Genomic DNA, 57,671 nt, shown 5'->3' with positions numbered 1-57,671 from the left:
CTGGTAATCGGAAAAGCGCCGCACATGCCCGGCTCCCGGCTTCTGCAGCAATCGCTCGGAACCGCCCTGCCCACGCATGTCGAAGGTTGCGACCCAGAAGCCCATGGCCGTCAGATCAGCGACTGTTTCGAAGTATTTTTCGATACACTCGTTCCTGCCATGCAGCAGAACCACTGTCCCGCGGGCAATGTGACGGCTGGCACGGAAGATCGCATATCGGAGCTTTTTGCCGCCATGGCCGGTGAAATGGCCGACGGTATGGTTGCCGGGAACCGGGTTGTCTTCGCTGGCGCGCAATGTGGCTTCGATCATCGGTCTTTTCCGGCTTTTCAACTCTTTTCGGATAGGTCGGCGGCGCGGGAAGGTCAAAGAAAAAATTGCCGGAACCGTCGGTTAAAGCAGTCGCGGTTCCGGCAAGTAAGACAGAAGAAGAAGGGACGTTATTGCTTCTGTCCACGGAGCATGTCTCCGATGACCGCAGTTTTATGGCGCTCAAACTGAACGATGCCGGAACCGGATGTTCAGCCATGGTTCATGTTGCGACCACCCCTTGACGCGGCGCCAGGCCATTCCCATCTCCTTCATGCGGTCGCCAGAACGGGACCGCGCCAAATGTCCTGTCATCGCCAGAATGGGATACCGGACTTAACCGCAAACAGTCGCTTCTTAAGGAGGACACCATGCGTCACGTTGATTTTTCTCCCCTCTATCGTTCCACCGTCGGCTTCGACCGCCTTTTTTCGATGCTCGATGGCCTTGGCCAGCCCGAACAGGCCCAGTCCTATCCGCCCTACAATATCGAGCGGACAGGCGAAAACGCCTATCGCATCACCATGGCCGTTGCCGGTTTTGATGAAACCGAACTCAGCATTGAATCCCGCGCCAATGCGCTGACGGTGAAGGCTGAGAAATCCGCCGACGAGAAGTCCACGGAAGGCGAATTCCTGTATCGCGGCATCGCCACGCGCGCTTTCGAACGCCGTTTCCAGCTTGCCGACCACGTTGAAGTTCAGACCGCTTCCCTGAAGAATGGCCTGCTCCATATCGACCTCGTCCGCAATATTCCGGAAGCCATGAAGCCGCGCCGTATCGCGATCTCGTCCGACAGTGCCGATGCACCGAAGACGATCGAAGCCCAGATATCGCCGGCACAGGTCAACTAAGCTTTCCCGCGCTACAAAACGAACGGCCCCTTCATGGGGCCGTTTTTGTTTGCGGAGATTCTCGTGTCAGCGGGCGGATGCCGCCGCACCCTCTGGCTCCGCCACCGCCGCCTTCTCGTGGGCCTTGCGGGCATAACGCTGGGCCAGCACGGCGCAGACCATCAGCTGAATCTGATGGAAGAGCATGATCGGCAGAACGATTGCGCCAATGCTCTGGCCGGCGAAAATCGCACCCGCCATGGGCACGCCGCTGGCAAGGCTTTTCTTGGATCCGCAGAAGGTGATGGTGATTTCATCCGCCTTGTTGAAGCCGAGCAATCGGCTGCCGAACATGGTCACGCAGAGAACAAGTGCCAGAAGCACGATGTTGATGAGGATGACCACGCCGATATCCCTCAACGAAAACGTGTGCCAGATGCCCTCGATGACCGCATCGGAAAAAGCAAGATAAACCACCATCAGGATCGAACCGCGATCGACGGGAGACAGCAGTTTTTTGCGCGCCCGGATCCAGTCGCCGATCCAGGGCTGCAGCACCTGGCCGACGATGAAGGGCAACAACAGCTGCAGGAAGATCTGCAGGAACGCGTCCAGGGAAAAACCACCGCCATGGCCGCCCACGGTGAACAAAAGACCAACCAGCAATGGCGTCAGGAACATGCCGAAAATATTCGATGCCGAAGCCGAACAGATCGCCGCCGGCACGTTTCCGCCCGCCATGGAGGTGAAGGCGATTGAGGACTGCACCGTGGATGGCAGGACGCAGAGAAACAGCACACCCATATAAAGCGGTGCCGGCAGAATGCTTTCGGGAATAAAGCCGATCGCCACGCCCAGCAACGGGAAAAGACCGAAAGTGACGAGCAGGATCGCCAGATGCAGGCGCCAGTGCAATATGCCCGCAATCACCACATCCCGCGAAAGCCGCGCGCCATGCAGGAAAAACAGAAGCGCGATCGCCAGCTTCGTCGCAAGACCGAAATACTCCGCCGGTTCGCCGCTGATCGGCAGAATGGAAGCCAAAATCACAGTGGCCACCAGCATCATGGTGAAGCGGTCAGGCAGGAAGCGGGTCATGGGGAAGTCTTTCCGGCATCGGTTTTACTTGAAATGTCAGCCACTATCACTCATCATGAATTCGAATGCAAAGACTAACAGTTATCACGATTTTAGATAATGCTGAACCTTCAACATCTTGCGAGCTTCGTCATGCTTCAGCAAACCGGCAGCTTCACGCTGGCTGCCGAACGGCTGGGTGTCGGCCAATCCACGGTCAGCCAACATATTCAGAGGCTGGAGGCCACGCTTGGCCGCCGGCTGATCGCACGCAGCACCCATCAGGTGAAACTGACCGGCGAGGGTGAGGCACTGCTCGGTTATGCCCGCAACATGCTGGAGATCGACAGCAAGGTGTCATCCCTCTTCAGCGAGAACCGCCTGCGCGGGCGGCTGAGGCTTGGTGTTTCGGAAGATTTCGTCGCCAGTCGGCTGACGGCCATTCTGGAAGAATTCATCCGCCTTTATCCGCTGGTTGATCTGGAACTGACGGTTTCGCTGAGCGGTGTGCTTTACCAGATGCAGGACAATGGCGAACTGGATGTGGTGCTGGCCAAACGCCGCCTTGGCGACAAGCTCGGGCATTTCCTCTACCGCGAGCCGCTGGTGTGGCTGGCGCGGGACCCGGAGCGGATGCTGAACCAGCCGGACGCCCTGCCGCTGATCGCCTTTCCGCCGCCGAGCATTACCCGAAAGGCGGCGCAGGAAGCATTGGACAGGGCCGGTCTCCCATGGCGGATTGTCTGCACCTGCGGCAGCCTCAGTGGACTTACCGCTGCCGCAAGAGCGGGCATGGGCATTCTGGTGCAGCCCCGCAGCATGGCGCCCGCCGGCCTCAAGGAAATTGCGGCGGGTGTTTTGCCAGCGCTGGAGGATGTGGAATTTGTGCTTCAGCCCAGCAAGGGCGCAGATACGAAGCTGGTGCGCGCCCTTTCTGACCTCGTGTCCAGCAAGAGCATCGCACCCGGCAGCTTCGTATAGATTCCCTGGCGCACTTCCGGGCGCAAAACCGCTACGCGCATTTTACTGGAATGCTCTAGTTTTCCCGTCGCGACAGGCAGCGTCCGACACTATCGTGCCAGCCGGCGATGGCGCTTTTCCGTTCCGCCTCGTCCATGTCGGGGTTGAAGCGGCGGTCGCGTTTCCAGTGGGCAGCAAAGGCTTCACGATCCGGCCAGATACCGGCGCGCGAGGCCGCAAGCCAAGCCGCCCCCAGAATGGTGGTTTCCAGAAAGACCGGCCGGTCTACCGGTGCGGCGAGAACATCGGCCAGCCGCTGCATGGTCCAATCGGAAGCAACCATGCCGCCATCGACCCTCAGCACCGTCTTGCCATTGTCGCCCGCCCAGTCCTTGCGCATGGCGTCCAGAAGGTCGAAGGTCTGATAGGCAACGCTCTCCAGCGCCGCGCGTGCGAATTCCGCAGGTCCCGTACCGCGTGTCAGGCCGAAGATCGCCCCGCGCGCTTCGGCATCCCAATAGGGTGCGCCAAGACCGGTAAAGGCCGGCACGAGATAGACGCGCTGATTGGGATCGGCCTTTTCGGCAAGCGCGCTGACTTCGGAAGCCACGGAAATGAAGCCCAGTTCATCGCGCAGCCACTGCACAGCCGCCCCCGCAATGAAGATCGAGCCTTCAAGCGCATAGGTCGTCACCCCGTCGAGACGGTAAGCGATCGTTGTCAGCAGCCGATTGGTGGATGCCACGCGGTCGGTTCCGGTATTGAGGAGCGCAAAGCAGCCGGTGCCGTAGGTGGATTTCATCATGCCCGGCTCGAAGCAGGCATTGCCGATCACGGCCGCCTGCTGATCGCCGGCGACGCCAAGGATCGGAATTTCCGCGCCCAGCAGCGACTTGTCCGTCACGCCGAAATCGGCGGCGCAATCCAGCACCTCCGGCAACATGGCTCGGGGAATGTCGAGGATGGACAGCAGCTCGTCATCCCAGGAATTGTCTTGAATATTGTAGATCAGCGTCCGCGAGGCATTGGTGGCGTCGGTCACATGGCGGCGGCCGCCAGTCAGGCGATAGATCAGGAAACTGTCGACGGTGCCGAAGCAGATTTCTCCCTTCACGGCTCTTTCGCGAAGGCCGCTGACGCTATCGAGAAGCCATTTCAGCTTCGTTCCGGAAAAATAGGGATCGAGCAGCAACCCCGTCTTTTTCGAAAAAAGCGGCTCCAGTCCCCGGCGTTTCAGATCCTCGCAGACCGGCGCAGCGCGGCGATCCTGCCAGACAACGGCCCGGTGCACGGCCTTGCCGGTTTTACGGTCCCACAGCACAGTCGTTTCGCGCTGGTTTGTAATGCCGATCGCCTCGATATCGGAAGCGGCAATGCCGGCATCGGCAAGTGCGAGCCGGATGGTTTCGAGCACGCTTTTCCAGATATCCTCGGCATCATGTTCCACCCAGCCGGAGGCCGGGAAATGTTGCGGAAATTCTCGCTGCCCGACACCGATGACCCGCATGTCGCGATCAAAGACCATCGACCGTGTCGATGTCGTTCCCTGATCGATCGCCAGAATATAACCGCCCATTATGCTACTCCCTTTCAGACGCAATGACCGGGGCGGCAAGCCGCCCCGGTTTCAGATGTCACGCAGAAATCACTTCTGCCAGCTTTTGACCAGTTCGTCGTAATTGACGGTGACCGGCTTTTCCTTTTCGTTGGCAATCTTCAGCTGTGGCGCCAGATTGCCCTTCGAAACGGCATCCTTGTTCCAGTATTCGATATCATGTTCTTCCGCCAGCTTCGGGCCGATATCACCCTGCACGCCGGCACGTTCCAGACGGCTCATGACCTTTTCCTGCTCGGCGCAGAGCGAGTCCATCGCAGCCTGGGCGGTCTTCGCACCGGAAGACGCGTCACCGATCGCCTGCCACCACAGCTGCGCCAGCTTCGGATAATCAGGAACGTTGGTGCCGGTCGGCGACCACTGCACGCGGGCCGGCGAGCGATAGAACTCGATTAGACCACCGAGCTTGGCTGCCCGGTCCGTGAAGCTCTGGTGATGGATGGTGCTGTCGCGAATGAAGGTCAGACCCACATGGCTCTTCTTCACATCAACGGTCTTCGAGGTCACGAACTGCGCGTAAAGCCATGCGGCCTTGGCGCGGTCATCGGGGGTGGACTTCATCAGCGTCCAAGAACCCACATCCTGATAACCGAGCTTCATGCCATCCTTCCAGTAGACACCGTGCGGCGAGGGCGCGACGCGCCATTTCGGCGAACCGTCCTCATTCACGACAGGCAGGCCGGGCTTGGCCATATCGGCGGTAAACGCCGTGTACCAGAAAATCTGCTGGGCGATATTGCCCTGCGCCGGCACCGGGCCGGATTCGGAGAAGGTCATGCCCTGCGCTTCCGGCGGCGCATATTTCTTCAGCCATTCGAGATATTTCTCAATGGAATAGACCGAAGCCGGACCGTTTGTATCGCCGCCGCGCGCCACGCAGGAGCCAACCGGCTGCGACTTTTCATTGACCTTGATGCCCCATTCATCGACCGGCAGGCCGTTCGGCAGGCCCTTGTCGCCGTTGCCGGCCATCGAGAGCCAGGCATCGGTGAAGCGCCAGCCAAGTGACGGGTCCTTCTTGCCGTAGTCCATATGGCCGAAGACCTTCTTGCCGTCGACATCGCGACCGGTGAAGAATTCGGCAATATCCTCATAGGCCGACCAGTTGACCGGCACGCCGAGGTCATAACCATATTTGGCCTTGAAGTCGGCCTTGTTCTTTTCGTCGTTGAACCAGTCGTAACGGAACCAGTAAAGGTTCGCGAATTGCTGGTCGGGAAGCTGGTAGAGCTTCTTGTCCGGCGCCGTCGTAAAGGCGCTGCCGATGAAATCCTTGAGGTCGAGGCCGGGATTGGTGACGTCCTTGCCCTCATTGGCCATGAAGTCTGTGAGGTTGCGGACCTGCTGATAGCGCCAATGCGTACCGATGAGGTCGCTGTCATTGACCCAGCCGTCATAAAGGTTCTGGCCGGTCTGCATCTGGGTCTGGATCTTTTCGACGACGTCACCTTCCTGGATGATGTCATGCGTGACCTTGATGCCGGTAATCGCGGTGAAGGCCGGCGCCAGAACCTTGGATTCATATTCATGCGTGGTCAGGGATTCGGAAACGACCTTGATCTCCATGCCCGCGAATGGCTTCGCGGCATCGATAAACCATTGCAGTTCCTTCTCCTGGTCGCCACGCGAAAGCGACGACATATCGCCGATTTCCTTGTCCAGAAACTGCTTTGCTTCCTCCATTCCGGCGAAAGCGGAACCCGTCATTGCCAGCAGCATGGCCGCCGTCGTCGTCATCAGATGCCGTCGCATATCAGTCCTCCCAAGGGTTTGCGATTGCATGAAGTCTGCGGGTGCGGTTTTCCTCCGCCGCACCGTCTTCCTGCTCTAGACAAAACGGAAGACGCCGATGGCGTAAACCGCGGACAGAGCGAGAGCCCACCACAGGTTCGGGCCAACCAGCCCGAGCCATGCGAGATGAATGAAGGCGCTGCCGAGCAGCGAGATGAACAGCCTGTCGCCGCGCGTGGTCTCGAAGCGCAAAAGGCCGAAGCGGGGATTGCCGCCGGGCGAGATATATTCCCAAAGCCACATGCCGACGAGCAGCAGGGCGATAGCGCCGAAAAATGCGGCCGTCTGCCAGGTCCATGCCATCCATGAAAAATCGGGCATCTTCATCATGGTCAAACCCTCCCCAGCGCGAAGCCCTTGGCGATGTAATTGCGCACGAACCAGATCACCAGCGCACCGGGGATCAACGTCAGCACGCCGGCGGCGGCAAGCAGGCCCCAATCCATGCCGGCAGCAGAGACGGTGCGCGTCATGGTCGCGGCAATCGGCTTGGCGTCCGTCGTCGTCAGCGTGCGGGCGATCAGAAGCTCGACCCATGAGAACATGAAGCTGAAGAAGCAGGCGACACCGATGCCGGAAGCGATGAGCGGCATGAAGATCTTCACGAAGAATTTCGGGAAGGAATAGCCGTCAATATAAGCGGTCTCGTCGATTTCCTTCGGCACGCCGGACATGAAGCCTTCGAGAATCCACACCGCCAGCGGCACGTTGAACAGGCAATGCGCCAGCGCCACGGCGATATGCGTGTCGATCAGCCCGAAGGCCGAATAAAGCTGGAAGAACGGCAGCGCGAAGACGGCGGGCGGCGCCATGCGGTTGGTCAAAAGCCAGAAGAACAGGTGCTTGTCGCCGAGAAAGCGATAACGCGAGAAGGCGTAGGCCGCCGGCAGTGCGACAGCCACCGAGATCACCATGTTCATGACGACATAGATGATCGAATTGATATAGCCCGAATACCAGGATGAATCGGTGAAGATCGTCCGGTAATTCTGCAGCGTCGGCTGATGCGGATAAAGCGTCATGGAAGACACGATTTCCGTGTTCGTCTTGAAGCTCATATTGACGAGCCAATAGATCGGAACCAGCAGCAGCAGGATATAGATCGTCGGCACCAGCCAGGAGAACCGCGACGGCCCGTGATGGCGACGCCGCGCATTGACGGCGAGGCCGGACCGTCCCGTTGCAGTGGCTCTCACCGGCGGATTGCCGATGCCGTTGCGCTCCACGCCTGTCGTGACATTCGAGGCACTCATGTCTCAAGTCTCCGCGTCGTGGCTGGTCATGACTGTGTAGAACACCCAGGACAGCAGCAGGATGATGAGGAAGTAGATCAGCGACATGGCCGCCGCCGGCCCGAGGTCGAACTGGCCAAGCGCCATCTTCACGAGATCGATGGACAGGAAGGTGGTGGAATTGCCCGGGCCGCCGCCGGTGACGACGAAGGGCTCGGTATAGATCATGAAACTGTCCATGAAGCGCAGCAGGAAGGCGATGAGAAGCACGCGCTTCATCTTCGGCAGCTGGATGAACCGGAATACCGCAAAACGTGACGCGCCATCGATCCTTGCTGCCTGATAATAGGCATCCGGTATGGAAACGAGACTGGCATAGCACAGGAGTACCACGAGGCTCGTCCAGTGCCAGACATCCATGATGACGACGGTGATCCACGCATCGACCGGATCGTTGACATAATTGTAATCGAGCCCGAGCTGATTGGCGTAATAACCGAGCAGGCCGATATCGCTGCGGCCGAAAACCTGCCAGATCGTGCCGACGACATTCCACGGCACCAGCAGCGGCAGCGCCATGGTGACGAGGCAGACCGGCACGCCGATGCCGGATTTCGGCATTTTAAGCGCGATGAAGATGCCTAGCGGAATTTCAATCGCCAGAATGATCCCGGAAAACAGCAGGTTGCGCCCCAGCGCGTCCCAGAATCTGTCCGATGCCAGAATCTCCTCGAACCATTGTGTTCCGGCCCAGAAGAACTGGTTATTGCCGAATGTGTCCTGCACCGAATAGTTCACGACGGTCATCAGCGGAATGACGGCGGAAAAGGCGACCAGCACCAGCACCGGCAGCACCATGAACCACGCCTTGTTGTTCCAGCTCTTTTCCATGGTCAGGCCCCCATCTTCACACGCCACGAATCGGCAAAGACGCCGATGGCGGCCGGATCGAAGCGAACACCCGCTTCCGCCGGGATTTCCTCGTCTTCGGCAACGACAATCGCGAGCTTCTGGCCGGCGAACCGGGCGCGCACGATCTTCTGCCGGCCGATATCCTCGACCTTGTCGACAGTGATGGGCATACCGCCCCGTTCCAGCCGCACGAACTCCGGCCGGATGCCGATCTCGATGCGCTGTGCGGCGTCAACCTTTGGCGCACCGGCCAGCGGTACGCCGAGGCCACCGACCATTGCGGTAGCACCATCGATACTGGCGGGCAGCACGTTCATGCCCGGCGAGCCGATGAAATAACCGACGAATGTGTGTCCCGGCCGTTCGAAAAGCTCGGCGGGCGTGCCGATCTGAACGATCTGCCCGTCATACATGACCACCACCTTGTCGGCGAAGGTCAGCGCTTCGGTCTGGTCATGGGTGACATAGACCATGGTGAAACCGGACTGGCGGTGCAGCCGCTTCAGCTGCGAGCGCAGCACCCACTTCATATGCGGATCGATCACCGTCAGCGGCTCATCGAAGAGGATGGCGTTGACATCGGAGCGCACGAGCCCACGCGCCAGCGAAATCTTCTGTTTCTGGTCCGCCGTCAGGCCCCGCGCACGGCGTTTCGCCATGCCGGAAAGATCGGTCATTTCGAGAATTTCCCGCACCCGCCGATCGACCTCGGCTTCCGGCACCTGCCGGTTGCGCAGCGGAAAGGCCAGATTGTCGTAAACCGTCATCGTGTCGTAGACGACCGGGAACTGGAACACCTGGGCGATATTGCGGTCTTCAGTGGCGAAATCGGTCACGTCGGTTCCGTCGAAGGCAATGCGGCCTTCGGACGGCCGCAGCAGCCCGGAAATGATGTTGAGCAGCGTGGTCTTGCCGCAGCCGGAAGGGCCGAGCAGCGCATAGGCGCCGCCATCCTCCCATTCATGATGGACCTCTTTCAGGGCATAATCGCCGGCAGCCTGCGCCCTGGCATTATAGGCGTGGCGGATGTGATCGAGCGTGATGCGTGCCATGACCGATCTCCCTCAAGCCGCTTTGCCGATGGCGCGGCCATTCGCGTCAAAGGCCATCAGATGCCGCGTATCGAGAAACAGTTCGATATCCCTGTCCGGCTCGATGTCATGAATGCCATGCGCCAGCATGACCCAGCGCCGGCCCGAAAATTCCACATGCACGAAGCTTTCCGATCCGGCGATTTCCGAAATCAGCGTCCGCGCCCGGATGGATTGCCGCGCCTCACCCTTCGCATGCGGGAAGAGATGGTGCGGCTGGAAGGCGATGGTGACGGGGCCATCTGGCATGCCGGCAAGATGTGCGGGAACCACCACGACGGCATGGTCCGCGCGGGTGAAAGCACTACCGACCTTGATGACCTCGATGGTGTTCAGCGGCGGATCGGCGAAAATTTCTGCGGTCACGATATCCACCGGACGCCGGTAAACCTCGATCGTGCGATTGAACTGCGTCACCCGTCCTTCGTTGAGGGTGGCGGTATTGCCACCCAGCAGCAAAGCCTCGGAAGGTTCGGTGGTGGCATAAACGAAGATCGCGCCGGATTCGGCAAAGATGCGCGGCAGTTCCTCGCGCAGTTCCTCGCGCAGCTTGTAATCGAGATTGGCCAGCGGCTCATCAAGCAGAACCAGATTGGCATTCTTGACGATGGCGCGGGCAAGCGCCGTGCGCTGTTGCTGGCCGCCGGAGAGGTTAAGTGGCGTGCGGTCGAGATAGGGCGTCAGCTTCAGAAGCTCGGCAGCCTTCCTGACCTCTTTGTCGACGGTTGCCTGATCCTTGCCCGCAACCCGCATCGGCGAGGCGATGTTTTCGTAAACGCTGAGCGCCGGATAGTTGATGAACTGCTGGTAGACCATGGCGACGTTGCGCTTCTGCACCGGCCAGCCCGTCACGTCCTCGCCGTTGAAGAAGATCGAACCTTCGGTCGGTTTATCCAGCCCGGCCATCAGGCGCATGAGCGTCGTCTTGCCCGAAAGCGTCGGTCCAAGCAGGACGTTCAGGCTTCCGCGCTGCAACGTCAGATCGGTCGGGTGAATATGATATTCACCGCCGGCCATCTTCGAGACGTTTCGCAATTCAAGCATGGTGATCCAAAGCCTCCTCCGCTTTTCGATCGGATCGTCAGATTGCCTTCAAGCGTCCACCTGCAATGTCTTCGATATAATCCTCCAGCCCGCGCACCTCTTCAGAGGTGAAGAACAGCCCCTGCTTGGTGCGGCGCCACAGAATATCCTCCGCCGTCAGCGCCCATTCCCGCGCCATCAGCCAGCGGACCTCGGCTTCATAAAGCGTGCCGCCGAAATGCCGACCCAGCGCCGCCGCATCGGTGGCGGAGCCGATCATGGTCACCGCATCCGTTCCGTAACAACGTACAAGCCGCCCGGCATGGCGTTCATCAAGGAAGGGATAACGCGACCGCAGGGCAGAAACCTCCGAGGCATAGGCCTCGGCACCGAAATTTCCACCCGGCAGATGCGAACCCGCGGTCCATGGCACACCCTTTTCACCCAGTGCATCGCCGATTTTTTCAAGAGCATGTTCGGCAAGCCGCCGATAGGTGGTGAGCTTGCCGCCGAAAATATTGAGAAGCGGTGCCTCGCCCTCCGCCCCTTCGGTTTTCAGTACATAATCGCGGGTCGCTTCCTGCGCCTTCGAAGCACCGTCATCAAAGAGCGGCCGCACACCGGAATAGGTCCAGACGATATCGGCAGGCTTCACCGGTTCAGCGAAATATTCGCTCGCCGCACCGCAAAGATAGCTGATTTCCTCATCGCTGATCTTAACCGCCCGGGGGTCGCCGGTATAGTCACGATCCGTCGTGCCGATCAGCGTAAAATCCTGTTCATAGGGGATGGCGAAAATGATGCGTCCATCCGGGTTCTGGAAGAAATAGGCGCGCGGATCGGAAAATTTCTTGCGGACAATGATATGGCTGCCCTGCACGAGGCGCACATTGTGGACATTGTTCTTACCGAAAGTCGAAGACAGAACCCTGTCGACCCAGGGACCGGCAGCGTTGACCAGCATGCGTGCCCGATAGGTTGAGACCTCACCCGTCGCGCTTTTCGTCTCCACCCGCCAGAACGCACCTTCCCGGCGCGCGGAAACAACCTGCGTGCGGTTGAGGATCAGGGCGCCGCGATCTGCGGCATCGCGGGCGTTCAAAACCACCAGCCGGGCGTCATCCACCCAGCCGTCGGAATATTCGAACGCGCGGGCAAAGATCGGCTTCAGCGGCTTTCCGGCGGGATCGCGGCGCAGATCGAGCGAGCGGGTGGCGGGCAGCAGCTTGCGGCCGCCGAGATGGTCGTAAAGGAAAAGTCCGAGGCGAACGAGCCAGGCCGGACGCACCCCGCCCTTCTGGAATGGCAGAACGAAGCGCATGGGCCAGATGATGTGAGGCGCCATGGCCCACAGGATCTCGCGCTCCATCAAGGCTTCGCGCACCAGACGAAATTCATAATGTTCGAGATAACGCAAACCGCCATGGATGAGCTTGGTGGCGGCGGAGGACGTGCCGGAAGCAAAATCGTTCATTTCCGCAAGTGCGACGGAGTAACCCCTGCCAACGGCGTCACGCGCGATGCCGCAGCCATTGATACCGCCGCCGATCACGAAAATATCGTGGATTGCCTCGTCAGACATGGACCCTCCCGCGCTTTCATCGACGCTCTCCTCATCGATATATTGAAAGCACAGACATCTAATTCGAAGACAAAACGAATGTCAAACGAAATTCATAGGCCGTCCCGATCAGGACTCAAGCATCTCGGTTTCGATCAACCGGACGTCATGATCGGCACAGATGGACCGGATAGAATCCACCGGACAATGATCGGTGATGAAAGTATGCACCTGAGAAAGATGGCCGATACGAACCGGAGCCGTGCGCTCGAATTTGAGCGAATCCGACACGAGAATGACATGGCGTGCATTGGAAATGATTGCCTGCGCGACCTTGACCTCACGAAAGTCGAAATCCAGCAAAGCGCCATCCTCATCGATGGCCGAAACGCCGATGACCGCAAAATCCACCTTGAACTGGCGGATGAAATCCACCGCCGCCTCGCCGACGATACCGCCATCGGAACCGCGGACGACACCGCCGGCAATCACCACCTCGATACCGGGAAAGACCCTCAACCTGTTGGCAACGTTGATGTTGTTGGTAATGACCATCAACTCGTGATGATCCGCCAGCGCTTCACCCACGGCTTCGGTCGTCGTGCCGATATTGATGAAGAGTGACGAGTTGTTGGGGATAAGAGCAGCAGCGGCGGCGCCGATCGCCTGCTTTTCGGAAGAGGCGATCGCCCGACGCGCCTCGTATTTAACGTTTTCATTGCCGCTTGGAAAAAGCGCGCCGCCGTGGATGCGGGTCAGAACCCGCGTATCGCAGAGATCGTTCAGGTCCTTGCGGATCGTCTGGGGGGTGACCGAAAACCGCGCCGCCAGCTCATCGACCAGCACCCGCCCGCTCGCTTTCGCCAGCGCGACGATTTCATCCTGACGCGGTGTGAGCAGCATTTCACCCTCCCTCCTCTTTCAATTTTTTCGTTTTATTGAAGAGCGAACGAAAAACCAATGTCAAGGGAGGGTTTTATTGCGACGGCACCAGCAGTGTACGGATACGTCCCGAAAGACGCGGGGGCGCGAACAAAAAACCTGTTAGCCAGCCTTCTGAGCGAACATTACAGCGCCTTCTTCTTTTCCGGTGCCGGAAAACGCCGCGGAAGCGGAACGGAATGCATCACCGACCCCGATCAGCACAGGCTCGTTCACGCCCAGTCTCTCGACCGCCGCGGCCAGTTGCGCGAGCGAACCGCACCAGCGTTGCTCATTTGTACGGCTGACGGAAATCATCACAACGACCGGCGTCGAAGCGGACATGCCATGGGCGAGCAGGGATGACTGGATATTCGCGGCGGTTCGACCGCCCATGTAAAAGACGGTGGTCACGGAAGGGATGGACAGGGACTGCCAGTCGATATTCTCCGGAAGCTTTCCCTGCCGGGAGTGTCCGGTAACGAAGCGAACTGACTGGGCATGGTCACGATGGGTCAGGGAAACGCCAAGGCGTGAGGCCATGGCGCTTGCGGCAGTAATGCCGGGCACAACTTCGACCGGAATATTTTCGGCTTCCAGCGCCGCTATCTCCTCACCCGCGCGACCGAAAATCATCGGATCACCGGATTTCAGCCGCACCACCCGTTTGCCCGCCTTGGCGAGACGGATCATCATATCATTGATGTCCTCCTGCCTGCAGCTTTCCCGGCCACCGCGTTTCCCGACCAACATGCGTTTTGCCTCACGCCGTGCCAGTTCCAGAACCTCCACTGACACGAGATCGTCAAACAGGATGACATCGGCGGCCTGCAAAGCGCGCACCGCTTTCAGCGTCAGAAGCTCGGCATCGCCCGGCCCGGCGCCCACAAGCGTCACCAATCCGGCACTTGAACCTTCCCGACTGGCCTGCGTTCCGATATCCGTGAGCAATCGTTCTTTGCTGCCGTCATCCAGCCTCTCGGTAAAGGCCCGGTCGACGAATTTTTCCCAGAAAGATCGCCGTGCCGAACCGGGGACGAGCCGCAGATTGACACGCTCGCGGATCACCTGGGCAAGCGCGCCCCAATCCTTGAGCGAAAGCGGCAGCAATGTCTCGATGCGCCGGCGGATGGCCTGCGCCAGAATAGGTGCTGCACCGTCAGTGGAGATAGACACCACCACCGGCGAGCGATTGACGATGGAGCCGAACTGGAACTGGCAAAATTCCGGCTTGTCGATGATATTGACGGGCACGCCGGCCGCCCGCGCGGCATGGTAAAATCTTTCGGCTTCGGCATCGGTTTCACAATCCGCCAGCGCCAGTTCCGCGCCTTTGAAAATATCGGCGTCCCACGAACGATCATGCCATGTCAGCATCGGGCTTTTCGCGATAAGCGCTGCAGAGCTTTCCGAAAGCTCGCTTTCCTCGCAATAAACATGCAGTTCCGCCCCGCAGGCCAGCAGCAGTTCCGCCTTCCAGGCGGCCCCATCCGATCCGCCCGCCAGCACCACGCGCTTGCCCTCAAGCCCCCAGAAGACGGGCAACTTGGCTAATCTTTCCATGCGGGCCGGTTCATTCCGCTGCGGTTTTAAGGCATCCATCGATGATCCCCCTGATTTCGGCGCGGCAGGAACCGCAATTCGTTCCGGCATTCAATGCCTTGCCGATGGCTTCGACGCTGTGGCATCCATCACGGATGGCCGCCGTGATCTGGTTCACCCCGACGTTAAAGCAGGAGCAGACGGTGGCGCCCGGATCGGCGCGGCCGGCACCGGGGCGACCGGCAACCAGCGCAAACCGCATGCGCAAATCCTCATGACGTTCGGTCAATTGCGATATCGCCCAGTTGCGGGCAACGGCAACCGGCTGCCTGGCGATGAACAGCGCCGCCAGCAAGATGTCGCCGTCGAAGAAGGCAAGGCGCAGGTCGCCCGTCTGCCGGTCGCTGTAACCCAGCGGCTCGACCCTGGCCTCAATGTCGAAGACCTGCCGCGCCCAGAGTGTCCAGTCCTGCGGCGCTTCCACAAAGGCAAGCTCCATGCGATGGCCGCCATCCGCTTTGGCCGTGGCCCAGTAGGCACAATCCGGCGCATCCGGCCGGGTGCGGGAAATGGCGAAACCATAGGCCTTCGCCGCAAAACGCCTTGCCCTCACGCCCACGTTTTTCGAGGCGGGCTGACCGGAATGCGGATCAGTCACGGGAGCGACAACCACATCGATACGCGCCCGCGAGGCAAACTGGTCATTCCAGTGCATCGGCGCAAACACCGAGCCGCGCGCCTGCCTTTCACTGACCAGCGCCCGCAGCAACACCCTGCCATGCGGACTTTCCAGCTCCACCAGATCGGCGCTTTCGATTCCCAGCGCCTGCGCATCGCGCGGGTGAAGCTCGGCGAAAGGCTCGGCGATATGCGCCGTGAGACGCGCGCTTTTGCCGGTGCGGGTCATGGTGTGCCATTGGTCGCGGATGCGGCCGGTATTCAGCGTAAGCGGATAATCCGCCGATGTCCTCACCGTCTCCGGCAAGGCGGTGGCGATGAACCGCGCCTTGCCATCGGCATGGTAAAACCGGCCATCCGCGAAAAAGCGGGTGATGACAGCATCGTCCCGCTTCGGTTTTGGCCATTGGAAGGGCGCCATCGTGTCATAGTTTTCGGGCTCGATTCCACCGATATCGAAATCGCGACTGCCCGCATTCTCGAAATCGGAAAGGGCGGCATGTTCGGTGAAAATCTCCGATACCTGGCCAAAAGCGAAGGCGGCATCGAAGCCCATGCGCCGGCCCACTTCCGCCATCTGCCACCAGTCCGCTTTCGCTTCGCCCGGCGCATCGAGAAAGCCGCGCTGGCGGGAAATCCGCCGTTCGGAATTGGTGACCGTACCATCCTTTTCGCCCCAGCCGAGCGATGGCAGGAGAACATGAGCGTGGCGAGCCGTGTCGGTATTGGCCATGACATCGGATACCACAACAAAGGGACAGGCCTTGATCGCCGCCTCGACGGCGCCGGCATCCGGCATGGAAACCACCGGATTGGTGGCCATGATCCACAGCGCCTTGATGCGGCCATCGGCCACCGCCCGGAACATATCCACCGCTTTCAGGCCGGGCTTTTGCGCAATGGCGGGCGAGGCCCAGAAGCGCTGCACGCGGTCGCGGTCCTCAGCGCTTTCGATGGCCATATGGGCGGCCAGCATGTTGGCGAGCCCGCCGACCTCGCGCCCGCCCATGGCGTTCGGCTGGCCGGTCAGCGAAAAAGGCCCCATGCCCGGCCGGCCAATGCGGCCGGTGGCGAGGTGGCAATTGATGATGGCATTGACCTTGTCGGTGCCGCTCTCAGACTGGTTGACGCCCTGGCTGTAGCAGGTGACGATTTTTTCCGTGCGTTCGAACAATTCGTAAAAGGAAATCAGTTCGGCGATGGTCAGGCCGGTGGCTTCGGCGATCTCCGGCAGGCTATGCTCGCTTGCGGCCTGCATGGCGGCGTCGAAGCCGGCCGTGTGGTTTTGCACGTAAGCACTATCGATCGCGGAGCTGCCGGAAAGATGCGCCAACAGACCGGCAAACAGCGCCACATCTCCATCCGGGCGGATGGCGAGGTGCATATCGGCAATATCGGCGCTCATCGTCCGGCGCGGATCGATAACCACGACCTTCATTTCCGGCCGTGCGGCCTTCGCCGCCGCCAGCCTTTGGTAAAGAACCGGATGACACCAGGCGAGATTGGAACCGGTGAGGATCACCAGATCGGCAAGCTCCATATCCTCATAGGTGCCCGGCACCGTATCGGCCCCGAAGGCACGGCGATGGCCGGCGACCGAAGACGACATGCAGAGCCTTGAATTGGTGTCGATATTGGCCGAACCGATGAAACCCTTCATCAGCTTGTTGGCGAGGTAATAATCCTCGGTCAGCAATTGGCCGGAGACGTAAAAGGCGACCGAATCCGGGCCATGTTCGGCAATGGCTTGAGAGAAGCGGGAGGCGACGAGGTCAAGCGTTTCGTCCCATGTCGCCCGTTTGCCGCCGATTTCGGGATGGAGCAGGCGGCCGTCGAGGTCGATGGTTTCGGCGAGAGCAGAGCCCTTGGAACACAGCCGGCCGAAATTGGCGGGGTGGTCCTGATCGCCTTTGACGGAAACGACGCCATCGTCGTTGACGGTGGCGATGACGCCGCAGCCGACGCCGCAATAGGGACAGGTGGTTTTTGTTTCAACGGGCATGGGTTTGCCCTCTCGGTGCGTGGTGGTTACCCCCCTCTGTCCTGCCGGACATCTCCCCCTCAAGGGGGGAGATCACTTGCGGCATAAGCCTCCGTTCACAACTGGCCACGCCGCCGGTGGAGAGGGAACGAGGAGCCATCTGCTTGTCGATCTCCCCCCTTGAGGGGGAGATGTCCGGCAGGACAGAGGGGGGTAACGCCACGGCCATCGCCATTCACTCCGCCGCAATCATCAAAGTTTCAAGCGCTATCGAAAGCCTTCCATCCAGATTACGCACCGGAATGGTCCGCACCTCGCCCTCATCCGCCCCCAGCGCCTTGCCGGTTTCCAGCGAAATGACCCAATTGTGCAAGGGACACGTCACCGAAGCGCCATGCACGATGCCCTGGCTCAGCGGCCCGCCCTTGTGCGGGCAATGGTCCTCAATCGCGAAGACCTGATTTTCCGCCGTGCGGAACACGGCGATCTTGCCCATCGGCGTTTTCACGCAACGCGCGCCGCGCAGCGGAATATCGGAGATGTCGCCAATATCGATCCAGTTGCTGTCCATCGTTCTCACTCCGCCGCCTCACTGAAACCGATTGCCGCCATGGGCTTGAATTCATGCTTGTCGTGACCGGATACGCGTTCCGACCAGGGATCGACCTGCGCGAATTTCTGGCTGAAGACGAAGCGGTCGAAATAGGCCTTGCGCTTTTCCGCATCGTCCATGATCTGGCGGCGGATTTCGTCGTGACCGATGCGCTTGGCCCATTTGTAGATGCGCTCGAGATAGCGCGCCTGTTCGCGATACATCTGCGTCAGCGCCACGATATGCTCCAGCGCCTCATCCTCGGTTTTGACAAGACCCAGAACTTCCGTGCCCTTGATATCGAGACCGGCGGCACCGGCAAAATGGATCTCGAAACCGGAATCGACGCAGATGACACCGATATCCTTGCAGGTGGCCTCCGCGCAGTTGCGCGGACAGCCTGAAACGGCAAGTTTCAGCTTGGCGGGCGTCCACGAGCCCCACATGAATTTTTCGATGCGGATGCCAAGACCGGTGGAATCCTGCGTGCCGAAACGGCACCATTGCTGGCCAACGCAGGTTTTGACCGTGCGCAAACCTTTGGCGTAGGCCTGGCCGGAAATGAAGCCGGCCTTGCCGAGATCAGCCCAGACGGCCGGCAGATCCTCCTTCTCGATGCCGAGAAGGTCGATGCGCTGGCCGCCGGTCACCTTCACCATCGGGATTTCGAACTTGTCGACCACATCCGCGATCGCCCGGAGTTCGGTGGAGGATGTGACCCCACCCCACATGCGCGGCACGACGGAATAGGTGCCGTCCTTCTGGATATTGGCGTGGACGCGCTCGTTGATGAAACGCGACTGGTAATCGTCGGCATATTCATCCGGCCAGTCGCAGACGAGGTAATAATTGAGTGCCGGTCGGCATTTGGCGCAGCCGCAGGAGGTCTTCCATTCCAGCTCCTGCATCACGGCTGGGATGGTCTTCAGCCCCTTGGCCTTGATGAGACGGCGCACATCGTCGTGGCCGAGATCGGTGCATTTGCACATGGGCTGCACGGCAGCGGGGTTGTAGCTGTCGCCAAGCGTTATCGTCATCAACTGCTCGACAAGGCCGGTGCAATTGCCGCAGGAGGCAGACGCCTTGGTGTGGGCGCGCACATCATCCAGCGAGGTCAGCCCCTTGGACGTGATGGCCGAGGTGATCTTACCCTTGCAAATGCCGTTGCAGCCGCAGATTTCCGCATCATCCGGCAAGGCTGCAACGGCCGCCATAGGGTCCAGCGGCGACCCTCCCTGATAGGCCTGGCCGAAGATCAAAGTTTCGCGCATGGCGGAAATATCGGTCGATTTCTTCATCAGGTCGAAGAACCACGACCCATCCGCCGTCTCGCCGTAAAGCACCGCGCCGATGATGCGGTTTTCCTTGAGGATCAGGCGCTTATAGACACCGGCGGTGGCATCGCGCAGCACGATTTCCTCGCGGTCGTCACCTTCGGCGAAATCACCGGCGGAAAACAGGTTGATGCCGGTGACCTTCAGCTTGGTATTGGTGACGGAGCCATGATATTCGGCCGAACCGCCGCACAGCCGGTCTGCCAGCACGCGGGCCGATTCATAAAGCGGCGCAACGAGGCCATAGCACATGCCGCGATGCTCGGCGCATTCGCCGAGCGCATAGATCGAGGCGTCCGACGTCATCATGCCGTCATCCACCACGATGCCGCGATTGACGGCGATACCGGCCTCCTTGGCAAGACCGGAGGCAGGACGGATGCCGACCGCCATCACTACCATATCGCCCTTGATGACCCGGCCGTCTTCCAGCTCGATGCCTTCGACCTTCTCCTCACCCAGAATGCACTTGGTATTAGCCTTGGTGATGATGTCGATGCCGCGCTCGTTAAGCGCCTTTTCGAGAAGATAGGCCGCTGCCGGATCGAGCTGGCGCTCCATGATCGTCGGCATCAGGTGGATGACGGTGACATCCATGCCCTGGCGCTTGAGACCATAAGCGGCTTCCAGCCCGAGGAGACCGGCGCCGATAACGATGGCGCGGCCCTTACCCTCGGCAATCTCCAGCATTTTCGTCACATCGTCGAGATCGCGATAGGCGAGCACGCCCGGCAATTGATGGCCGGGGACGGGAATGATGAAGGGCGACGAACCGGTGGCGATCACCAGCTTATCGTAGGAAACCGTGATGCCGTTTTCGCTGGTCACGGTCTTCCTGTCACGGTCGATGCCGGTGACCTTCGCGCCCTTGTGCAGCGTGACATTGTTAGCCGCATACCATTCGTCATTATGAATGACGATGTCTTCATAGCTCTTTTCGCCTGAGAGCACCGGCGAGAGCATGATGCGGTCGTAATTGACGCGCGGCTCGGCGTTGAAAATGGTGACGTCGTAAAGGCCGGGGGCGGTTTCGAACAGGTTCTCCAGCATGCGCCCCGGCGCCATGCCATTGCCGATGATGACGAGTTTTTGCGTCATGGGCGTTACTCCGCAGCTTCGACGAAGCGGTGACGTTCGTAAAGGAACTTCAGCACGGCCTCGCGGCATTTGAGGTAGGTCTTGTCGGATGCGAGCTCGATGCGGTTGCGCGGGCGTGCCAGCGGCACGTCAAGCACTTCGCCGATATGGGCGGCGGGACCGTTGGTCATCATCACGATGCGGTCGGAGAGCAGCACCGCCTCGTCGACATCATGGGTAATCATGACCATGGTGTTGCCGAGCCGGGCGTGGATTTCCATCACCGCATCCTGGAGATGGGCACGCGTCAGCGCGTCCAGCGCCCCGAAGGGCTCGTCCAGCAGCAGGATCTTCGGCTCCATGGCGAGCGCGCGGGCAATGCCGACACGCTGTTTCATGCCGCCGGAAATTTCCGAAGGTTTTTTGTCCTTGGCATGGGCCATCTGCACGAGATCGAGATTGCGCATGACCCAGTCATGCCGCTCGGCCCGGGTCTTGGTATTGCGGAAGACCTTCTCGACGGCGAGGTTCACGTTTTCATAAACCGAAAGCCAGGGCAGCAGGCTGTGGTTCTGGAAAACGACGGCACGCTCCGGACCCGGCTCGTTGACCTCGCGGTTTTCGAGCAGAACGGCACCGGCAGACACTTTCGTCAGCCCCGCGATCAGGTTGAGCATGGTGGACTTGCCGCAACCGGAATGGCCGATGACGGAGACGAATTCGCCTTTTTCGATGGTGAGGTTGATGCCTTTCAGCACCTCTGCACGCGAACCACCCTTGTCGAAATATTTGTCGATATGATCGAGCTTGAGATAAGCGTTCATGATTGATTTCTCCTCTGGCGCAATTCCGGACGGAAAACCGGTTCCCACTTTTCCTGGAATTGCTTGTCTCTTAATTCGCCGCAGCGCCGCGGGTGATGACCTTGCCGAGCGCCGCCACCAGCTTGTCGAGCACGAAGCCGACGACGCCGATATAGACAAGCGCCACGATGATGTCGGGCAGGCGCGAGGAGTTCCACGCATCCCAGATGAAGAAACCGATGCCGACGCCGCCGGTCAGCATTTCCGCCGCGACGATCGCGAGCCACGAAAGGCCGACACCGATACGCAGGCCGGTAAAGATGTAGGGTGCCGCCGAAGGCAGCATGATCTTGAAGAAGAACTCGAGCTGGTTGAGCCGCAGCACCTGCGCCACGTTGCGGTAATCCTGCGGAATATTACGCACGCCGACCGCGGTATTGATGATGACCGGCCAGATGGAGGTGATGAAGATCACGAAAATGGCTGACGGGTTGCTGTCCTGAAAGGCGGCCAGCGAAAGCGGCAGCCAGGCAAGCGGCGGTACGGTGCGCAGCACCTGGAAGATCGGATCGAGACCGCGCATGGCCCAGACCGACTGACCGATGACAGCGCCGAGAATGATACCGGCGATTGCCGCAAGGCCGAAACCGTAAGCCACACGCTCCAGCGAGACCAGCACGCGCCAGCCAAGGCCGATATCCTGCGAACCGTTGTGGAAGAACGGCGATACGATGAGATCGTAGCTCTCCTCGAAAACCTGGCTCGGCGGCGGCAGCGATGAGCCGGGGGCGGAACAGAGCAATTGCCAGACGCCGAGCAGAATGGCGAGAACGACAAACGGCGGTATGATATTGCGGGCCGCCGCAGCACCCCATTTGCGCAGATCGATCCGCGAGGCGGATTTCGGCGCAAGTGCCACGACGTTTGCCTTCTGCGCTACCGGCTGCTGCGGCTCTTCGTTGAATTTTCGGGCCAATGCGGACATGGGCATTTCCTCTTGATTTCGGTTGCGGTCTGGGGCTCGCCCCTCATCCGGTCTTCAGTCGCGCCGGTTGGGCAGCGCATCTGGCGGATGAAGGGCGATACCCCGGGTCTCCTCCTCAGGAGGCCGCCTTGATGGACAGGCTTTCGAGATAGGCCGACGGATTTTCCGGGTCGAAGACCTTGCCGTCGAAGAAGGTTTCCTTGCCGCGCGAGGTGGAGGCGGGAAGATCGGCGACGCCGAGATCCTTGGCCGCCGCGCGCCAGATATCCTCACGGTTCACCTTCTCCACCAGCGCCTTCACATCCGTATCGGGTGCGAATTTGCCCCAGCGGATGTTTTCCGCGATGAACCAGCTGTCATGGCTGTGGAAGGGATAGGAGGCGTGATCCTGCCAGAACTTCATCTGCAGGCCGGTATTTTCCAGCACCCGGCCGTTGCCGTAATTGATATTGCCCTTGAGGCGACCGAGAACATCCTTCGGCGGCACGTTGAACCATTGGCGTTTGCCGAGGAGGGTGGACATTTCCTCCTTGTTCGCCATCTCATCGCACCATTGCTGCGCCTCCATCACGGCCATCAGCAGCGCCTTGGTGGCGTTGGGGTTCTTTTCCACCCAGTCCGCACGCATGCCAAGCGCCTTTTCCGGATGGCCCTTCCAGAGTTCGCCGGTGGTACAGGCGGTGAAACCGATGCCCTGATTAACGAGCTGCTCGTTCCAGGGTTCGCCCACACAGAAGACGTCCATGTTGCCGACCTTCATATTGGCGACCATCTGCGGCGGCGGAACGACGATGGTGGAGACGTCCTTGTCCGGGTCGACGCCGCCGGCGGCAAGCCAGTAGCGAATCCAGAGATCATGCGTGCCGCCGGGGAAGGTCATGGCGGCCTTGATTTCCTTACCTTCGGCCTTCTTCTTCTCGAAAGCAGCCTTCAATTTGGAAGCATCGAGCTGAACGCCGGTTTCGGCATATTCCCTGGCGACGGAAATGCCCTGACTGTCGAGGTTGAGGCGGGCGAGTATGGTCATCGGCACCGGCACATTGTTCTGGGTCACCTTGCCGGTGTGCATGAGATAGGGCATGGGCGTCAGAATATGCGCGCCATCGATGCCGTTCGATGCACCGCCGAGCACGAGATTGTCGCGTGTCGCACCCCAGGAGGCCTGTTTCAGAATCTCGACATCGGGCATGCCATGTTTGGCGAACAGGCCCTTTTCCGCCGCAATGATGAGCGGGGCGGCATCGGTGAGCGCGATAAAGCCGATTTTTGCACCCTTCACCTCCGGCTCCGCCGTTGCGGCGAAAGCGCCGGATGGAAAGGCCACGCGCACGGCGCTGACAAGGACGGCGGTGGCTGTCGTCTTCAGTATCGTGCGGCGGCTGACATCGCCGGAGAATATCTTTTTCATTCGCATGTTCCCCTTATTGGGCCACCTCTGCGGGTGACGTTTTCGCTTGCGAAAAAACCTGAAAATAAAAAAACGCCGCTCGGTGTTTGCGCCTGCGGAACGGGAGGTGTTCCGGGCAGCAAAACCTTGCGACGTCTGTGTCTTCTGAAAGCGCCTATGCCGCGCCTTGCTTGCCCCGATCGCCGTTGACCGGTGCAAACAGGAAGAAGCAAGCGGCGTGCCAGATTGGCAAATTAGACTTATATATTTGATATAAAAAGATAATTTATGAAATCAAGCCGATTGATTAAATTTTAATCAGCGCATTTCTTGTCTGCCGTTTGTGCAAAGCAAAAAATTCCACGCTTGAAATTTGCGCAGCCTGCAAGGTCGACGGCCCGTCAGGCATCGCCCGAGGAAGGGAAAGACGGTGCGGATGTGCGCACGGAAAAGCCGTTCACATAACCCTCGATATCAGCGGGATCGAACACCAAACCATCCACGAAACGGTCCCCTTCTTCCTGCCCCTCGATACGGATGTCGGCATCATCAGGTGCATTTCCGTCACCCAGCGCCGCCCGATAAATATCCGGCCGATAAGCGGAGAGGGCGGCGTTTACGCCCACCTCGGAAAATTCCGCCTGTCCCCAGCGGATCATCTGGCTGTAAATCCACAATGCCTGGCTTTGCCGCGGATAATTCGCATGGCCGTCATGGAAGGTGAAATATTTGTCGATCACCCGGCGATTGCCCTGGCTATCAATGCTGAACTCACCGGCAAGCACGCGGCGGATGATGCCTTCAGGCGCGCCAATATATCGGGGATCGGCAAGCGCCCTGCTGAGCGCGTCATGATTTTCAGAAACGTCACACCAGCGCGCAGCGGCGTCGAGGGCCGTCAGCAGCCGACCAACCGTTTCCCGCTGGCTTTCCGCCCATTCGGGCCTCATGCCGATCACCTTTTCCGGCGCCGACGGCCACAGGTCCTGTTTGGCCGCGACGATCCTGCCGACGCCGCGTTCGGCGGCAACGATGTTCCACGGCGCACCGACGCAGAAACCATCGATGGCGCCGGCCGCCAGCGCATCCGAGGTCAATGGCGGTGGCACCACCACAAGCTTGACGTCGTGATCGGGATGAATGCCGCCGGCCGCGAGCCAATAGCGAAATTCGTAATTGTGCGAGGAAAACGGATAGGTCATGCCGAGCGTCGGCGGCGCTTCGCCGCGCGCCCGCATGTCATCGAGCACACGCTTCAACGCCTCGGCATTTTCGAGCGCTCCCGCCGTTTCGGAAAGCCCGGTCAAAGCCTTCATCCGCGCAAACAGCCGGGTCGAAAGCGTGATCGCATTGCCACCGCTCCCAAGTGAAAAGGGTGTGATCGTCGGCGACGGATTGGATCCAAGCCCGAGCATGGAGGCGACAGGCATGGGCGACAGCATATGGGCGATATCGAATTGCCGGAACGCCAGCCGGTCGCGCACATTGGCCCAAGACACATCCTTGACGAGATCGAGCGACAGGCCTTCGCGTTCGGCAAAACCGAATTCGGCCGCGGCAATCAGAACGGAGGCGTCGACGAGCGGGATAAAACCGGCGCGCAGGATTTTCTGTCGGTCGCTGGCAACGATTGCCGGTGCGCCTGTCGTCATTCCGCTGTCTGATCCGGCCGTTTTTTCCGGTGCCGCCATATCATTCACTCCACACTGTCCGGCTGGCCTTTGTCACATCAACAGACCGGCCGCGGTGACCACGCTTTGCGCGATCTCGGAAATTTTCTTTTTCTCGTTCATCGCCGTCTGCCGCAAAAGCGCAAAGGCCTCCTCTTCGGAAAGGCCGCGCATCCTCATCAAAATGCCCTTGGCACGCTCGATGACCTTGCGTTCCTCCAGTGCCGATTTCGCCTCGGCCAGTTCCTGCTGCAGACGGCTGAAGGCATTGAAGCGGCTGACCGCCATGTCGAGGATCGGTTTGACCCTTTCCTTCTTCAGCCCGTCCACCACATAGGCGGAAACGCCGGCCTCGACGGCCGCCTCGATGGATGCGGTGTCGGAACGATCGACAAACATGGCAATGGGGCGCCCAACGGTGCGCGTCAGCTGGAACAGATGCTCCATCATGTCACGGTTGGGATTTTCAAGATCGATGAAGATGACATCGGGCTGCAGCGTCTCGATGGTGCGCGCCACGCCGTTCACCTCATGAATGACGGTGACGCGATGATAGCCGGCCTCACGCAGCCCCTCCTCGATGATGGAGGCGCGGATCGCGTTTTCGTCTATGACAAGAATGGTGAGGTCGCGAAGCGTCATGTCAGCATTGATGACGCAGCGCAGCAAACTTGGCAATCGGCTGCGCCAGCAAAAAATGAAGGGAGCAGCAAGCGCCGATTTCCCGCCTGCTGCCCGTCATGTCAGGACGCGTGTTCGACGGCGCGCTCGAGCGCCTTCAAAACCGTACGCTCGGAAAGGTTGAGATAGATTTCCATCTCGTTGCCCGCATCGGCAGCCTTGCCTTCCTCCATCAGCGACAGGATCTTGCTGTTCATGTCCACGAACGGGGAGTGCAATTGTTCAGGATCATTCAGCAGGCCGAAGCAAAGCCTGAGTTCGGCGGCGATGCGCTCGTAAAAATCACTGAGACGGACGCTGTCGAGAAGATCCACAACGGCGGCATGGAACTTCATGTTGGCGCTGCCCACACCCAGCCAGTCGGCCTGCTCACGCTTGACTTTGGCGTCTTCGACGGCAGCCCGCATGACCCGGATGGCCGGATGTTTGTGCCAGGCCTGACGCAGTGCACCACATTCCACCATGCGCCGCACCCGGTAAATATCAATCACCGATGCCATGGTGGGCACGGCGACGAACACGCCGCGATTGGCCTCATGGCGCAACAACCCATCCTTCGTCAGAAGCCGAAAGGCTTCACGCAGCGAATTGCGGGAAACGTCGAAACGTTCGCTGAAGGCTGCCTCCGAAAGGCGCTGTCCCGGCATCAGCTCACCGGAGATCAGCAGGGTACGGATACCCTTGGCCAATCGATCCGCAAGCGGCAGACCCTCTATCGTTTCCGTCATGGCGCTCCTTTCCTAAGAGCAATGCAGCATCGGGAATTCCGTGACAGGCATGTTCGGACACGGCATGATTGCCCATAGCACAAAGCATTAGCAAAGCACGAAAAAAACGTGATGAATTCATGCGCATAACGTCCAACAAATAGACAGAATAAGAGAACGATTATTATTTATTGTTGAACAATGTTGACAATTTCACGGAACAGGACAAGATCGACCGCATAAAGCATCCGCGAGGGGCGGATTGCGACAGGAGCGGAGAAAATCCATGGAGCAGAAAAAGCTCACCCCGACTGCCGATCTCAAAATGTCAAAACGCGCATCTCTTCTGGGAGCAATCTTCCTGATGGCAACATCTGCCATCGGTCCCGGCTTCATCACGCAGACAGCGACATTCACCACGCAGCTTGGTGCCGCATTCGCCTTCGGCATTCTTGCTTCCATCCTCATAGACTTCGTCGTTCAGCTCAACATCTGGCGCATCGTAACGCTGACGCGCATGCGTGCGTCCGACATCGCCAATGCTGCCATTCCCGGCTCCGGCTATCTTCTCGCCATTCTCGTCATCATCGGTGGCCTTTTCTTCAATATCGGCAATATTGGCGGCACCGGCCTCGGCCTGAACGCCATCTTCGGACTCGATCCGAAAATCGGCGGCGCCATCAGCGCGATCTTTTCCATCGCCATCTTCGTTTCCAAACGGGCCGGCCTTGCCGTTGACCGGTTCATCATCTTCGCCGGTATCCTGATGATCGTGCTGACGCTCTACGTGGCATTCGTTTCCGCGCCGCCGGTCGGTGATGCCTTCCGCCAGACCTTCCTGCCGGACACGATCAATTTCGCGACCATCACCACCATCGTCGGCGGCACTGTTGGCGGCTATATCACCTACTCCGGCGCCCACCGGCTGCTGGACCGGGGAATGGTCGGCATTGAAAACCTGCCCGCCGTCAACCGCGCGGCGCTAACCGGTATCGCCGTCACCGGCATCATGCGCTATGTGCTGTTCCTCGCCATTCTGGGCGTGGTCGCCAGCGGCGTCATCATCGATACGTCCAGCCAGGCCGCCAACCCTGCCGCACAGGCTTTCCGTTCGGCCGCGGGCGATCTCGGCTTCCGGCTGTTCGGCATCATCTTCTGGGCGGCGGCCATCACTAGCGTCATCGGCGCAGCCTATACTTCCGTTTCATTCCTGCCCGTCTTCAAGCAGGACATGAGCGAGCGTGCCCGCAATATGGCTACGGTCATCTTCATTGCCATTTCCCTGGTCTGCTACCTGTTCATCACGACACCGCCGGCAGCCATGCTGGTCTTCGTCGGCGGTCTGAACGGCCTCATCCTGCCAATCGGCCTCAGCATCTTCCTGTTTGCCGCATGGAAGCGCGAAGACCTGATGGGAGGCCATCGCTACTCGCGCATCCTGCTGGCGCTTGGCGTTCTGACTTGCGCATTGACGTGGTACATGGGCTACAAATCCGCCGGCACCATCTTCGGCCTGCTCGGCCTGTAATAAACTAAAGGGAGGCAAACATGGCCGCTATCGATCTTAACAGCGATCTTGGCGAAAGCTACGGCGCATGGCGCATGGGAGATGACGAGGCGATGCTCGCCATCGTTTCCAGTGCCAACATCGCCTGCGGATTTCACGCGGGCGACCCGGCCGGCATCTACCGCACCGTCAAGGCCGCCGCCGAAAAGGGCGTGGTCGTCGGCGCCCATGTCTCCTATCCGGACCGCGTCGGCTTTGGCCGCCGCGATCTGGACACGACCTCGGAAGAACTAATTGCCGATGTCATTTACCAGATCGGCGCGCTGAAAGGCGTCGCCGCCGCCGCCGGAACCACGGTGCGTTACGTCAAGCCGCATGGCGCGCTATACAATCGCATCGCCAATGACGCGAAACAGGGACAGGCTGTCATTGACGGCATCAAGGCCATCGATCCGTCGCTGGTGCTGATGGGCCTTGCCAATGCGCCCATCCTCGATCTTGCGCGCAAGGCGGGTCTTGCCGTCGTTGCCGAAGCCTTTGCCGACCGCGCCTATACGCCTGAAGGCCAGCTCGTTTCCCGCCGGGAAGCCGGTGCCGTGCTGCACGACGCGGCAAAAATCGCCGACCGTATGGTCCAGCTTGCCCGCGAAGGCACGCTGGAGGCTATCGACGGCAGCATCATAAAAATCGAGGCGCAATCCATCTGCGTGCATGGCGACAGCCCCGGCGCGGTTGCCATCGCCCAGGAGATTCGCCGTCGTTTCGAGGCTGATGGCATCGACATCCGCTCCTTCGCGTCCAATCTCTGAGAGGACAGCCGATGACGACACCGATATCCTATCTCAACCACACGGATGCCGAAGCCGCCCGAAAGGCTCGCGCCACCTATCGCAACGGCCTCGTCGCCCCCACCTCCGGCATTGCGCCCGGCTTCACGCAGGCGAACATGATCGTGCTGCCGCGCGACTGGGCCTTCGATTTCCTGCTTTATGCGCAGCGCAATCCAAAACCTTGCCCGGTGCTTGATGTCTCCGATCCCGGTTCGCCCACCACGCTTCTGGCGCCCGGTGCCGATCTCAGGACCGATCTGCCGCTCTATAGGATCTGGCGGGACGGCAGGCTTGCCGAGGAAACAGCCGACGCCACCGCCGCCTGGGCGGAGCGCGACGATCTCGTCGCCTTCCTGATCGGCTGCAGCTTCACCTTCGAAACGCCGATGGTGGAAGCGGGCATCGAAATCCGCCACATGACCGACAAGAGCAATGTGCCGATGTACCTCACCAACCGGCCCTGCCGCCCGGCAGGTCGGCTGAAGGGCAACATGGTCGTTTCCATGCGGCCGATCCCGGCGTCGCGCGTGGCCGATGCGGCCACCATTTCCGGACGTTTTCCGGCCGTACACGGCGCGCCCGTGCATGTCGGTGCGCCGGAGGAGATTGGCATCACCGATCTTGCGAAACCTGATTTCGGTGATGCGGTGCGGATCGAGCCGGGCGAAGTTCCGGTATTCTGGGCCTGCGGCGTCACGCCCCAGGCCGCCGTGATGGCGTCCGGCGTGCCTTTTGCCATCACCCATGCGCCGGGACACATGTTCATCACCGATATTCCCGACACCGCCTATCACGTGTGAGGATATGATGCGTTTTCTTCCCGTCAGCCTCACCACCATTCTTGTCGAACTCGCCGATCTCGATGAAACGCTGGCGCTTTTTGCCTCGCTTCAGAACGATCCGGTGGAAGGCATTGAAGAGACGGTGCCGGCTGCCCGTACCCTGATGATCCGCTTTCGTCCTGAGAAGATCGATGCCGAAGCGCTGGCCGCGCGGCTGGCAAGCCGTGATCTCTCGGCAAAAATCGCGCCTTCGGATAATCTCGTGGAAATCCCCGTCCATTATAACGGCGAGGACCTTGCCGATGTTGCCGGGTTGACCGGCATGAGCATCGAAGAGGTCATCCGCCGTCATACCGAAAGCGAATTCACCGTGGCCTTTTGCGGTTTCGCCCCCGGTTTCGGTTATCTGGTCGGCGGCGATCCGGCATTGCATGTGCCGCGCCGGCAAAGCCCGCGAACCCGCATTCCGGCCGGCTCAGTGGCGTTGGCCGGCGCCTTCAGCGGCGTTTATCCGCAAAACAGTCCCGGCGGCTGGCAGATCATCGGCACCACGCCGGTGAAGATGTGGGATATAGACCGCGATCCCGGCGCGCTTTTCCAGCCGGGTTACCGGGTGCGTTTCTTCGACATGGACAAGGCCGGCAGAACGGCCGATATTTCCATCCCGGCACCGCGCAGCAGCACGAAAGAGCCCGCAAAGGACGACCCGCATTTCGAGGTGCTCGCCGCCCCCATGCCCGCCATTTTCCAGGATCTCGGCCGTTTCGGCCAGACCGGGCAGGGCGTATCGGCCTCCGGCGCGCTGGATCACGGCGCGTTCAATGCTGCAAACCGCATCGTCGGCAATCCCGTCAATACGCCATGCCTTGAACTGACGCTCGGTGGTTTTTCCTTCAGAAGCACGAGCCGCACTGTCATCGGCATTGCCGGCGCCCCCTGCCCCGTCACCATCACCACCGCAGATCGCAGCTTCACAGCCAAGACCCATGGCCCGGTCTCCCTTGAGCCCGGTGATGTCGTTACTTTCGGCCAGCCGCCGAAGGGCATGCGCTGTTACCTTGCCGTGCGCGGCGGTTTTGACGTCGAGCCAGTGCTCGGCAGTTTCGCAACGGATACGCTGGCCGTCGTCGGCCCGGAACCGGTGGGTGCAGGCGCCATCCTGCCGCTCAAGGGCGAGAAGTCTGGTCTTTCCAGCGTGTCGATCGATGAGGTTCCGGCCTTCGAACCACCGGCAACCGGCGAGGTCGTGACACTGGACGTCGTTCTCGGCCCCCGCACCGACTGGTTCACGCAAAAGGGTATAGAGACCCTGACCAGCCAGCTCTGGCAGGTCACCCCGCAATCGAACCGCGTCGGCATTCGCCTTGCCGGCGAGGTGGCGGTGGAACGCAAGGACAGCGCCGAATTGCCGAGCGAAGGCACGGCGACCGGGGCGATCCAGATTCCCCATAGCGGCCAGCCGGTTCTCTTCCTTGCCGACCACCCCCTGACCGGCGGTTATCCCGTCATCGGCGCGGTGGCGGAATATCATCTCGATCTTGCCGGGCAGATCCCGGTCAACGCCAAAATCAAATTCCGCCCGATCGGCCCCTTTGCCGAAATCGCGGCCAAGAACATAGAATCCCGAGGAGAAGAGCGATGAAAAAAGTGCTGATTGCCAATCGCGGCGAGATCGCGGTCCGCATCATCCGCGCATGTCGCGATTACGGCCTGCAATCGGTCGCCGTTTATGCAGACCCTGATCAGGACGCGCTTTTCGTCCGGTTGGCGGATGAGGCCTATGGGCTGGAGGGCGTACGTCCCGCCGAAACCTATCTCGATATCGCCAAGCTGATCACAATTGCCAAACGCGCCGGCGCCGATGCCGTGCACCCCGGTTACGGCTTCCTGTCCGAGCGCGCCGAATTCGCACAGGCCGTGCTCGATGCCGGCCTCATCTGGATCGGCCCGGACCCACAGGTCATCGAAGCACTGGGCGACAAGGTCGAGGCGCGGCGCATCGCCACCGGTGTCGGCGCGCCGCTGGTTGCCGGCAGCGACGGCCCGGTCTCTTCCGCAGCCGAAGTCACTGCCTTTGCCGAACAGCACGGCCTGCCCGTCGCCATCAAGGCGGCGCATGGCGGCGGCGGGCGCGGCCTGAAAGTCGCGTGGAAAATGGAAGAGATCGCCGATCTCTACGAATCCGCCGTTCGCGAGGCAACCGCCGCCTTTGGCCGCGGCGAGTGTTTTCTGGAACGCTTCCTCGACCGGCCGCGCCACATCGAGGCGCAGGTTCTCGCAGACAAGCATGGCAATGTGCTCGTCCTCGGCACCCGCGACTGCTCGCTGCAGCGCCGGAACCAGAAACTGATCGAAGAAGCTCCTGCTCCCTTCCTATCCGCCGAACAGCGCCAGAAAATCCATGCCGCCGCCAAGGCAATCTGCGCCGCTGCTGGTTATTCGGGAGCCGGAACGGTCGAATTCCTTCTCGGCGTCGATGGCACGATTTCCTTCCTCGAGGTCAATACGCGCCTGCAGGTGGAACATCCCGTTACCGAGGAAACCACCGGCATCGATCTGGTCATCGAACAATTCCGTATTGCCGAAGGCCACAAACTGCGCGTGCTTGAAACGCCGGAACCGCGCGGCCATTCGATGGAATTCCGCATCAATGCCGAAGATCCCGGCCGAGGCTTCCTGCCGACGCCCGGCTCGATCTCGGTCTTCGATGCGCCCTCCGGCCCCGGCATTCGCATGGATAGCGGAGTCGTCAGCGGCTCCAGCGTGCCGGGTGTGTTTGACTCGCTGATGGCAAAACTCATCGTCACCGGTGTGGATCGCGATCAGGTTCTGCGCCGCGCCCGCCGTGCGCTGAAGGAATTCCGCATCGAGGGCATCGCCACCGTTCTGCCGTTCCATCGCGCTGCGATCGAGACGGACGATTTCATCGGCACCGATGGGTTCAAGGTTCATACCCGCTGGATTGAAACCGATTTCGCCGCCATGCCGGATGCCATGGAACGCCCGGCACCGACCGATGATCCGTCGATTACCCGAACCTTTCTGGAAATCGACGGCAAGCGCGTCTCCGTCGGCCTGCCGAGCCTGCTGCTATCAGGGCTTGGTGCAGTCAGCGGCGGGAATACGGCTGCTCCCGGTGCCGCGATCAAGGAAAAGGAAGGCGAAATCACCGCTCCCGTTTCCGGCACCCTGCAATCTTTCAAGGTGAAAGACGGTGAGACGGTTGCCGAAGGCGATCTTCTCGCCGTCATGGAAGCCATGAAGATGGAAACGCAGATTGTTGCCACCAAGGCCGGCAAAGTCACCCTGATCGTCAAGGAAGGCGACTATCTGCAGGCGGGCGCGGTCCTCCTCGACATAGCCGGCTAATATACGGACGGCCAGAGGCCTCACAATTGCAGATCGCGCATCTCCGGCGGCGGAACCCTTTCGCCGCCGGGCCGTTTATGGCGCGACCTGCTAACCATCGTGAGGGAAATATGGCCGGACGCACCTTGCTTCAATTCTTCCATTGGTACTATCCGAGCGGAGGGAAATTATGGAGCGAGGTGGCCGAAAAGGCCGAAAGCCTTGCTAAAATGGGCATCACCGATATCTGGCTGCCACCGGCCTACAAGGGTGCCGCCGGTGGTTATTCGGTGGGTTATGACACTTACGATCTCTTCGACATCGGCGAATTCGACCAGAAGGGCACCGTCGCCACCAAATATGGCGATCGCGCCGCTCTCGAACATGCCGGCCGGACTCTGAAGGAAAACGGCATCCGCGTCATTCACGACGTGGTTCTCAACCATAAGATGGGTGCGGATGAGAAGGAGAAGGTGCGGGTTCGCCGCGTCAATCCCGAAGACCGCACAGAGATAGACGATGCGGATTTCCCGGCACTCGCCTATACACGCTTCACCTTCCCCGGCCGCAACGGCAAACATTCCAAATTCATCTGGGACCTGAAGTGCTTCAGCGGTGTCGACCACATTGAGGAGCCGACCGAAGACGGCATTTTCCGCCTCGTCAACGAATATGGCGACGGGGAATGGAATGAGGAAGTCGATCAGGAAAACGGCAATTTCGATTATCTGATGGGTGCGGATGTCGAGTTCAGAAACCGGGCGGTTTATGAGGAGCTGAAATATTGGGGCCGCTGGCTCTCCGAACAGATACAGGTCGATGGCTTCCGCCTGGATGCCGCCAAGCATATTCCGGCATGGTTCTTCCGCGACTGGGTCGGCCATATGCGCGAAACGGTCGATCCCGATCTTTTCGTCGTGGCGGAATATTGGCATCCCGATATCGACGCGCTGAAAAGCTATCTCGACCTCGTCGACAAGCAACTGATGCTTTTTGACGTCGCCCTTCATCACCGCTTCCACGATGCCTCCAAACAGGGGGGCGATTTCGACATGCGCAGCATCTTTGACGGCTCGCTGGTGTCGGCCGTTCCCGACCACGCCGTCACGCTCGTCGACAATCATGACACGCAACCGCTGCAATCGCTGGAAGCGCCGGTGGAACCGTGGTTCAAGCCGCTGGCCTATACCATCATTCTTCTGCGCGAAGAGGGCGTTCCGTGCGTCTTTTATCCCGATCTGTTCGGCACGAGCTACACCGATACCGGCAATGACGGCAACGAGTACAAAATCGACATGCCCGCAATCGAATGCCTGCCGAAGCTCATCGAAGCACGCAGCCGTTTCGCCAATGGCGCGCAGACGGATATTCTCGATGATGCAAGCTGCATTGCCTTTGTCCGCCACGGTACCGCAGATGCGCCAGGTTGCGTGGTGGTGATGTCAAATGGCGAGCCGGCGCAGAAAGAGGCCGATCTCGGCCCGGACCATGGCGGTTCAGTCTGGCGCGACTTTCTCGGACATAGCGAGGAACAGATCACCCTTGATGAAAACGGCAAAGGCGTCTTCCCCACCAATGGTGGCAGCGTCAGTGTCTGGGTTCCGGCCGCCTCCGAGTGAAGGCCAATCACGTTGATCCGGCAGCACCGATCATTCGGCGGATACGAGACGGCGCGGACCTGCGCCGTCATCGGCCAGAATGTCGTTCGGATTGCGCAAGGGGCAGTCGTCCAGCGAAAGACAACCGCAACCTATACAGCCGGTAAGCTGATCGCGCAGCATGACGAGGCTGTTGATGCGAAGCTGAAGCATCTCCCGCCAGGACTGGGAGAAACGGCGCCAGTCCGCTGTCGTCGCCACCCTGTCCTGCGGCAGGTCCGCCATCGCATCCCTGATAATGCTGAGCTGGATACCGGCCCGCTGCGCGATGCGGATGATGGCGATGCGCCGCAGGACGGCGCGATGATAGCGACGCTGGTTGCCTGAGGTGCGCCAGCCTTCGATCAAGCCTTTTGCTTCATAAAAATGGATGGTGGAAACGGCAACGCCGCTGCGATGGGCAACTTCCCCCACCGTCAGGCTGTGCTTGGATACGGTATTTTCCATTCTGGCTCCTGCTTCCGGAACGATTTCCGCTCGGGAAATGCGGAAACACATGAAGAGCAGCCGGTATAATTCCTCAACTATAGTTGAGGTCAATAGGCGACAGTCAAAAAAGAGGCGCCTGATGGCGCCTCCGAATGTCGTCAATATGGCCGGGGATCAGAACTTCGCCGTCATGCTGATCCAGAAACGGCGGCCTTCCATCACGGTATTGAAATCATCGGTGCCGACATCCTTGTCAAAGACGTTATAGATGGCCGCGTTAAAATCGACATTTTCAGCAACCGCATATTTCGCGCCAATATCGAGGGTCGTGTAGGCCTCATATTTGCGACCGGCCTTGCCGTTGATCGTCACCGGTGTACCGTTGGTGCCGATGCGCGGTCCGGCATTGATTTCCGATCCGTGATAATTCAGCGAAGCCCAGGCCTCCAGACCGTCGATCGGGGTCACCCAGTCGCCGCGCAGATTGGCCATATGTTCCGGCGTCCGCGCCAGCGGGAAGCCTTCATAATCGCCGGTCTTCTGTTCGGAATGCGTGTAGGTATAATTGCCGCGCAGCGTCAGTTCCGGCGTCGCATACCAGGTTGCCGTGAGTTCCACGCCCTGAATGACCGCATCGTCGATATTGTAATTATACCAGAGGCGATAGTTGCGATCCTCGCTCCAGCGGGCCGGCGTCCCATCCGGATTGAGTACCAGCGCGTTGGAAATCTTGTCCTTGAAATCGGTGTAGAAATAGGTGGCGCCAAGGGCGACGTCACCATTGTCCCAGAGTGCGGCCACTTCGTAGCTCGTGCTCTTCTCCGCTTCCAGGCCCGGATCGCCGATGATCACGCCGCAGGTACCGCTCGGACCATAGGTGCAGCCGCCGCCGCCCGTCGTATAGGCGTAACCGGGCGCAATCTGGCGGATTTCAGGCGCGCGAAAACCGGTGGAAACGCCACCCTTGATGGTCAGCTCTTTCGTCGCGCTCCAGACACCGTAAAGGCGCGGGCTGAAATGGTTGCCGTATTTTTCGTGGTTATCGAGACGAAGCCCACCCGTCAGCGCGAAATTATCGACGATGCGCCACTCATCCTCGACAAAAAGCGCCCATTGCGTCGCGGAAAATGTTTCATCGAGACCGGTGCGGCGTCCCGGATTCTGGTCCGTCAGTCGCGCCTCGAAATATTGGCCGCCCGTAACCATTGTGTGGTTGCCAAACAATTCGAACGGCGTGGTAAACTTACCGTCTAGAACGGTGTTGCGCACCTCCGGCGAGCGCGGATTTTCCGTCACCCGTCCCGTACGGATGTTCCGGGTGAAATTGGTACGCTCCGACCATTCCTGCTGGAAAGAGAATTCGGATGTGGTCGGCCCCCACCGGCCGGTATGCGACAATGACCAATGGTCGCGGGTATTGGTATTGTAGGTGCCGTTGGCGTCCGTCGCCGCCAGCGTGTCGCCGGGCTCGGCGCTACGGCGCAGTCGGGTCTTGCCGGCTTCGAGGTAGATGTCGTGGTCCTCATTCGGCGTGAATGTCAGGCGGCCGTTGAAGTCATATTCCCTGGCACCCGTGGTACCGCTCAGGACACGGTCTTCGCCGCGCGTGAAACCCCTGCCCCAGACCTGCAGGCCCAGTAGATCCTTCAATATCGGCCCATTGGCATACCAGGAGACCTGGCCGCTATTGCCGAATTTGGAGTGCTGCTGCGCTGTACCTTCCGTGGTGACGGAACCGGACCAGACATCGCCAACCTTGCGGGTGATGATGTTGATGACACCGCCCATGGCATCCGAACCATAAAGCGAGGACATCGGGCCGCGCACCACCTCGATACGTTCGATCGCCGAAACCGGCGGCACGAAGCTCTGCTCGAAGCCGGAATTGCCGTTGGTACGGGCATCGCGGGTGCTCTGACGCTTGCCGTCAACGAGGATCAGCGTGTAGGCGCCGGGCAGGCCGCGAATGAAAACATCCTTTTCATTGGCGATACCGGTGACGGATACGCCCTGCACTTCGCGCAAGGCATCTGTGAGGTCACGATAGGACCCTTTTTCCAGATCCTCCCGCGTTACCACCGTGATGCTGGCAGGCGCATCCTTAACATTCTGCTCAAAGCCGGACGCGGTGACGACGATCTGCTGGAGAACCGTGGTTTCCTCGGACGCCTGCTGTGCGAAGGCGGGCAGAGCAATGCTCAGCGCCGTTCCCGCCAGTGCTGCCGAAATACCAGCTTTTATTACTGTCGCAGACATATTCTGACCGCGGTACTTCAATTCCATGTTACGCCCCCGCATTTAACTTGAGAATTTAACACCACTTATTTAGGAGGGAGTGCGGGCGCAATGCGTTTGTTTTCGAACAGTTCTAAATTCCAGAAATTGCAAAAAGGGCTCCCCTGATCAGCGGCGGAGTAAAAAAATCGCAAGATGACAACCGGCAAGAGAAAAGACGAACCAGCCTCCACCACAAGACCCGACAGGCTGGGGCAGCTGAAATTACTTGTCGCCTTCGACGCGTTGTTGCGCGAAGGCAGCGTCAGCCGTGCCGCCGCGGGCATGGGACTGCCGACGTCGTCGATGAGCCGCATATTGCAGCAGCTCAGGGAGAAATACGGCGACCAGCTGTTTTTGCGCACCGGCCAGGGTCTGCGTCCAACCCCCTTTGCCGAGAACATGCGGCTGCGAATCCGCTCACTGGCAGCGGAAGCGGAAAATCTGATGGATTATTCGCAGGAGAAACCGGAAACGCCCGCAGCAGCCCATAAAACCGGTTGGGAACGACCGGTGCTGATGAAGGCTCCGCCGCTTTCACTGCGCCCCAGCGTTCTTCTGGAGGGACAGCCGACACCGGAAAATATTGCCGACCGTCTCGCGCGGATCGGCCACAATGCCGATCCGCAACAAAGGCTTGCCAAATATATTGCAACCTCGGCGATGGGCATCGGCAACAGCCGCCCGCTCAGCCAGAAGGAGGCGATGGACGCGCTGGCGATCATCCTTGACGGCAATGCCGATCCTATACAGATCGGCGCTCTGCTCGCTACCATGCATTACCGTGGCGTGACTGCGGCGGAGCTTGCCGGTTTTATCGAAGCCATGTGGCAGCATATCGGAAGGGACCGGCACCGGGCGGCCACCGTCGATCTCGACTGGCCGGCCTATATGTCGCCCAAACATCGCGATGCGCCCTGGTTTCTGCATTCGGCCCGCCTCGTGGCCATGTCGGGACACAGCGTCCTGTTGCACGGTCATGTGGGGCAGGGAGAAAATGGCGGCAAGCTCGAACTTGCTGCGGAAGCCTGTGGAATTCCCGTTTGCCATTCTCTTTCGCAGGCGGCCGAGGCAACGGCGTCCGAACGGATTGCCTATCTGCCGATCGGCGGCCTGTCCCTGCAATTCCAGGCTCTGCTTGGCCTGCACGGCATCCTGGAAATGCGCTTGCCGCTCAACACGGTTGTGCACCTTCTTAATCCGCTGCGCGCCAGGAGCGGCATCATTGGCGTTGCCCGCCCTTCCTATCAGGAGCTTCACCGGGACACGGCGCGGCTGCTCTGCGTCGAAAACCTTGCCATTCTCGGCAATACACGGGATTTCGCCCAGTTCACGCCGTTCCGCAGCACGCGGATTTTCGGTCTTTCGATGGGCAAAGACATCGAGTTCATCGTTCCCGCTCGCGAAACCCCACCGGCCGAAATGCCGACCATGTTCACCAGTTTCGAATATTGGCGGGCGGTCTGGACCGGAGCCGCCAGAGACGAGAGGGCAGAAACCACCATCCTCTCCACCACCGCCATCGCATTGATGCTGGTCAACGACATGACCATGTCATTTGAAGACGCCTATGCCCGCAGCCTGAGGCTCTGGCACGACAGGGCGCGCAATTTCACCAACGCCTGACGCTATGTCGCCTTGTGCCAGAGAATGGTTTGAGAGTTACCGCGCATCCGCTTTTGTTCCGCCCTGCTCAGGCATCCCCATCGAGATAGGTGCGATATTGCACATAATCCCTGCTTGGTTGCCCGTCGACGATTTCGGGCGGCCGACCCATGCCATCGGTCATATATCCCGCATCTTCAAGCTCCGCCTTCAGGAGCCTCTCAATTGCGATCTGCCGGGGCAACGCATTGTCCGCCATATAGAGAGCGACAGCCAGCTCCATGTCGTCAGGGAAAATCATCGGCGCGGCGTTCCTTCAAAATCATCATGCAAGAACGCACGGGAAGAGCGAAGGTTCAATTCTATCGCGCCGGCCTGAACCACAGGCTTTTACTTTGATGATCGGATGCTCCGTGACGGATCGTTTCGCCCCATGATCAGCGCAGCATCACGACCAATCTGAGCGGCCACTCAACGGCCTTCGGGGTTCATATGGCACGGGCTTTTCGCGGTGAAAGCCGTAATTATGGCCAGACAACCGGTTTCTGAACTCGAAATGGCTCTGACTCAAGCGGTTGAAACCAATCAGGGAAAAACGCAAACGAAAGCTAATTGGCATTTAACTTTCATTACATTGCATTAACCATAGAAACCAACTTGGCTGAAGTGTAGCAGCAGCCACGTATCGAATCTTCGGAACTTTCGGAGACAGCGTAAATATACCCGCGGACAGGTCTTTTCGCAAGCTGCCGCCATTTCCTGCACGTTTGGATGTCACGCCCTCATGCCGGCCTCCAGCCTATCCGTGCGTCCACGCAGCTGCGCAAGCAGCATGGCTTGAAGATCGAAGCCACCTTCCTGTGCCTTACGGGTCAGATTGCGCAGATATCCGCCGAGGGAGCTGATCTGGTCCGCTTTCTGCAGCAGGCAGGCAAGGATGGCCGCCGTTCCCTGTCGGCCGAAGGTGCCGAGCGCTTCCTGATAGGCGGACTGGCTGACGTTAAACATGGTTTTGATCACGGATGTTGCGACTTCCAGATCGCGCCAGCCGGTGACGGCTCCTCCGGGTGCATAGAGCGAAATATCAGGGCAAGCCTTCAAAACCAAAACAATATCAGGAACAAAAAATTGCTTATGAAGAACAGCCTTGGGCGATGGTGGTGGAGATTTCGCACTGTCGGTTACCGCAGGTGCGGATAGTTGCGCTGGTGCAACTGATGGCGCTGAAGTTGCGGTTTCGCGCAAATCGTGCGGTTCAGATATGGATTCGGATTCTGAATTCTTTATGAGGCGCTCATTTTGGCAGTCATTGCCGCTCAAATTTTCCGGTTTTTCCAGATTTTCCAGATAGTTGGTCACTTCCGCCCGCAGGGAGGCCAAAAAACCGGCGATTTCCCTGAGTTCAGCAGGCTTTGAATTGCGGCCGAGCGAACTGGCAATGGCGTTATAGCGCGTCTGAAATCCTTCGGATGTTTCGGTCTGGCCACTGGCCGCGATCATTTCGCAGAGTTTCTGGATGTCACGACGGCAGAGGCTGATGCTTTCACGAAGCCGTTGAAGATCGAGCCGCTCGCGAATGATACCTTCAGCCAGTTCCTCTATTTCCGCTTTGCGAGCGAGAAGCGGCGCCAGCGAAAATCCGTAAGCTTCGCTGATCTCCCCTCCCCGGTGTTTCCGGGCATAACGTTTCCCGTTCGGGCTGTCTTTGCGGATAATGAGACCGGCTTCGACAAGGGCGCAGAGATGCCGGCGCAATGTCTGTTCGGCCATGCCATGGGCCCTGAGCGACAATTGCGCATTGGAGGGGAAGACGACCAGGCCGGCTTCGCTGCAGAGTTCATTTTTGGGATAAAAACTCAAAAGCGCGTTGAGGACGGCAAGCGAGCGATCGGTCACGCCGAGCAATGGCCTTGCTTCGCAAACCGAACGATAGAGTTTCCATTTATCGACCGCTTCGGTCTTCCTGTTTTTTTGTGCGGCAAACTGGGTTGCGAGGACGCCAAACGACATCGCTCGCCGCCCAAAGGGCGTCGTTACACATGTGCTGTCCATGTCTTTCACCTTTCACAAGGCAAAAGAAAATCGCTCACCGAAAAATTCGATGCCAAGACTCTTGACTATGATTCGCGGAAATGAGATTCTTCGGGTGCTTAAATCAAAGAAAGGCTTCCGCGCGGCAACGTTCGGGGGCTTTTTTCTTTTGTGATGCGTCTCCTGTTAGTCGTTCGAGTTAAAGATCACTGCTTGGACCGGTATTCGGCAAACAGCGCCTGAAGATGTTCCAGAACGAAATCGGCAAATTCCGGTGCTTCGTTCTTGTCGATCGAGATATCCAGCTTGCGGTCGCTTTCGACCACTTTTGCCAGACGGTTGCCGGTTTCCGATGACCAGACGCCGGTTTTTTTCGCCTGTGCCTTGGGTTTCAGGAAGTCGAGAAGTGACTTGAAACGTTCTTCGGATGGAAGGGCGGCAACGGATGCATCTTTGACATAAGCGCGTGCGGCTTCCTTGACTTGCGACGAGGAAAGCTGGTCGGCCAGGTCCATCCAGTTGCGGCGGCCGACACTTGGCGCCGGACCGATGAGATCGACCAGATCCTCCGGAATGCGGCCGACGACCGACAGCATGTTGGAAAGATCGCCCTTGTGCAGGGACATTGCCGCCATGATCGTATCGCGCGGAAACCGCATCTGCAGTTTCTGGGCAAAGCGCGCCTTCTCGATATAGGTGAGATCGCGGCGCTCGTTGTTTTCCTGTCCCTGGGCGACGACCAGCTGTTCATCGCTGAGATCGCGGACAACGGCCTTGACCGGAATGCCAAGGCTCGACACGGCGCGCAGACGACGATGACCAAAAGCAACCTGATAACGACCCTGGAATTCGGGATGCGGGCGCACCAGAATGGGAACCTGCTGGCCCTGTTCGCGAATGGCTTCCACCAGACCCGCATCAGCCTCTTCGGAAGCCGGCATACGATCGGGTATGAAGGAGGGGTCGATATCGGCAGGGTTGAGGGAAACTATCGTCAAACCCTCGGCAAGCCGTTTTTCGATCTCCTCAGCCCGTTTGGCGCGTTCAGAGACCTCGTTCAGAGACTGGCCAATCATACCGACCGGTGAGTTCAGAACATCTGTCACGAGCTCAGGAGAACCAAGGATGGGTCTGATGCGTGGCCGTGCCCGTTCAGGCGCTGCGTCACTATTGTCAGTGCCCGGTGTACCGAGGTTTGCGAAGATCTGTTTTCTGCTCATGCTGCCCTACCCCACGCCTTTTTAATCAGTCCTTCGATTTCAGCGTTCACGTTGTTCATGGCTTCCAGCGCCCGGTCATAGGTCGAGCGGGTGAACTGGGTTCTCTCCACTTCAAAAAGCGTCTGGTTGGTCAATCCGGCATCGGACACGGCCGTGCTCTTCAACATCGGGTGATTGAGGACGTTTTCACCGAAGATCGAACGCAGGAAAGCAACCATCTGGTTTTGCGGTCCGTCGCTTGGTTCAAAGCGGGTGATCAGATAACGCATCCAGTTATAGTCGGATCGCGCGCCGGCCCGGCCGATTTCAGCGAGAAGATCGCCAGTCATGGCCAGAAACTGATTCATGGACATGACGTCGAGCATCTGCGGATGAACGGTAACAAGAACCGAGGTTGCCGCGGTGAGCGCCGAAAGCGTGAGATAACCGAGTTGCGGCGGGCAATCGATCACCACCACGTCGTAGAAATTCTGCGCCTGGGCGATCGCCTGGCCAATGCGGGCGAAAAACAGGGTATCGCCCGGTGCACGGCGCATCAGCGCGCGCGGTGTATCATGTTCGAACTCCATAAGCTCCAGATTACCGGGAACGATATGAAGGCCGGGAATATAGGTACCACGAACGATTTCGGCGATTGGCCGACGTTCTTCGTCGTAGCGGATCGCGCCGTAGAGCGTTTCGTTCGGGCCGACATCAATCTCCGGCTGATGACCGAAGAGAGCGGAAAGACTTGCCTGCGGATCGAGGTCGATTGCAAGAACCCGATAACCGCGCAATGCGAGATATTGCGCCAGATGCGCCGAGGTCGTGGTCTTTCCCGAGCCGCCCTTGAAATTCATGACGGCGATAACCTGCAGTTCTTCACCGTCACGTCGGTGCGGCAGGTAACGGCGTGTGCCGCGGGCGCCCTGATCAAGCAGCTTTCTGATCTCGAGCATATCCTCAACGGAATAGGAGCGGCGGCCGGTAGCCTGCGCGGCGTCAAGTTCCGGACGCTCGGCTGCGATCTGGCGAAGATAAGCCTCGCCGATACCAATCAGCCGCGCTGTTTCGGCCGGCGAGAAGTTTCGCATGCTCTTTTCAGTGTGCGGTGAAAATGTATTTGCATTATGCGCCTGCAATTGGGCTGACAGTGCAGCCGAATGCTGTTGTATAAGGCCCGTCAGGTCGGGGGCCCCTTCAGCACGTCTTGAGTCGGCACTCTGTGTCATATGTCTTCTTTCGCTCGATATCGCAGTGGCGGTTTTTTTCGAAAAAGGCGGTTTTTTCCGCAACTGAGATATAAGCGCCGATTCTCTTTTTGGCGCAATAGGCTTTTTTCCCGGATGCGAAAGTGCTGCTAAGGCATTGTGGAAGAATCACATTTGGGTTTTGTGACAGTTTGACGGTTAGCCGCGGCAAACTTTCATTTCTGCCGCCCGGTTTGGGGGTGATTGTTGGCTCCTTTTGTGAATTGTTTCGGGTGACGAAGTTAGCCGCGGCTAACTTTACCGGCGAGCTTTCCGATTCAGGGTCAGCCCCTGCCACGGAAAGTGAAGGGTGGACATTCGCAGGTGTTTAATCTCTACTCGATGACTAGAGTATCAAGGGGCCTGGCGCCCTCGTTCGGCTATTCATACTGTCGCAGGTTGGAGGAATGAATGTCTTATGATGTCGCTCTTGTCGGGTCGGGATTCTCGGCCATCTGTACCGCCGCTCATCTTCTCTCTTCTTTACCGGCGGATGCCTCGATCGCGATTGTTGGCGATGAGTCAGATTTCGGTCGCGGTACGGCCTATCGTACGGAGCTGCCCTATCACCGGCTTAATGTGCCGGCAGGCCGTATGAGCGTCTTTCCAGATCGTGCCGACGATTTTCTTGATTGGTTGAGGGAAAATGGGATTGGGGACGATCCGCTGCTGTTCGCATCGCGTGGTGACTATGGACTTTATCTCAGGGACAGGCTCGCTTCTCTGTTAAGAAGCCGTGAGCAAAGGGCGCGGGTGGATTTCATCCGCGCAAAGGCGTCGGCCTGTCGCCCCGACGATGAATTCGGATTCGCCTTCACTCTTGAGAATGGCGAGAGATTGCACGCGCAAAACGTTGTTTTGTGTCTGGGTGTCGGGGCGGCGAGTTTGCCGGTGCAAACCATCACGAAGGATGAGGCGAGGCCCCAGCATGTGATCGGCCATTGCTGGCAGCCTGGATGGCTGTCGCGCGTAAAGGCCGGCGACCGTATCTGTATTCTCGGCTCCGGCTTGACGATGATTGATCAGGTGCTGACGCTTCGGGGGAAAGGTCATCGTGGACCGATCCACGTCCTGTCTCGCCGGGGCCTTGTTCCGCATCCGCATATCAGCCCGCCTTTACCGCCTGTTGATCCACGTCTTCCGAAGGATACGACGGAGATCAGCCGTCTGTTGCGCGCTCTGCGTGAGCAGGTACGGGGCGGTGTGCCCTGGCGCACGGTGATGGATGGGTTGCGTCCCAGGACCCAGTCGCTTTGGCAAAACCTCACGCCGGAACAACGCGGCAGATTTCTTCGCCATGCCTTACCCTGGTGGAACATCCATCGACATCGTATCGCACCGGAAGTTCATGCGGCTTTCGAGAAGCTGCTGACGGAAGGCGTTCTGGAGATTCATGCGGGTTATCTCCACTCCGTCGACGAGCAGGAGGAGGGGATAGTCCTGCGGTACCGGCGCCGGCATACGCAGATATTAAGGGAGTTGCAGGTGGACTGGGTGGTAAACTGCACTGGCATGGAGCGGGCGGGTATTGGCCATTCGCGTCTGCTGGAAACCATGCGTGACGATGGTGTGCTTCTGCTCGATTCCCTCGGCCTCGGTGTGGAGGTGGATGAGCAATCCCGGCTGCTGAGAGCGGATGGGCTGGTCTGGCCCGGCCTTTTTGCTGCCGGTGCGCTGACCGCTGGCCGCTTCTGGGAGATAACAGCTGTTCCGGATATTCGCGTTCAGGCGCAGCGGATCGCACAAGGCGTTACGGACAGGGTGTCGTCCCGGCATAGGATTTCAGCACAGGTGTAACCAGCTGAATGCGAGGCGCGCGCGAGATCACGTGCTGTGCCGTTGATGAGATCGACGGGTTCGCGCTTCTCGATTTCAGGATGTTAGCCGCGGCAAACTTTTGCGTTGAAAGGTAGCCATCGAAAGCTCCAATTTGTTGGCTTCAACGGCCGAAGGCCGGGCGGAGATGACCCTTACGGCAACCGGAGCCAGTCAAAACGGATTTTTCCTGCTGATCAACAATGGCTCCGTAGAGCATCGCTATCAGGATACGTTTTGTCGTCATGGGAGGGTCGATCCATGGCAAACGTATCGAGTTGCTAAATAATTTACATCACTTGTGGAATATCGCCTGAAAACCGTCTATAAATCCCCTTAAATGTGAAAATGATGAAAATTATTTGCGAGGTATTGATGGACAAGCACAAGCTGGTGAGGTTCGAGGCGGCCGACAATCAGGCTGGTGGGCAGCGCCGACCGTTCGCCAAGGCTGTGCGGGCAGGCGATTTCGTCTATGTTTCCGGACAGGTGCCGACGGTTGACGGCGAGGTGATGACGGGCGGCATCGTGGCGCAGACGGAGCAGGTCGTTGCCAATATCAAGGATGTCCTGGCGCTTGCCGATTGCACGCTCGCCGATGTGGTGAAGGTCAATGTCTGGCTGGACGACGCCCGGGATTTTTCGAGCTTCAATGCCGTTTTCCAGAAATATTTCATCGATCACCCGCCTGCACGCTCGACCGTACAGTCGCCGCTGATGGTCGATGCAAAGGTGGAAATGGACGTTATCGCTTATAAGCCGTTGGCTTAAGTGTCTGATTTTATTAGATTCGAGAGTATATGATGAGCTATCCCTGGCCCGAAGAGGGCACACGACTCGATGCGATTTCGACACCAATGCCGGTGATCGATGAGGATCGGCTTGCCGCCAATATTCTCAGGGCGCAATCTTATCTCGATCGTCATGGCAAGGCATTTCGCCCGCATATCAAGACGCACAAGATACCGGCTGTGGCCAGACAGCAGCTGCAGGCGGGGGCTATCGGCATCAATTGCCAGAAGGTCAGCGAGGCCGAGGTTTTCGCGGATGCCGGCTTTAACGATATCCTGATTACCTACAATATTCTCGGCGCAGCGAAATTGTTGCGGTTGAAGGCGCTGAATGCACGTGTCGCTCAATTGACCGTTGTGGCCGACAGCGCTGTAACGATTGCCGGCCTGGCGGGTGTATTCGATGCGGAACGGCCGCTTGCCGTGCTTGTCGAGTGCGATACCGGTGGAAAACGCTGCGGTGTGCAAACCCCGGAGACTGCATTGATGCTTGCGGAAATGATCGTCGCGGCACCGGGTCTCGTCTTCAGGGGCATTTTGACCTATCCGGCACCGGGTGGTGCAGAAAAGGTCGAGAACTTTATTCAGCAAACCATGGCGCTACTTGCCGCAAAAGGCATAGAATGCCCGGTTCGTTCCAGCGGCGGGTCGCCGGATTTTTACGCCGCACATCTCGTGCCTTCGGCAACCGAGCACCGGGCGGGCACCTATGTCTATAATGACCGCTCCATGCTGCGCGCCGGCCATTGCACGGCCGGCGATCTGGCAATGCATGTTCTTGCCACAGTGGTATCGCGGCCCACGCCCGGTCGGGCCGTGCTCGATTGCGGATCCAAGGCTCTGACTTCCGATCTCCTCGGTTTCAGCGATTATGGGCTGATCGAAGGTTATGAAGGTGCAAAAATCATCTCGCTCTCGGAGGAACATGCGGTTGTCGATCTATCCGGCTGCACTTCCGGCGGGCCGGAAATCGGCGATGTGGTCAGGGTCGTGCCGAACCATACCTGCGTTGTCAGCAATCTTTTCGACAGGATGGTTTTTCATCGCAACGGTCTGGTGACCCGGGTTGAAGATGTCGCTGCGCGCGGTACGGTCTGGTAAAATTATCCGGCTAATTAATTAACGCGATGGATGCGGCCAAAAGGCAGTTCCGCTAACGAGAATCACGAAAATGCGCATATTCACGGCGTCACTTGCCACCGAAACCAACACGTTTTCTCCCGTCCCGACGGATATGGCGGCTTTTCGCGCGGCTTTTTATGCCGGGCCGGGTGAGCATCCGGAAACGCCGACGCTCTGCTCGTCACCAGTTCCTATTCTGCGTCGTCGCGGCAAGGCGGAAGGGTTTACGGTAATCGAGGGGACCTCCTGCTGGGCGGAACCAGCAGGCCTCATCCAGCGCCAGACCTATGAAACCCTGCGTGATACGATTCTCGCGGAGCTGCAGGCGGCCCTGCCGGTTGATGCTGTCGTTCTCGGCCTCCACGGCGCAATGGTGGCACAGGGTTATGACGATCCGGAAGGCGATTTCCTGTCGCGCATCCGTGCAATGGTGGGGCCGGACGTGCTGATTGCAGCGGAATTCGATCCTCATAGCCATCTGACGGCACGACGGGTGGAAAATCTCGATCTCATGGCGACGTTCCTCGAATTCCCCCATACCGATTTCGAAGAGCGTGGCGAACATGTCGTTGAATTGGCGTTGCGTACCCTGCGCGGCGAAATCAAGCCTGTCATTTCGACCTTCGATTGCCGCATGATCACCATCTATCCGACCAGCCGCGAGCCGATGCGATCCTATGTGGACCGGTTGAAGGCGATGGAGGGGAAGGGTGGCGTGCTGTCGATTTCCGTTATCCACGGTTTCATGGCGGGCGATGTGCCGGACATGGGCACGCGCATCGTTGTCGTCACCGATGGCGACCGGCAGAAGGGCGAGGCGCTGGCCGAAAAGCTCGGTCATGAACTTTATGCCATGCGCAAACTGACCGCCATGCCGATGCTGGACACGGAATCAGGCCTCGACAAGGTACTTGCCATTCGCAGTGGCAATCGGGACAAGCCGGTGGTGGTGTCGGACATATGGGACAATCCGGGCGGCGGTGTTGCGGGTGATGCCACCCATATCCTGCGGCGCATGGTGGAACGCGGCATGGATAATATCGGTGTCGCAACGATCTGGGATCCGATTGCCGTGTCTTTCTGCCATGCGGCAGGTGAGGGCGCAGAGATCGACCTGCGTATCGGCGGCAAATCCAGCCCTGAAGGCGGTGAGCCGCTCGATTTCCGAATAAAAGTAATGCGCACCGTCGAGGCCGGCTGGCAGAGTTTCCGCAACAGCCGCGTCACGCTCGGCCGTGCCGCCGTTGTCCGGCCGGTCGGGACTGAGATTGATATCATTCTCATAACCAGTCGAACGCAAACCTATGAGCCGGATATCTTTTCCAATCTCGGAATCGATTTCGCCAAGAAGAATGTGCTGCTGGTCAAATCGACCAATCACTTCCATGCGGGTTTCGCCCCGGTTGCCTCGGAGATCGTCTATATCGCCGCACCGACATCCTATCCGACAGACCCGGCCAAAACCGCCTATCGCAAGGCAAGCCTTGAACTCTGGCCACGCGTGGCCGACCCGCTTGGGCTGGACGACTAAACCAGATAAGGTGAGCCCGTGCCGGGAGAGTGGCCGTTTCAGAGCCGCTTGAGCGTGATGAGAAAATACGCGCCGGCATTCTGATCGGCCTTGACGATAAAAGGCGCCCCGGCTTCGATCAGCAGGCTGTCCAGGCGCTCAAGGTGATTTTTTTCATTGCCCCGGGACACGGTCAGCGGATCGAGCGCGAGGACGAGGATCGTGACGCCCTCTGCTGTTGCGGAAAATATGCCGGATCGCCTTTGCACGATATGACGAAAAGTCGAGCGGCGGGTCATGACGTTCAGATCGGTGATCGGTCCCGCGGGCAATGTCGCATTGACAGGAACATCCGCCGGAAAGGGCAGGGGATCGCTTTCCATCGTCAGCAGCAGCGGATCGTTGGCGGCGATTGAAAGCGCCATGCCATTGCCCTGAAGGATGGACAGGGTGCGGTCTATGCCGGGAAAGATCGAAAACGGTCCGTCGCTGGCAACCGTCGCCATGCTGATTCGCCAATCGAAATCATTCACGGAGGCGGCTGGCGGGAAGATGGCGATTTCCACGGTTTCACCACCGCCATTTTTCCAGGGCATGCGTTTGTAATCGCTTGCGCGCAACAGGGTCATGATTTTCTAACTCCGCACGGTGCTGGCCGGAAACGCTTTCCGCATTTCCGGCCAGTCAAGAATCAATTGCCGAGAATGCCAGGCAGGCGCAGGCCCTGCTCCTTGGCGCAATCCATGGCGATCTCATAACCGGCATCGGCATGGCGCATGACGCCGGTTGCCGGATCGTTCCAGAGCACACGCTCAAGCCGGCGAGCGGCATCGTCGGTGCCATCGGCGCAGATGACCATGCCGGAATGCTGGGAGAAGCCCATGCCGACACCGCCGCCATGGTGCAGCGAAACCCAGGTCGCGCCGGAAGCGGTGTTGAGCAGTGCATTCAGGAGCGGCCAGTCCGACACGGCATCCGAACCGTCCTTCATGGCTTCGGTTTCGCGGTTGGGCGAGGCGACGGAACCGCTGTCGAGATGGTCGCGGCCGATGACAACGGGCGCTTTCAGCTCGCCGTTCTTCACCATTTCGTTGAAGGCAAGGCCCAGACGATGGCGGTCGCCAAGCCCGACCCAGCAGATGCGTGCCGGCAGGCCCTGAAACGCGATGCGCTCGCGTGCCATATCCAGCCAGTTATGCAGGTGCTTGTTGTCGGGCAGCAGTTCTTTCACCTTGGCGTCGGTCTTGTAGATGTCTTCCGGATCGCCCGAAAGTGCCGCCCAGCGGAACGGGCCGATACCGCGGCAGAACAGCGGACGGATATAGGCGGGAACGAAGCCGGGGAAGGCGAAAGCGTCCTCCAGCCCTTCATCCTTGGCGACCTGGCGGATGTTGTTGCCGTAATCGAGCGTCGGAACACCGGCGTTCCAGAAATCGACCATGGCCTGCACGTGGACCTTCATCGAGGCGCGGGCGGCAGCGGCGACTGCTTTCGGGTCACTTTCCTGCTTGGCGCGCCATTCGGCAACGGTCCAGCCGGCCGGCAGATAACCGTGGATCGGATCATGCGCCGAGGTCTGGTCGGTGACCATGTCGGGGCGGATGCCACGGCGAAACAGTTCAGGAAAGATCTCTGCCGCATTGCCGATCAGGCCGACGGATTTCGCTTCGCCTGCCTTGGTCCATTGGTCGATGAGTGCCAGCGCCTCATCCAGCGTGTGTGCCTTTGCATCGACATAACGGGTGCGCAGACGGAAATCGACGCGGGTTTCATCGCATTCGACGGCTAGGCAGCAGGCGCCTGCCATAACGGCGGCCAGCGGCTGTGCGCCGCCCATGCCGCCAAGACCGCCGGTGAGGATCCATTTGCCCTTGAGGTTGCCGCCATAGTGCTGGCGGCCGGCCTCGACGAAGGTTTCGTAAGTGCCCTGCACGATGCCCTGTGTGCCGATGTAAATCCACGAACCGGCCGTCATCTGGCCGTACATGGCGAGCCCCTTCTTATCCAGCTCGTTGAAATGGTCCCAGTTGGCCCAATGCGGCACGAGATTGGAATTGGCGATCAAAACCCGCGGCGCATCCTTGTGGGTGCGGAACACGCCAACCGGTTTGCCAGACTGCACGATGAGGGTTTCGTCCTCGGTCAGATCCTTCAGCGTCGCGACGATACGGTCGAAATCTTCCCAAGTGCGGGCGGCGCGGCCGATGCCGCCATAAACCACTAGCTCATGCGGCCGCTCGGCGACATCAGGGTCGAGATTGTTCATCAGCATGCGCAGCGGCGCTTCCGTCATCCAGCTTTTGGCGTTCAGCTCATTGCCCTGCGGCGCGCGGACTTCGCGAATATTGTGGCGCGGATTATCCATGTGATTTCCCCTTATCGTTGCGTCTCGAGCGCGAAATTTTCCATACGCGTGAGAATGGTTTTGAGATGGTTGCGCAGGCGTTCCGCCTTTTGCGCGTCATAGGCGAAAGGCGGTACCTCACTGGCGAGATGGGTGGATTGCGCCAACTCCATCTGGATAGCGTGCACGCTGGCTTCCGGTTTTCCATAATGCCGGGTCGTCCAGCCGCCTTTGAAGCGGCCGTTCAGAATGCTGTCGTAACCGTCAGCGGCAGCGGTCACGTCCACGGCAATTTTTTCGATCGTCGGATCGCAGGTCTTGCCCATGTCCGTACCGATGTTGAAATCCGGCAGCTTGCCCTCGAAAAGAAAGGGGATATGCGAGCGGATCGAATGGCAATCATAGAGAATGGCGATGCCGTGAATGGCCTTCACCCGCTCGATTTCCGCCGCAAGGGCTGCATGATAGGGCGCGTGGAAGGTTTCCAGCCGATAGGCGATATCAACTTCATCCGGTTGCTGCCCCTCGTTCCAGATGGGCTTGCCGTCGAAATCGGTCTCAGGAACCAGTCCCGTCGTATTCTGGCCCGGATAAAGGCTCACTCCGGCCGGGTCGCGGTTGGCATCTATGACGTAGCGGTGGAAGGTCGCCCTTACGGTTGTCGCGTTATCGAGAAGCCCTTCATAGAGTTCATGGATATGCCAGTCGGTATCGGCGAGAATTCTGCCGTTATCGTTGAGGCGATCCCAAATCTCAGCCGGCACATCCGTACCGGTGTGAGGCAGCCCGAGAATGATCGGCGAGGTGCCTTGGTGAAGCGAGAAAGGGGCGTTCATTGGTCAGCCGCCTGTGCTCTGGGGTTACCCAACGCACCGGAGGAAAACAATTGGCTTGTCATCTCAAACCTCCAGCTTCGGCAAAATGTCATCCGAAATCACGGAAACCAGAGCGCCGGTAGCAATCAGCTCAGCTGCCGCCTTCAGATCCGGCGCCATATAACGGTCCTCTTCCAGCGAGGGGATTGAAGCACGGAGCACGGCAATCGCCTTTTGCAGTTCCGGGCTGGTTTTCAGCGGTCCACGCAACTCCACGCCCTGGATGGCGGAAAGGGCTTCAATCCCAAGGATGGCGAAGAGATTTTCGGTCATTGGCAGCAGGCGACGAGCACCATGGCAGGCCATGGACACGTGGTCTTCCTGATTGGCGGAGGTCGGTGTGGAATCCACCGAGGCCGGATGCGCCATCTGCTTGTTCTCGCTCATCAGCGCGGCGGACGTCACTTCGGCGATCATCAGGCCGGAATTCAGACCCGGCTTTTTGGATAGAAAGGCGGGCAGACCGTAGGAAAGGGCTGGATCGACCAGTAGTGCCACGCGTCGCTGGGCGATCGCGCCTATTTCGCAGATGGCAAGTGCCGTCTGGTCGGCGGCAAAGGCCACTGGTTCGGCGTGGAAATTGCCGCCGGATACGACGGAATTGTCTGATAGCACCAGCGGATTGTCGGTCACCGCATTGGCTTCGATTTCCAGCGTGCGTGCCACCTGCCGTAGAAGATCAAGGCAGGCGCCATCCACCTGCGGCTGGCAGCGAATGCAATAGGGATCCTGCACCCGCTCGTCACCCTCAATATGGCTGACGCGGATTTCCGAACCTTCCAGCAGATTACGCAACGCCGCACCGGCATCAATCTGGCCCTTGTGGCCGCGCAGGGTGTGAATATCAGGATGGAAAGGAGCCGATGAGCCCATGGCGGCATCGGTAGAAAGTGCGCCGGTAATCAATGCGGCCTGTGCGGCGCGATGGGCACGGAAAAGACCGGCCAGCGCCAGCGCCGTCGAGGTCTGCGTGCCGTTGATCAGCGCCAGGCCTTCCTTGGCGGCGAGAACGACCGGTGTCAGCCCGGTTTTCGCAAGCGCTTCGCCGGCGGGCAGAAGCCCTCCTTGATAAAAAGCCTCGCCTTCGCCCATCATCACGGCGGCCATATGGGCGAGCGGCGCAAGATCGCCGGAGGCGCCGACCGAGCCCTTTTCCGGGATGACCGGGATGACGCCCTTTTCCAGCATGGCCTCGATCAGCCGTACCAGTTCCAGCCGTACACCGGAGGCGCCGCGGCCGAGTGAAATCAGCTTCAGCGCCATGATCAACCGCACGACATTTTCAGGAAGCGGAGCGCCCACACCGCAGCAATGCGACAGGATAAGGTTCCGCTGTAGTGTCGCCACATCTGCCGCATCGATCTTGATGGAAGCGAGTTTTCCGAAACCGGTATTGATGCCATAAACAGGCGCGTTGCCAGCGGCGATCTCCGCTATACGCGCCGCCGCCTTTTTTATGCCCGCGTCGAATGAGGGGTCGAGCTTCGCAGCGCCATTGTTCCAGTAGATATCGGCGAGGTTGGCAAGGGCTACATTGCCGGGGTGAAGCGTGATGGTCTTCATGGTCATGACGAAACCTTCTGTCCCTTGAAAATGCGGGCATGGAGCGGATTGAAACCGATGCGGTAGACAAGCTCGGCCGGACGCTCGATATCCCAGATAGTGAAGTCGGCGGATTTGCCGGCCTCCAGCGTGCCGGTTTCCGCAAGCAGGCCAAGCGCCTTGGCGGCATTGCGCGTCGTCGCCGTCAGGCACTCTTCCACGGTCATGCGGAAAAGCGTGGCACCCATATTCATGGTCAAAAGCAGCGAAGTCAGCGGTGAGGTGCCGGGATTGCAATCCGTCGCCAGCGCGATTGTCGCACCCGCATCGCGCAGGGCCTGAACCGGCGGGGCCTGTTTTTCCCGGAGCGCATAAAAAGCGCCGGGCAAAAGCACGGCCACGGTTCCCGCTTTCGCCAGCGCCTTTGCGCCCGCCTCATCCAGATATTCCAGATGATCGGCCGAAAGTGCGCCATAGGATGCGGCAAGCTTTGCCCCACCAAGATCGGAAAGCTGCTCGGCATGCAGTTTGACGGGAAGACCGAGCTGCCGTGCTTTTTCGAAGACGCGGGTGATCTCCTCGACCGAGAAGGCGATACCTTCGCAAAAGCCGTCCACCGCATCCACCAGCCCTTCGGCATGGGCTCTTTCCAGCCCCGGCAGAACGACATCGGTAATGTAATCGGCGTTGCGGCCCTTATACTCGGCGGGCGTCGCATGGGCTGCCAGATAGCTGGTGACGATCCGCACCGGCCGCAGCGTTTCAAGCCTGCGGGCAACACGCAGCATTTTCAGTTCAGTCTCTATATCGAGACCATAACCGGATTTGATTTCGATGGTGGAGATGCCCTCGGCCAGCAGCGTGTCGAGACGTGGCAATGCCTGAGCCACCAGAGCGTCTTCCGAAACGGCGCGCGTATCGCGCACCGAAGAAACGATGCCGCCGCCTGCCTTGGCGATCTCTTCATAGGTCGCGCCATTCAGCCGCATTTCGAATTCCATCGCCCGGTTGCCACCGAAGACGAGATGAGTATGGCAGTCGATCAAGGAGGGGGTGACCCAGCGCCCGCCGCAATCGGTGATCTCATCGGCTGTGGCCAGATCGGCAGGCAGATCCTTTTCCGGGCCGGCAAAGGCGATGCGGCCGCCGCGCACGGCAATAACGGCATTTTCGACCGTACCAATGCCTTGCATGGCTGGATCAAAAGTCGCCAGCCGGGCGTTGCGCCACAAGGTCGTGGTGTCTGCCGCTGTCGTTCCCTTTACGGATTTGTTCCCTGGCATTTGCTTTTCGCCTTTCCTTTATGGCTTAAATGTATATACATAATAATCGGCTTGGCAAGCCGCAATTTCATGTCTGAAATGGCCTTGGGCATAACGAAAAGAGGAGAGGGTGGCATGACGGCAATTCACGCGGGTACGGCATTGATGGCCGGGGGATGGGCGCAGGACGTTCGCATTGTTTGCGATGGCGGCGTTGTCTCATCGGTCGAAACCGGCGTTTCGCCTCAGCCGCAGGATGAGCGCCATGCCGTCATCGTTCCGGCCATGCCCAATCTCCACAGCCATGCGTTTCAGCGGGCCATGGCCGGGCTTGCCGAAATTCGCGGGCCGGCCGATGACAGTTTCTGGAGCTGGCGCACCGTCATGTATAAATTTGCGCTCTCCATGACGCCTGACCATGTCGAGGCGGTTGCCGCCCAGCTTTATATGGAAATGCTCGAAGCCGGTTTCGGTCGGGTCGGGGAATTTCATTATCTGCACAATGACAGGGATGGTTCGCATTACGGCAATATCGCCGAAATGGCCGAACGCATCGGTGCGGCCGCCGCACAAACCGGTATCGGCCTGACATTGCTGCCGGTCTTTTACGCGCATTCCGGTTTTGGCGGGCAGCCGCCGATCGACGGGCAGAAACGTTTTATCCATTCACTCGACAGTTACGAAAGACTGATGCAGGGCGCGCAGGCGGTGGTTAAATCCCTGCCGGGGGCGGCGCTCGGCATCGCGCCCCACAGCCTGCGCGCCGTGACCGGCGAAGAACTGGCAGCCATCGAACCGCTGGCAAAAGGTGGGCCTATCCACATTCATGTGGCGGAACAGACAAAGGAAGTCGAAGATTCGCTCGCTTTTTCAGGAGCGCGACCGGTTGAGTGGCTTCTGGCGAATGCGCCGGTCGATGATCGCTGGTGCCTTATCCATGCCACGCATATGACGGAGGCCGAAACGCGCCGCATGGCGAAAAGCGGTGCTGTTGCGGGCCTCTGCCCGATCACCGAAGCCAATCTCGGCGACGGCATCTTTCCCGCCCCGGATTTTATCACGGAAGGTGGGCATTATGGCGTCGGTTCCGATTCCAACATTCTCATCTCCCTGCCGGAAGAATTGCGGACACTCGAATATTCGCAGCGCCTGTCGCGACGCGCGCGGAATGTCATTGCCGATGCCGGAGGCTCCACCGGTGAAAAACTGTTCCGGCAGGCGCTTGCAGGCGGCGGCAGGGCCCTGGCATCACATAATGCGATAGAAAAGGGAAAAAGCGCTGATCTTGTCGCGCTGGATATCTCGGCTGTTTCCTATCTTCCTGCACCCCAGATTCTCGACCAGTGGATATTCGCGGGCGGCGTCCATGTCGATTCCGTCTGGGTGCGCGGTGAAAAACAGGTGCAGGCCGGCCGGCATGTCCGCCGCGGTGAAATATCGGCGCGCTTCAACAAGGTCATGGCTGAACTTCTCGATAGCTGATATGGGCTCCACTGAAACGAGATCGAGCCGGTGTGGAAAGGCATTACGGACGTGACGAAAGCATCGGCCGGGCAGACCCTGCATCAGCTTATCCTCAGCGAGATCGAGGGCCGGATCGTTTCGGGGGAATGGCCGCCGGGTTACCGGTTGCCGTTCGAGGTCGATCTCGCCACCCATTATGATTGCTCGCGCATGACCGTCAACAAGGTCATGGGTCAGCTTGCCAAGGCGGGTTTGATTGAACGCCGCAAGAAATCCGGCAGTTTCGTTCGCCAGCCGCAGATCCAGTCAGCCGTTCTTGAAATTCACGATATCAGGGCCGAGGTGGAATCCCTTGGTCTGGATTACGGTTTCAAAATCCTGAAATGCGCGCAGCGTGCGGCAAAGAGCGAAGATCGTGCAAGTCTCGATGTTTCCGTTGGCGCACCCTTGCTCGATATCATCTGCATCCATTTCGCAGGCATGCGGGAATTCTGCGTCGAGCAGCGTCTCATCAATCTGGTCGCCGTGCCGGAGGCTGCCGATGCCGACTTCACCGAGATCGCGCCCGGTCCCTGGCTGCTTGGCCATGTTCCATGGAGCAATGCCGAACACCGGATCAGCGCTGAAATAGCCTCTAAGGAGATTGCCCGTCTGCTGGGTATCTCCGACAGGCAGGCCTGTCTTGTGGTGGAGCGGCGAACCTGGAGCAACTCCGGTGCCGTCACCTATGTGCGCTTCTCTTATCCCGGCAATGCCCATGCCCTGGTCGCCCGCTTCAGTCCGTCCTCCGACTAAGATCAGCAAGGGCGGGATCCTCCTATTATCGAAAGGGCGCGGCCGCATTGGCCGTCAGCCGAGAAAAGCACGGAAATCCGCCAGTTTTCGCGAAAGTCCGCAAACTATCGTTGAAAACCAATGAGTTAAGTGATTTTCTTATTTTTTGTGATTTGTGCTGTTGACTTGTTTGAGGTGATGGATTTATAAGTCCGCTCACTGAACGAGGGCGGCGGCGCTGCTGGCGACGACGACTTTCGTTCTAAAGAAATCAAGTTGATGAGCTGAATGCTTGTTGTTTTCCCGGGGTTAATGCTTTGGGGATTTGATTTTGTGACTGCTTGAGCGGTCTGTTTTTTGACAATTGAATATGAGAAGAAAGAGAAACGTGGGCGGCGAAGCTTGCGGGGTCTGAAGAGATTTGGACCTCTGGAATAGACTTTGACGGTCACGTTTTGAACAAGAGAATACACCTCATTATGAGCGCAGCGATGCGC

General features: G+C 59.3%; 48 protein-coding genes (1 of these 48 running past the window's edge). 15 read left to right on the top strand and 33 right to left on the bottom strand.

Features of this window, described 5'->3' with window-relative positions; translation table 11 throughout:
- Positions 1-312 carry the 5' end (the start) of an alpha/beta fold hydrolase gene (locus N434_RS22525; RefSeq protein WP_110760385.1) on the bottom strand. Its footprint begins 630 nt before the window's first position, so only the first 312 of its 942 coding nucleotides appear in the window; it begins with the start codon at positions 310-312; the stop codon falls past the left edge of the window.
- Positions 313-680: 368 nt separating this feature from the next.
- On the opposite strand from N434_RS22525, the gene hspL reads away from it, so the two are divergent.
- Complete coding sequence (gene hspL / locus N434_RS22520; protein WP_110760384.1) at positions 681-1,163, top strand: heat shock protein HspL; 483 nt, start codon at positions 681-683, stop codon at positions 1,161-1,163.
- A gap of 66 nt (positions 1,164-1,229) precedes the next feature.
- Here the strand turns inward: hspL and N434_RS22515 are convergent, their stop codons facing one another.
- Positions 1,230-2,240, bottom strand: coding sequence for a bile acid:sodium symporter family protein (locus N434_RS22515; protein ID WP_065117173.1), 1,011 nt, complete (start codon positions 2,238-2,240; stop codon positions 1,230-1,232).
- Between the two features lie 99 nt (positions 2,241-2,339).
- Between N434_RS22515 and N434_RS22510 the strand changes: the two genes are divergently transcribed.
- Positions 2,340-3,200, top strand: a complete 861-nt coding sequence (locus N434_RS22510; RefSeq protein WP_110760383.1) for a LysR family transcriptional regulator — start codon at positions 2,340-2,342, stop codon at positions 3,198-3,200.
- Between the two features lie 55 nt (positions 3,201-3,255).
- Here N434_RS22510 and glpK read toward each other — a convergent pair whose 3' ends face one another.
- The 19 genes from glpK to N434_RS22410 all read right to left on the bottom strand — a co-directional run bounded on the left by glpK (position 3,256) and on the right by N434_RS22410 (position 26,783).
- On the bottom strand, positions 3,256-4,755 hold the full coding sequence (glpK, locus tag N434_RS22505) for a glycerol kinase GlpK (RefSeq protein ID WP_110760382.1): 1,500 nt from the start codon (positions 4,753-4,755) through the stop codon (positions 3,256-3,258).
- Between the two features lie 69 nt (positions 4,756-4,824).
- Entirely contained in the window at positions 4,825-6,546 is a 1,722-nt protein-coding gene (locus N434_RS22500) for an ABC transporter substrate-binding protein (RefSeq protein ID WP_110760381.1), read from the bottom strand.
- 75 nt (positions 6,547-6,621) lie between these two features.
- The gene (locus N434_RS22495; protein ID WP_110760380.1) at positions 6,622-6,915 is read right to left on the bottom strand and encodes a DUF2160 domain-containing protein; all 294 of its coding nucleotides are present in this window, start codon (positions 6,913-6,915) and stop codon (positions 6,622-6,624) included.
- Between the two features lie 2 nt (positions 6,916-6,917).
- Positions 6,918-7,838, bottom strand: coding sequence for a carbohydrate ABC transporter permease (locus N434_RS22490; RefSeq protein ID WP_065117168.1), 921 nt, complete (start codon positions 7,836-7,838; stop codon positions 6,918-6,920).
- Between the two features lie 3 nt (positions 7,839-7,841).
- Positions 7,842-8,708 (bottom strand): carbohydrate ABC transporter permease, encoded by an 867-nt coding sequence (locus N434_RS22485; RefSeq protein ID WP_065117167.1) that lies wholly within the window; start codon positions 8,706-8,708, stop codon positions 7,842-7,844.
- A 2-nt stretch (positions 8,709-8,710) separates the two neighbouring features.
- Positions 8,711-9,781 (bottom strand): ABC transporter ATP-binding protein, encoded by a 1,071-nt coding sequence (locus N434_RS22480; RefSeq protein ID WP_110760379.1) that lies wholly within the window; start codon positions 9,779-9,781, stop codon positions 8,711-8,713.
- A 12-nt stretch (positions 9,782-9,793) separates the two neighbouring features.
- Positions 9,794-10,864 carry an ABC transporter ATP-binding protein gene (locus N434_RS22475; RefSeq protein WP_110760378.1) on the bottom strand — a complete coding sequence of 357 codons (1,071 nt, stop codon included), beginning with the start codon at positions 10,862-10,864 and terminating at the stop codon, positions 9,794-9,796.
- Positions 10,865-10,901: 37 nt separating this feature from the next.
- Positions 10,902-12,425, bottom strand: a complete 1,524-nt coding sequence (glpD, locus tag N434_RS22470) for a glycerol-3-phosphate dehydrogenase (RefSeq protein ID WP_110760377.1) — start codon at positions 12,423-12,425, stop codon at positions 10,902-10,904.
- A gap of 108 nt (positions 12,426-12,533) precedes the next feature.
- Positions 12,534-13,307 (bottom strand): DeoR/GlpR family DNA-binding transcription regulator, encoded by a 774-nt coding sequence (locus N434_RS22465; RefSeq protein ID WP_110760376.1) that lies wholly within the window; start codon positions 13,305-13,307, stop codon positions 12,534-12,536.
- A gap of 141 nt (positions 13,308-13,448) precedes the next feature.
- Positions 13,449-14,927 (bottom strand): siroheme synthase CysG, encoded by a 1,479-nt coding sequence (gene cysG, locus N434_RS22460; RefSeq protein WP_181424046.1) that lies wholly within the window; start codon positions 14,925-14,927, stop codon positions 13,449-13,451.
- Positions 14,899-17,547 carry a nitrate reductase gene (locus N434_RS22455; protein ID WP_110760374.1) on the bottom strand — a complete coding sequence of 883 codons (2,649 nt, stop codon included), beginning with the start codon at positions 17,545-17,547 and terminating at the stop codon, positions 14,899-14,901. Before N434_RS22455 ends, cysG begins: the two co-directional genes overlap by 29 nt.
- 214 nt (positions 17,548-17,761) lie before the next feature.
- Positions 17,762-18,097 (bottom strand): nitrite reductase small subunit NirD, encoded by a 336-nt coding sequence (gene nirD, locus N434_RS22445; protein ID WP_003519747.1) that lies wholly within the window; start codon positions 18,095-18,097, stop codon positions 17,762-17,764.
- 5 nt (positions 18,098-18,102) lie between these two features.
- Complete coding sequence (gene nirB, locus N434_RS22440) at positions 18,103-20,550, bottom strand: nitrite reductase large subunit NirB (protein ID WP_110760373.1); 2,448 nt, start codon at positions 20,548-20,550, stop codon at positions 18,103-18,105.
- Positions 20,551-20,555: 5 nt separating this feature from the next.
- Positions 20,556-21,353, bottom strand: a complete 798-nt coding sequence (locus N434_RS22435; protein ID WP_035225183.1) for an ABC transporter ATP-binding protein — start codon at positions 21,351-21,353, stop codon at positions 20,556-20,558.
- A gap of 70 nt (positions 21,354-21,423) precedes the next feature.
- Entirely contained in the window at positions 21,424-22,317 is an 894-nt protein-coding gene (gene ntrB, locus N434_RS22430) for a nitrate ABC transporter permease (protein ID WP_110760372.1), read from the bottom strand.
- A 115-nt stretch (positions 22,318-22,432) separates the two neighbouring features.
- Positions 22,433-23,725 (bottom strand): CmpA/NrtA family ABC transporter substrate-binding protein, encoded by a 1,293-nt coding sequence (locus tag N434_RS22425; protein ID WP_110760371.1) that lies wholly within the window; start codon positions 23,723-23,725, stop codon positions 22,433-22,435.
- A 380-nt stretch (positions 23,726-24,105) separates the two neighbouring features.
- A complete protein-coding gene (locus tag N434_RS22420) occupies positions 24,106-25,395 on the bottom strand; it encodes a CmpA/NrtA family ABC transporter substrate-binding protein (RefSeq protein ID WP_110760370.1) in 1,290 nt (429 codons plus the stop codon).
- A 33-nt stretch (positions 25,396-25,428) separates the two neighbouring features.
- A complete protein-coding gene (locus N434_RS22415) occupies positions 25,429-26,016 on the bottom strand; it encodes an ANTAR domain-containing response regulator (RefSeq protein ID WP_065117436.1) in 588 nt (195 codons plus the stop codon).
- Between the two features lie 101 nt (positions 26,017-26,117).
- Positions 26,118-26,783: a GntR family transcriptional regulator gene (locus N434_RS22410; protein WP_110760369.1), complete on the bottom strand. Its 666-nt coding sequence runs from the start codon at positions 26,781-26,783 to the stop codon at positions 26,118-26,120.
- A gap of 265 nt (positions 26,784-27,048) precedes the next feature.
- Between N434_RS22410 and N434_RS22405 the strand changes: the two genes are divergently transcribed.
- The 6 genes from N434_RS22405 to amyA all read left to right on the top strand — a co-directional run bounded on the left by N434_RS22405 (position 27,049) and on the right by amyA (position 34,848).
- Positions 27,049-28,290, top strand: a complete 1,242-nt coding sequence (locus tag N434_RS22405) for an NRAMP family divalent metal transporter (RefSeq protein WP_065117155.1) — start codon at positions 27,049-27,051, stop codon at positions 28,288-28,290.
- Positions 28,291-28,310: 20 nt separating this feature from the next.
- Positions 28,311-29,078, top strand: coding sequence for a LamB/YcsF family protein (locus tag N434_RS22400; protein WP_110760368.1), 768 nt, complete (start codon positions 28,311-28,313; stop codon positions 29,076-29,078).
- A gap of 11 nt (positions 29,079-29,089) precedes the next feature.
- On the top strand, positions 29,090-29,899 hold the full coding sequence (locus N434_RS22395) for a putative hydro-lyase (protein WP_110760367.1): 810 nt from the start codon (positions 29,090-29,092) through the stop codon (positions 29,897-29,899).
- 7 nt (positions 29,900-29,906) lie between these two features.
- On the top strand, positions 29,907-31,523 hold the full coding sequence (locus N434_RS22390) for a 5-oxoprolinase subunit B/C family protein (protein ID WP_110760411.1): 1,617 nt from the start codon (positions 29,907-29,909) through the stop codon (positions 31,521-31,523).
- On the top strand, positions 31,520-33,250 hold the full coding sequence (locus tag N434_RS22385; RefSeq protein ID WP_110760366.1) for an acetyl/propionyl/methylcrotonyl-CoA carboxylase subunit alpha: 1,731 nt from the start codon (positions 31,520-31,522) through the stop codon (positions 33,248-33,250). Before N434_RS22390 ends, N434_RS22385 begins: the two co-directional genes overlap by 4 nt.
- A 110-nt stretch (positions 33,251-33,360) precedes the next feature.
- Positions 33,361-34,848 (top strand): alpha-amylase, encoded by a 1,488-nt coding sequence (gene amyA / locus N434_RS22380; RefSeq protein WP_110760365.1) that lies wholly within the window; start codon positions 33,361-33,363, stop codon positions 34,846-34,848.
- 30 nt (positions 34,849-34,878) lie between these two features.
- On the opposite strand, the gene soxR is transcribed toward amyA, so the two are convergent.
- Both soxR and N434_RS22370 read right to left on the bottom strand, forming a co-directional pair.
- A complete protein-coding gene (gene soxR / locus N434_RS22375; RefSeq protein ID WP_065117149.1) occupies positions 34,879-35,334 on the bottom strand; it encodes a redox-sensitive transcriptional activator SoxR in 456 nt (151 codons plus the stop codon).
- 156 nt (positions 35,335-35,490) lie between these two features.
- Positions 35,491-37,599, bottom strand: a complete 2,109-nt coding sequence (locus tag N434_RS22370; RefSeq protein ID WP_110760364.1) for a TonB-dependent receptor plug domain-containing protein — start codon at positions 37,597-37,599, stop codon at positions 35,491-35,493.
- A gap of 147 nt (positions 37,600-37,746) precedes the next feature.
- Here N434_RS22370 and N434_RS22365 point away from each other — a divergent pair, with 147 nt between their 5' ends.
- Positions 37,747-39,216, top strand: coding sequence for a glycosyl transferase family protein (locus tag N434_RS22365; protein ID WP_110760363.1), 1,470 nt, complete (start codon positions 37,747-37,749; stop codon positions 39,214-39,216).
- A 67-nt stretch (positions 39,217-39,283) separates the two neighbouring features.
- Here N434_RS22365 and N434_RS22360 read toward each other — a convergent pair whose 3' ends face one another.
- The 4 genes from N434_RS22360 to repA form a co-directional block, all read right to left on the bottom strand.
- Positions 39,284-39,496 (bottom strand): hypothetical protein, encoded by a 213-nt coding sequence (locus N434_RS22360; RefSeq protein ID WP_065117146.1) that lies wholly within the window; start codon positions 39,494-39,496, stop codon positions 39,284-39,286.
- A 473-nt stretch (positions 39,497-39,969) separates the two neighbouring features.
- Positions 39,970-41,247 (bottom strand): plasmid replication protein RepC, encoded by a 1,278-nt coding sequence (repC, locus tag N434_RS22355; protein ID WP_110760362.1) that lies wholly within the window; start codon positions 41,245-41,247, stop codon positions 39,970-39,972.
- A 185-nt stretch (positions 41,248-41,432) separates the two neighbouring features.
- A complete protein-coding gene (gene repB, locus N434_RS22350) occupies positions 41,433-42,446 on the bottom strand; it encodes a plasmid partitioning protein RepB (RefSeq protein ID WP_110760361.1) in 1,014 nt (337 codons plus the stop codon).
- Positions 42,443-43,657 carry a plasmid partitioning protein RepA gene (gene repA, locus N434_RS22345; RefSeq protein ID WP_110760360.1) on the bottom strand — a complete coding sequence of 405 codons (1,215 nt, stop codon included), beginning with the start codon at positions 43,655-43,657 and terminating at the stop codon, positions 42,443-42,445. Before repA ends, repB begins: the two co-directional genes overlap by 4 nt.
- A gap of 429 nt (positions 43,658-44,086) precedes the next feature.
- On the opposite strand from repA, the gene N434_RS22340 reads away from it, so the two are divergent.
- From N434_RS22340 to N434_RS22325, 4 genes are all read left to right on the top strand, one after another.
- Entirely contained in the window at positions 44,087-45,472 is a 1,386-nt protein-coding gene (locus tag N434_RS22340; protein WP_110760359.1) for an FAD/NAD(P)-binding protein, read from the top strand.
- A gap of 393 nt (positions 45,473-45,865) precedes the next feature.
- Positions 45,866-46,261: a RidA family protein gene (locus tag N434_RS22335; RefSeq protein ID WP_110760358.1), complete on the top strand. Its 396-nt coding sequence runs from the start codon at positions 45,866-45,868 to the stop codon at positions 46,259-46,261.
- Positions 46,262-46,293: 32 nt separating this feature from the next.
- Entirely contained in the window at positions 46,294-47,382 is a 1,089-nt protein-coding gene (locus N434_RS22330) for a D-TA family PLP-dependent enzyme (RefSeq protein WP_110760410.1), read from the top strand.
- A 70-nt stretch (positions 47,383-47,452) separates the two neighbouring features.
- Positions 47,453-48,934 (top strand): M81 family metallopeptidase, encoded by a 1,482-nt coding sequence (locus tag N434_RS22325; RefSeq protein WP_110760357.1) that lies wholly within the window; start codon positions 47,453-47,455, stop codon positions 48,932-48,934.
- A gap of 38 nt (positions 48,935-48,972) precedes the next feature.
- Here N434_RS22325 and N434_RS22320 read toward each other — a convergent pair whose 3' ends face one another.
- The 5 genes from N434_RS22320 to hutI all read right to left on the bottom strand — a co-directional run bounded on the left by N434_RS22320 (position 48,973) and on the right by hutI (position 54,957).
- Complete coding sequence (locus tag N434_RS22320) at positions 48,973-49,542, bottom strand: HutD/Ves family protein (RefSeq protein ID WP_110760356.1); 570 nt, start codon at positions 49,540-49,542, stop codon at positions 48,973-48,975.
- Between the two features lie 62 nt (positions 49,543-49,604).
- A complete protein-coding gene (hutU, locus tag N434_RS22315) occupies positions 49,605-51,278 on the bottom strand; it encodes a urocanate hydratase (protein ID WP_110760355.1) in 1,674 nt (557 codons plus the stop codon).
- 11 nt (positions 51,279-51,289) lie between these two features.
- Positions 51,290-52,093, bottom strand: a complete 804-nt coding sequence (hutG, locus tag N434_RS22310; protein ID WP_110760354.1) for an N-formylglutamate deformylase — start codon at positions 52,091-52,093, stop codon at positions 51,290-51,292.
- Positions 52,094-52,156: 63 nt separating this feature from the next.
- Positions 52,157-53,701, bottom strand: coding sequence for a histidine ammonia-lyase (gene hutH, locus N434_RS22305; protein ID WP_110760353.1), 1,545 nt, complete (start codon positions 53,699-53,701; stop codon positions 52,157-52,159).
- Entirely contained in the window at positions 53,698-54,957 is a 1,260-nt protein-coding gene (gene hutI / locus N434_RS22300; protein WP_110760352.1) for an imidazolonepropionase, read from the bottom strand. Before hutI ends, hutH begins: the two co-directional genes overlap by 4 nt.
- 114 nt (positions 54,958-55,071) lie before the next feature.
- On the opposite strand from hutI, the gene N434_RS22295 reads away from it, so the two are divergent.
- Both N434_RS22295 and hutC read left to right on the top strand, forming a co-directional pair.
- On the top strand, positions 55,072-56,418 hold the full coding sequence (locus N434_RS22295; RefSeq protein ID WP_110760351.1) for a formimidoylglutamate deiminase: 1,347 nt from the start codon (positions 55,072-55,074) through the stop codon (positions 56,416-56,418).
- A gap of 51 nt (positions 56,419-56,469) precedes the next feature.
- A complete protein-coding gene (gene hutC, locus N434_RS22290) occupies positions 56,470-57,195 on the top strand; it encodes a histidine utilization transcriptional repressor HutC (RefSeq protein WP_286172377.1) in 726 nt (241 codons plus the stop codon).
- Positions 57,196-57,320: 125 nt separating this feature from the next.
- Here the strand turns inward: hutC and N434_RS26000 are convergent.
- On the bottom strand, positions 57,321-57,671 hold a 351-nt coding region (locus tag N434_RS26000; RefSeq protein WP_210206053.1), incomplete at its 5' end, for a hypothetical protein.

Origin of the sequence: Rhizobium sp. UGM030330-04 (assembly GCF_003208455.1) — a bacterium.
GTDB classification, from domain to species: domain Bacteria; phylum Pseudomonadota; class Alphaproteobacteria; order Rhizobiales; family Rhizobiaceae; genus Agrobacterium; species Agrobacterium rhizogenes_A.
The sequence above is the reverse complement of the archived record's forward strand: the minus strand, read 5'-3'. Positions and strand labels throughout refer to the sequence as shown.

Bases quoted from the DNA above. Each gene is read 5' to 3' on its own strand.
- repC (WP_110760362.1), bottom strand. From the start codon at position 41,247: ATGGACAGCACATGTGTAACGACGCCCTTTGGGCGGCGAGCGATGTCG.
- repB (WP_110760361.1), bottom strand. From the start codon at position 42,446: ATGAGCAGAAAACAGATCTTCGCAAACCTCGGTACACCGGGCACTGAC.
- hutH (WP_110760353.1), bottom strand. From the start codon at position 53,701: ATGACCATGAAGACCATCACGCTTCACCCCGGCAATGTAGCCCTTGCC.
- N434_RS22370 (WP_110760364.1), bottom strand. From the start codon at position 37,599: ATGGAATTGAAGTACCGCGGTCAGAATATGTCTGCGACAGTAATAAAA.
- N434_RS22340 (WP_110760359.1), top strand. From the start codon at position 44,087: ATGTCTTATGATGTCGCTCTTGTCGGGTCGGGATTCTCGGCCATCTGT.
- N434_RS22295 (WP_110760351.1), top strand. From the start codon at position 55,072: ATGACGGCAATTCACGCGGGTACGGCATTGATGGCCGGGGGATGGGCG.
- hspL (WP_110760384.1), top strand. From the start codon at position 681: ATGCGTCACGTTGATTTTTCTCCCCTCTATCGTTCCACCGTCGGCTTC.
- N434_RS22425 (WP_110760371.1), bottom strand. From the start codon at position 23,725: ATGAAAAAGATATTCTCCGGCGATGTCAGCCGCCGCACGATACTGAAG.
- nirB (WP_110760373.1), bottom strand. From the start codon at position 20,550: ATGACGCAAAAACTCGTCATCATCGGCAATGGCATGGCGCCGGGGCGC.
- N434_RS22435 (WP_035225183.1), bottom strand. From the start codon at position 21,353: ATGAACGCTTATCTCAAGCTCGATCATATCGACAAATATTTCGACAAG.
- N434_RS22400 (WP_110760368.1), top strand. From the start codon at position 28,311: ATGGCCGCTATCGATCTTAACAGCGATCTTGGCGAAAGCTACGGCGCA.
- N434_RS22420 (WP_110760370.1), bottom strand. From the start codon at position 25,395: ATGGCGGCACCGGAAAAAACGGCCGGATCAGACAGCGGAATGACGACA.
- N434_RS22485 (WP_065117167.1), bottom strand. From the start codon at position 8,708: ATGGAAAAGAGCTGGAACAACAAGGCGTGGTTCATGGTGCTGCCGGTG.
- N434_RS22365 (WP_110760363.1), top strand. From the start codon at position 37,747: ATGACAACCGGCAAGAGAAAAGACGAACCAGCCTCCACCACAAGACCC.
- N434_RS22475 (WP_110760378.1), bottom strand. From the start codon at position 10,864: ATGCTTGAATTGCGAAACGTCTCGAAGATGGCCGGCGGTGAATATCAT.
- nirD (WP_003519747.1), bottom strand. From the start codon at position 18,097: ATGGACAGCAACTGGATCGATATTGGCGACATCTCCGATATTCCGCTG.
- N434_RS22335 (WP_110760358.1), top strand. From the start codon at position 45,866: ATGGACAAGCACAAGCTGGTGAGGTTCGAGGCGGCCGACAATCAGGCT.
- N434_RS22415 (WP_065117436.1), bottom strand. From the start codon at position 26,016: ATGACGCTTCGCGACCTCACCATTCTTGTCATAGACGAAAACGCGATC.
- N434_RS22390 (WP_110760411.1), top strand. From the start codon at position 29,907: ATGCGTTTTCTTCCCGTCAGCCTCACCACCATTCTTGTCGAACTCGCC.
- N434_RS22510 (WP_110760383.1), top strand. From the start codon at position 2,340: ATGCTGAACCTTCAACATCTTGCGAGCTTCGTCATGCTTCAGCAAACC.
- N434_RS22465 (WP_110760376.1), bottom strand. From the start codon at position 13,307: ATGCTGCTCACACCGCGTCAGGATGAAATCGTCGCGCTGGCGAAAGCG.
- hutU (WP_110760355.1), bottom strand. From the start codon at position 51,278: ATGGATAATCCGCGCCACAATATTCGCGAAGTCCGCGCGCCGCAGGGC.
- N434_RS22385 (WP_110760366.1), top strand. From the start codon at position 31,520: ATGAAAAAAGTGCTGATTGCCAATCGCGGCGAGATCGCGGTCCGCATC.
- N434_RS22410 (WP_110760369.1), bottom strand. From the start codon at position 26,783: ATGACGGAAACGATAGAGGGTCTGCCGCTTGCGGATCGATTGGCCAAG.
- N434_RS22455 (WP_110760374.1), bottom strand. From the start codon at position 17,547: ATGCCCGTTGAAACAAAAACCACCTGTCCCTATTGCGGCGTCGGCTGC.
- N434_RS22495 (WP_110760380.1), bottom strand. From the start codon at position 6,915: ATGATGAAGATGCCCGATTTTTCATGGATGGCATGGACCTGGCAGACG.
- N434_RS22500 (WP_110760381.1), bottom strand. From the start codon at position 6,546: ATGCGACGGCATCTGATGACGACGACGGCGGCCATGCTGCTGGCAATG.
- hutI (WP_110760352.1), bottom strand. From the start codon at position 54,957: ATGCCAGGGAACAAATCCGTAAAGGGAACGACAGCGGCAGACACCACG.
- N434_RS22360 (WP_065117146.1), bottom strand. From the start codon at position 39,496: ATGATTTTCCCTGACGACATGGAGCTGGCTGTCGCTCTCTATATGGCG.
- N434_RS22490 (WP_065117168.1), bottom strand. From the start codon at position 7,838: ATGAGTGCCTCGAATGTCACGACAGGCGTGGAGCGCAACGGCATCGGC.
- glpK (WP_110760382.1), bottom strand. From the start codon at position 4,755: ATGGGCGGTTATATTCTGGCGATCGATCAGGGAACGACATCGACACGG.
- soxR (WP_065117149.1), bottom strand. From the start codon at position 35,334: ATGGAAAATACCGTATCCAAGCACAGCCTGACGGTGGGGGAAGTTGCC.
- N434_RS22325 (WP_110760357.1), top strand. From the start codon at position 47,453: ATGCGCATATTCACGGCGTCACTTGCCACCGAAACCAACACGTTTTCT.
- glpD (WP_110760377.1), bottom strand. From the start codon at position 12,425: ATGTCTGACGAGGCAATCCACGATATTTTCGTGATCGGCGGCGGTATC.
- N434_RS22395 (WP_110760367.1), top strand. From the start codon at position 29,090: ATGACGACACCGATATCCTATCTCAACCACACGGATGCCGAAGCCGCC.
- N434_RS22405 (WP_065117155.1), top strand. From the start codon at position 27,049: ATGGAGCAGAAAAAGCTCACCCCGACTGCCGATCTCAAAATGTCAAAA.
- repA (WP_110760360.1), bottom strand. From the start codon at position 43,657: ATGACACAGAGTGCCGACTCAAGACGTGCTGAAGGGGCCCCCGACCTG.
- N434_RS22515 (WP_065117173.1), bottom strand. From the start codon at position 2,240: ATGACCCGCTTCCTGCCTGACCGCTTCACCATGATGCTGGTGGCCACT.
- N434_RS22480 (WP_110760379.1), bottom strand. From the start codon at position 9,781: ATGGCACGCATCACGCTCGATCACATCCGCCACGCCTATAATGCCAGG.
- N434_RS22320 (WP_110760356.1), bottom strand. From the start codon at position 49,542: ATGACCCTGTTGCGCGCAAGCGATTACAAACGCATGCCCTGGAAAAAT.
- ntrB (WP_110760372.1), bottom strand. From the start codon at position 22,317: ATGTCCGCATTGGCCCGAAAATTCAACGAAGAGCCGCAGCAGCCGGTA.
- cysG (WP_181424046.1), bottom strand. From the start codon at position 14,927: ATGGATGCCTTAAAACCGCAGCGGAATGAACCGGCCCGCATGGAAAGA.
- N434_RS22330 (WP_110760410.1), top strand. From the start codon at position 46,294: ATGAGCTATCCCTGGCCCGAAGAGGGCACACGACTCGATGCGATTTCG.
- amyA (WP_110760365.1), top strand. From the start codon at position 33,361: ATGGCCGGACGCACCTTGCTTCAATTCTTCCATTGGTACTATCCGAGC.
- hutG (WP_110760354.1), bottom strand. From the start codon at position 52,093: ATGAACGCCCCTTTCTCGCTTCACCAAGGCACCTCGCCGATCATTCTC.